The 56534-nt window shown below is 71.5% G+C and carries 52 protein-coding genes and 1 riboswitch (1 of these 53 running past the window's edge); of the genes, 8 read left to right on the top strand and 44 right to left on the bottom strand.

Annotated elements, in window-relative coordinates; translation table 11 throughout:
• From ACFVYF_RS36125 to ACFVYF_RS36080, 10 genes are all read right to left on the bottom strand, one after another.
• Positions 1-571, bottom strand: partial view of a hemolysin family protein gene (locus tag ACFVYF_RS36125; protein ID WP_389462275.1) — the 5' portion only. The gene continues 524 nt to the left of window position 1, outside the view; only the first 571 of its 1095 coding nucleotides appear in the window; it begins with the start codon at positions 569-571; the stop codon falls past the left edge of the window.
• Positions 568-1902 (bottom strand): hemolysin family protein, encoded by a 1335-nt coding sequence (locus ACFVYF_RS36120; RefSeq protein WP_389462274.1) that lies wholly within the window; start codon positions 1900-1902, stop codon positions 568-570. The genes ACFVYF_RS36125 and ACFVYF_RS36120 overlap by 4 nt, the downstream gene beginning before the upstream one ends.
• Before the next feature lie 235 nt (positions 1903-2137).
• Positions 2138-2593 (bottom strand): PH domain-containing protein, encoded by a 456-nt coding sequence (locus ACFVYF_RS36115; RefSeq protein ID WP_389462273.1) that lies wholly within the window; start codon positions 2591-2593, stop codon positions 2138-2140.
• Between the two features lie 20 nt (positions 2594-2613).
• Positions 2614-3471: an ATP phosphoribosyltransferase gene (gene hisG / locus ACFVYF_RS36110; RefSeq protein WP_389462272.1), complete on the bottom strand. Its 858-nt coding sequence runs from the start codon at positions 3469-3471 to the stop codon at positions 2614-2616.
• Positions 3472-3522: 51 nt separating this feature from the next.
• Entirely contained in the window at positions 3523-3795 is a 273-nt protein-coding gene (locus ACFVYF_RS36105; RefSeq protein WP_121404457.1) for a phosphoribosyl-ATP diphosphatase, read from the bottom strand.
• Positions 3796-3829: 34 nt separating this feature from the next.
• Complete coding sequence (gene ribH, locus ACFVYF_RS36100) at positions 3830-4315, bottom strand: 6,7-dimethyl-8-ribityllumazine synthase (protein WP_121404456.1); 486 nt, start codon at positions 4313-4315, stop codon at positions 3830-3832.
• A 29-nt stretch (positions 4316-4344) separates the two neighbouring features.
• Positions 4345-5643 (bottom strand): bifunctional 3,4-dihydroxy-2-butanone-4-phosphate synthase/GTP cyclohydrolase II, encoded by a 1299-nt coding sequence (locus ACFVYF_RS36095; protein WP_389462271.1) that lies wholly within the window; start codon positions 5641-5643, stop codon positions 4345-4347.
• Positions 5640-6284, bottom strand: a complete 645-nt coding sequence (locus ACFVYF_RS36090) for a nicotinamide riboside transporter PnuC (protein WP_389462270.1) — start codon at positions 6282-6284, stop codon at positions 5640-5642. The genes ACFVYF_RS36095 and ACFVYF_RS36090 overlap by 4 nt, the downstream gene beginning before the upstream one ends.
• Positions 6281-6916 carry a riboflavin synthase gene (locus tag ACFVYF_RS36085; protein ID WP_389462269.1) on the bottom strand — a complete coding sequence of 212 codons (636 nt, stop codon included), beginning with the start codon at positions 6914-6916 and terminating at the stop codon, positions 6281-6283. Before ACFVYF_RS36085 ends, ACFVYF_RS36090 begins: the two co-directional genes overlap by 4 nt.
• Before the next feature lie 150 nt (positions 6917-7066).
• Positions 7067-7197: riboswitch (FMN riboswitch) on the bottom strand.
• A 291-nt stretch (positions 7198-7488) separates the two neighbouring features.
• On the bottom strand, positions 7489-8676 hold the full coding sequence (locus tag ACFVYF_RS36080) for an ROK family transcriptional regulator (protein WP_389462268.1): 1188 nt from the start codon (positions 8674-8676) through the stop codon (positions 7489-7491).
• 134 nt (positions 8677-8810) lie between these two features.
• Here ACFVYF_RS36080 and ACFVYF_RS36075 point away from each other — a divergent pair, with 134 nt between their 5' ends.
• Complete coding sequence (locus ACFVYF_RS36075; protein WP_389462267.1) at positions 8811-10031, top strand: MFS transporter; 1221 nt, start codon at positions 8811-8813, stop codon at positions 10029-10031.
• Here ACFVYF_RS36075 and ACFVYF_RS36070 read toward each other — a convergent pair.
• Together ACFVYF_RS36070 and ACFVYF_RS36065 are read right to left on the bottom strand one after the other, a co-directional pair.
• A complete protein-coding gene (locus tag ACFVYF_RS36070; RefSeq protein ID WP_389462266.1) occupies positions 9991-10443 on the bottom strand; it encodes an acyl-CoA thioesterase in 453 nt (150 codons plus the stop codon). The genes ACFVYF_RS36075 and ACFVYF_RS36070 overlap by 41 nt on opposite strands.
• 89 nt (positions 10444-10532) lie before the next feature.
• Positions 10533-11798, bottom strand: coding sequence for an alginate lyase family protein (locus ACFVYF_RS36065; protein WP_389462265.1), 1266 nt, complete (start codon positions 11796-11798; stop codon positions 10533-10535).
• A gap of 182 nt (positions 11799-11980) precedes the next feature.
• Here ACFVYF_RS36065 and ACFVYF_RS36060 point away from each other — a divergent pair, with 182 nt between their 5' ends.
• Positions 11981-13390 carry a uracil-xanthine permease family protein gene (locus ACFVYF_RS36060; RefSeq protein ID WP_389462294.1) on the top strand — a complete coding sequence of 470 codons (1410 nt, stop codon included), beginning with the start codon at positions 11981-11983 and terminating at the stop codon, positions 13388-13390.
• Here the strand turns inward: ACFVYF_RS36060 and ACFVYF_RS36055 are convergent.
• A complete protein-coding gene (locus ACFVYF_RS36055; RefSeq protein ID WP_389462293.1) occupies positions 13372-14475 on the bottom strand; it encodes a glycoside hydrolase family 6 protein in 1104 nt (367 codons plus the stop codon). The genes ACFVYF_RS36060 and ACFVYF_RS36055 overlap by 19 nt on opposite strands.
• Before the next feature lie 172 nt (positions 14476-14647).
• Between ACFVYF_RS36055 and ACFVYF_RS36050 the strand changes: the two genes are divergently transcribed.
• Both ACFVYF_RS36050 and ACFVYF_RS36045 read left to right on the top strand, forming a co-directional pair.
• Positions 14648-15322, top strand: a complete 675-nt coding sequence (locus tag ACFVYF_RS36050; RefSeq protein WP_389462264.1) for a DUF5995 family protein — start codon at positions 14648-14650, stop codon at positions 15320-15322.
• Positions 15323-15411: 89 nt separating this feature from the next.
• Entirely contained in the window at positions 15412-16341 is a 930-nt protein-coding gene (locus tag ACFVYF_RS36045; RefSeq protein WP_389462263.1) for an LLM class F420-dependent oxidoreductase, read from the top strand.
• An 89-nt stretch (positions 16342-16430) separates the two neighbouring features.
• Here ACFVYF_RS36045 and ACFVYF_RS36040 read toward each other — a convergent pair whose 3' ends face one another.
• From ACFVYF_RS36040 to ACFVYF_RS36010, 7 genes are all read right to left on the bottom strand, one after another.
• Positions 16431-18125 (bottom strand): flavin monoamine oxidase family protein, encoded by a 1695-nt coding sequence (locus ACFVYF_RS36040; RefSeq protein WP_389462262.1) that lies wholly within the window; start codon positions 18123-18125, stop codon positions 16431-16433.
• A gap of 52 nt (positions 18126-18177) precedes the next feature.
• Positions 18178-18990, bottom strand: a complete 813-nt coding sequence (locus ACFVYF_RS36035; protein WP_389462261.1) for a carbon-nitrogen hydrolase family protein — start codon at positions 18988-18990, stop codon at positions 18178-18180.
• A 433-nt stretch (positions 18991-19423) separates the two neighbouring features.
• On the bottom strand, positions 19424-20905 hold the full coding sequence (locus tag ACFVYF_RS36030) for an HAD-IA family hydrolase (protein ID WP_389462260.1): 1482 nt from the start codon (positions 20903-20905) through the stop codon (positions 19424-19426).
• A gap of 251 nt (positions 20906-21156) precedes the next feature.
• The gene (locus tag ACFVYF_RS36025; protein ID WP_389462259.1) at positions 21157-22227 is read right to left on the bottom strand and encodes an ABC transporter ATP-binding protein; all 1071 of its coding nucleotides are present in this window, start codon (positions 22225-22227) and stop codon (positions 21157-21159) included.
• Between the two features lie 3 nt (positions 22228-22230).
• Positions 22231-23061 (bottom strand): ABC transporter permease, encoded by an 831-nt coding sequence (locus ACFVYF_RS36020; RefSeq protein WP_389462258.1) that lies wholly within the window; start codon positions 23059-23061, stop codon positions 22231-22233.
• Positions 23049-23975, bottom strand: coding sequence for an ABC transporter permease (locus tag ACFVYF_RS36015; RefSeq protein ID WP_389462257.1), 927 nt, complete (start codon positions 23973-23975; stop codon positions 23049-23051). Before ACFVYF_RS36015 ends, ACFVYF_RS36020 begins: the two co-directional genes overlap by 13 nt.
• Positions 23972-25129 carry an ABC transporter substrate-binding protein gene (locus ACFVYF_RS36010; RefSeq protein ID WP_389462256.1) on the bottom strand — a complete coding sequence of 386 codons (1158 nt, stop codon included), beginning with the start codon at positions 25127-25129 and terminating at the stop codon, positions 23972-23974. Before ACFVYF_RS36010 ends, ACFVYF_RS36015 begins: the two co-directional genes overlap by 4 nt.
• Positions 25130-25348: 219 nt before the next feature.
• Between ACFVYF_RS36010 and ACFVYF_RS36005 the strand changes: the two genes are divergently transcribed.
• Positions 25349-26089 carry a GntR family transcriptional regulator gene (locus ACFVYF_RS36005; RefSeq protein ID WP_389462255.1) on the top strand — a complete coding sequence of 247 codons (741 nt, stop codon included), beginning with the start codon at positions 25349-25351 and terminating at the stop codon, positions 26087-26089.
• A 187-nt stretch (positions 26090-26276) separates the two neighbouring features.
• Here ACFVYF_RS36005 and ACFVYF_RS36000 read toward each other — a convergent pair whose 3' ends face one another.
• From ACFVYF_RS36000 to rpe, 7 genes are all read right to left on the bottom strand, one after another.
• Positions 26277-26729 (bottom strand): Lrp/AsnC family transcriptional regulator, encoded by a 453-nt coding sequence (locus tag ACFVYF_RS36000; RefSeq protein WP_062722548.1) that lies wholly within the window; start codon positions 26727-26729, stop codon positions 26277-26279.
• Positions 26730-26739: 10 nt separating this feature from the next.
• Positions 26740-28242, bottom strand: coding sequence for an amino acid permease (locus ACFVYF_RS35995; protein ID WP_389462253.1), 1503 nt, complete (start codon positions 28240-28242; stop codon positions 26740-26742).
• A gap of 342 nt (positions 28243-28584) precedes the next feature.
• The gene (locus ACFVYF_RS35990; protein ID WP_389462252.1) at positions 28585-30027 is read right to left on the bottom strand and encodes a GuaB1 family IMP dehydrogenase-related protein; all 1443 of its coding nucleotides are present in this window, start codon (positions 30025-30027) and stop codon (positions 28585-28587) included.
• Between the two features lie 107 nt (positions 30028-30134).
• Positions 30135-30512 carry a barstar family protein gene (locus ACFVYF_RS35985; protein ID WP_389462251.1) on the bottom strand — a complete coding sequence of 126 codons (378 nt, stop codon included), beginning with the start codon at positions 30510-30512 and terminating at the stop codon, positions 30135-30137.
• Positions 30509-30940, bottom strand: a complete 432-nt coding sequence (locus tag ACFVYF_RS35980) for a ribonuclease domain-containing protein (protein ID WP_389462250.1) — start codon at positions 30938-30940, stop codon at positions 30509-30511. Before ACFVYF_RS35980 ends, ACFVYF_RS35985 begins: the two co-directional genes overlap by 4 nt.
• A 49-nt stretch (positions 30941-30989) precedes the next feature.
• Positions 30990-32033, bottom strand: coding sequence for a sugar-binding transcriptional regulator (locus tag ACFVYF_RS35975; protein WP_389462249.1), 1044 nt, complete (start codon positions 32031-32033; stop codon positions 30990-30992).
• 78 nt (positions 32034-32111) lie between these two features.
• A complete protein-coding gene (gene rpe / locus ACFVYF_RS35970; RefSeq protein ID WP_389462248.1) occupies positions 32112-32798 on the bottom strand; it encodes a ribulose-phosphate 3-epimerase in 687 nt (228 codons plus the stop codon).
• 134 nt (positions 32799-32932) lie between these two features.
• On the opposite strand from rpe, the gene ACFVYF_RS35965 reads away from it, so the two are divergent.
• A complete protein-coding gene (locus tag ACFVYF_RS35965; RefSeq protein WP_389462247.1) occupies positions 32933-35101 on the top strand; it encodes an MMPL family transporter in 2169 nt (722 codons plus the stop codon).
• Positions 35102-35264: 163 nt separating this feature from the next.
• On the opposite strand, the gene ACFVYF_RS35960 is transcribed toward ACFVYF_RS35965, so the two are convergent.
• On the bottom strand, positions 35265-36695 hold the full coding sequence (locus ACFVYF_RS35960) for an RsmB/NOP family class I SAM-dependent RNA methyltransferase (protein WP_389462246.1): 1431 nt from the start codon (positions 36693-36695) through the stop codon (positions 35265-35267).
• Between the two features lie 354 nt (positions 36696-37049).
• Positions 37050-37982, bottom strand: coding sequence for a methionyl-tRNA formyltransferase (gene fmt, locus ACFVYF_RS35955; protein ID WP_389462245.1), 933 nt, complete (start codon positions 37980-37982; stop codon positions 37050-37052).
• Between the two features lie 356 nt (positions 37983-38338).
• Here fmt and ACFVYF_RS35950 point away from each other — a divergent pair, with 356 nt between their 5' ends.
• Complete coding sequence (locus ACFVYF_RS35950) at positions 38339-38878, top strand: hypothetical protein (RefSeq protein WP_389462244.1); 540 nt, start codon at positions 38339-38341, stop codon at positions 38876-38878.
• Between the two features lie 60 nt (positions 38879-38938).
• Here the strand turns inward: ACFVYF_RS35950 and ACFVYF_RS35945 are convergent, their stop codons facing one another.
• The 14 genes from ACFVYF_RS35945 to pyrR form a co-directional block, all read right to left on the bottom strand.
• Complete coding sequence (locus ACFVYF_RS35945) at positions 38939-41086, bottom strand: primosomal protein N' (RefSeq protein WP_389462243.1); 2148 nt, start codon at positions 41084-41086, stop codon at positions 38939-38941.
• 174 nt (positions 41087-41260) lie between these two features.
• Positions 41261-42469, bottom strand: coding sequence for a methionine adenosyltransferase (gene metK / locus ACFVYF_RS35940; RefSeq protein ID WP_389462242.1), 1209 nt, complete (start codon positions 42467-42469; stop codon positions 41261-41263).
• A gap of 240 nt (positions 42470-42709) precedes the next feature.
• Positions 42710-43912, bottom strand: a complete 1203-nt coding sequence (gene coaBC, locus ACFVYF_RS35935; RefSeq protein WP_389462241.1) for a bifunctional phosphopantothenoylcysteine decarboxylase/phosphopantothenate--cysteine ligase CoaBC — start codon at positions 43910-43912, stop codon at positions 42710-42712.
• A 118-nt stretch (positions 43913-44030) separates the two neighbouring features.
• The gene (gene rpoZ / locus ACFVYF_RS35930) at positions 44031-44303 is read right to left on the bottom strand and encodes a DNA-directed RNA polymerase subunit omega (RefSeq protein WP_019059732.1); all 273 of its coding nucleotides are present in this window, start codon (positions 44301-44303) and stop codon (positions 44031-44033) included.
• A 38-nt stretch (positions 44304-44341) separates the two neighbouring features.
• Positions 44342-44899, bottom strand: coding sequence for a guanylate kinase (gmk, locus tag ACFVYF_RS35925; protein WP_389462240.1), 558 nt, complete (start codon positions 44897-44899; stop codon positions 44342-44344).
• Positions 44900-44937: 38 nt separating this feature from the next.
• On the bottom strand, positions 44938-45261 hold the full coding sequence (locus ACFVYF_RS35920) for an integration host factor (RefSeq protein ID WP_010988268.1): 324 nt from the start codon (positions 45259-45261) through the stop codon (positions 44938-44940).
• Between the two features lie 320 nt (positions 45262-45581).
• Entirely contained in the window at positions 45582-46424 is an 843-nt protein-coding gene (gene pyrF / locus ACFVYF_RS35915; RefSeq protein WP_389462239.1) for an orotidine-5'-phosphate decarboxylase, read from the bottom strand.
• A complete protein-coding gene (locus ACFVYF_RS35910) occupies positions 46421-47527 on the bottom strand; it encodes a quinone-dependent dihydroorotate dehydrogenase (RefSeq protein ID WP_389462292.1) in 1107 nt (368 codons plus the stop codon). Before ACFVYF_RS35910 ends, pyrF begins: the two co-directional genes overlap by 4 nt.
• Before the next feature lie 92 nt (positions 47528-47619).
• The gene (gene carB / locus ACFVYF_RS35905; protein ID WP_389462238.1) at positions 47620-50928 is read right to left on the bottom strand and encodes a carbamoyl-phosphate synthase large subunit; all 3309 of its coding nucleotides are present in this window, start codon (positions 50926-50928) and stop codon (positions 47620-47622) included.
• Positions 50921-52063 (bottom strand): glutamine-hydrolyzing carbamoyl-phosphate synthase small subunit, encoded by a 1143-nt coding sequence (gene carA / locus ACFVYF_RS35900; protein ID WP_389462237.1) that lies wholly within the window; start codon positions 52061-52063, stop codon positions 50921-50923. The genes carB and carA overlap by 8 nt, the downstream gene beginning before the upstream one ends.
• Positions 52060-52662 (bottom strand): hypothetical protein, encoded by a 603-nt coding sequence (locus tag ACFVYF_RS35895; RefSeq protein WP_389462236.1) that lies wholly within the window; start codon positions 52660-52662, stop codon positions 52060-52062. Before ACFVYF_RS35895 ends, carA begins: the two co-directional genes overlap by 4 nt.
• The gene (locus ACFVYF_RS35890) at positions 52617-53903 is read right to left on the bottom strand and encodes a dihydroorotase (protein ID WP_389462235.1); all 1287 of its coding nucleotides are present in this window, start codon (positions 53901-53903) and stop codon (positions 52617-52619) included. The genes ACFVYF_RS35895 and ACFVYF_RS35890 overlap by 46 nt, the downstream gene beginning before the upstream one ends.
• Before the next feature lie 5 nt (positions 53904-53908).
• Entirely contained in the window at positions 53909-54886 is a 978-nt protein-coding gene (locus ACFVYF_RS35885) for an aspartate carbamoyltransferase catalytic subunit (RefSeq protein ID WP_389462234.1), read from the bottom strand.
• 115 nt (positions 54887-55001) lie between these two features.
• Positions 55002-55592 carry a bifunctional pyr operon transcriptional regulator/uracil phosphoribosyltransferase PyrR gene (gene pyrR, locus ACFVYF_RS35880; RefSeq protein ID WP_389462233.1) on the bottom strand — a complete coding sequence of 197 codons (591 nt, stop codon included), beginning with the start codon at positions 55590-55592 and terminating at the stop codon, positions 55002-55004.
• 245 nt (positions 55593-55837) lie between these two features.
• On the opposite strand from pyrR, the gene bldD reads away from it, so the two are divergent.
• Entirely contained in the window at positions 55838-56338 is a 501-nt protein-coding gene (gene bldD, locus ACFVYF_RS35875; RefSeq protein ID WP_067366005.1) for a transcriptional regulator BldD, read from the top strand.
• A 14-nt stretch (positions 56339-56352) separates the two neighbouring features.
• Here bldD and ACFVYF_RS35870 read toward each other — a convergent pair.
• On the bottom strand, positions 56353-56534 hold a 182-nt coding region (locus ACFVYF_RS35870), incomplete at its 5' end, for a hypothetical protein (RefSeq protein WP_389462232.1).

Below are 56534 nucleotides of genomic sequence, written 5' to 3'. Positions count from 1 at the left end.
CCTGGCCGGAGTCCTCGACCAGCCGGTTGAGCTGCTCGCTGGTGAAGACCGCCTCGACCTCGTCCTTGGGCTCGACGCGGAAGAGCTTGAGGATCACCCGCGCGCAGGCGCCCAGGGCGACCGTGACCGGCCGGCACAGACGCGCGAAGGCGACCAGCCCCGGGCTCAGCCAGAGCGCGGTCTTCTCGGGCGCCGCCATCGCCAGGTTCTTCGGCACCATCTCGCCGATGACGAGGTGCAGGAAGACCACGAAGGCCAGCGCGATCACGTACCCGAGGGGGTGGATCATGCCGTGCGGCAGCCGGACCGCCTCGAAGACCGGCTCCAGGAGGTGGGCAACGGTCGGTTCGGCGACCGCGCCGAGGGTCAACGAGCAGACGGTGATGCCGAACTGGGCGGCCGCCATCATCTGCGGGAGCCGCTCCAGGCCGTACAGCACCTGCCTGGCACGGGCGGTGCCCAGCGGCTCGATCTGGCTGCGCCGCACGGAGACGAGGGCGAACTCGGCACCGACGAAGAAGCCGTTGGCGAGGACGAGCAGGGCGGCGAAGAGGAGTTGGACGAGCGTCATCGGACCGCCTCCGCGGCAGCGGGGACGTCCGCGGTCCTGACCAGCCGGACGCGCTCGGCGCGGTAGTGCCCGACCTGGCGCACCGACAGACGCCAGCCGGGCAGCTCGGCCTTGTCGCCGGGCGCCGGGATCCGGCCGAGCAGGTCGGCGACGAGTCCGGCCACGGTCTCGTACGGGCCCTCGGGCACGTCGAGGCCTATGCGCTGGAGGACGTCGACACGGCAGCTGCCGTCGGCGTCCCAGGCGAGCCGTCCGTCCTCGGGCGGCGCGGCCGCGAGCTCGGGCAGGTCCTTCGCGTCGTGCTCGTCGCGGACCTCGCCGACGAGTTCCTCGACGATGTCCTCCAGGGTGACCACGCCCGCCGTACCGCCGTACTCGTCGACGACGACGGCGATCGGCTGCTGGTTGCGCAGCTGCTCCAGGAGCGGCTGGACGGGCAGGGTCTCCGGGACGAGCAGCGGGGCCTGGGCGATCCGGCCGACGGGGGTGCGCAGCCGGTCGTGCGAGGGCACCGCGAGGGCGTCCTTGAGGTGGACCATGCCGACGATTTCGTCGATCCGCTCCCGGTAGACGGGGAAGCGGGACAGACCGGTGGCCCGGGTGAGGTTGACGACGTCCTCGGCGGTGGCCGTCGACTGCAGCGCGCTGACCTTCACGCGCGGAGTCATGACGTGCTGCGCGGTCAGCTCGCCGAGCGAGAGGGTGCGTACGAAGAGGTCGGCGGTGTCCTGCTCCAGCGCGCCGGCCTGAGCCGAGTGCCGGGCCAGGGAGACGAGTTCGCCGGGGGTGCGGGCGGAGGCCAGCTCGTCGGTGGGCTCGACGCCCAGGGCGCGGACCAGCCGGTTGGCGACGGTGTTCAGCGCGGCGATCACCGGGCGGAACAGCCGGGAGAAGGCGTGCTGCGGGCCGGCGACGAAGCGCGCGACCTGCAACGGCCGGGACACCGCCCAGTTCTTGGGCACGAGCTCGCCGATGACCATCTGGACGGCCGAGGCGAGCAGCATGCCAACGACCACGGCGACACCGGAGACGGCGCCTTCGGGGACACCGATCGCGGTGAAGGGGCCGTGCAGCAGCTCGGCGAGCGCCGGTTCGGCGAGCATGCCGACGACGAGCGAGGTGATGGTGATGCCGAGCTGGGTGCCGGAGAGCTGGAAGGACAGCTCCTTCAGCGAGTTCACGACCGTACGGGCCCGTCGGTCGCCGTCGGCCGCGGCCTTCTCGGCGTCGGGGCGCTCGACCGTGATGAGGCCGAACTCGGCCGCGACGAAGAAGCCGTTGGCGAGAATCAGCAGGAACGCCGCCCCGAGGAGCAGCAGAGGGATGGTCATGATGCCGCCGCCTCGATGGGGCGGGAGGGGGCGGCGCAGGTACTACAGGACGATCCGTCCATCGCTGGAGGGAGTCACTCCTCGGGTAGCAGGATCCCCTGAGCACCGGGTGGCGCCGCAGGGGCGGAGGCGCAACGAAAACGCGTCCGTCACCAGATTAATCAAGACACGGGCTTGTACGTCAGGGGAGAATCCCCTGAGCCGGCCCCGAATGTCTGTGAGACCGCTCTCGGATCTACCCCTGACGCTGGTCGGGGTCGTGGATCGAGCGGGACTCGGCGAGGGCGCGCAGTGTGCGGGCGTCGTCGATGGCGTGCTGCTTGGCGATGCCCGGCTGGATGCCCAGGGCGGCCAGGCTGGTGCCGTCGCTGAGGTTCAGGAACACCCAGGGGTCGCCCGGGCGCAGATTGACCTGGAGGATCTCCGCCCAGTCCAGATGCCGGCTGCTGGCGATGTTGACGACGGTGACCCCGCTCTCGGCGGCGACGACCTTGGGCCGGGCGAGCAGGACCAGCACGCCGAAGAGCAGCGCTCCGGTGAAGACGAAGCTGGCGCGCTCCCCCGGGCTGAGCTGCTCCAGAAGCATGGCGACCGTGGTGATCACCACGAAGATCGAGGCGCCCGCCACCAGCAGGACGGCCCGCGTGCGGGACGGCCGGAAAGTGACGGGAAGAACAGGGAGGTCCGACATGATCGCGTTGCGCTTCCCGGTCAGAGGCGGCAGGCGTGGATCGCCGTGGTCAGGATGGCCCGCGCGCCGAGGGCGTACAGGTCGTCCATGATCCGCTGGGCGTCCTTGGCGGGGACCATGGCGCGGACGGCGACCCAGCCCTCGTTGTGCAGGGGCGAGATGGTCGGCGACTCCAGGCCCGGAGTGAGCCCGACGGCCTGCTCCAGGTGCTCGGCGCGGCAGTCGTAGTCCATCATCACGTACGTCCGTGCGACCAGGACGCCCTGCAGACGGCGCAGGAACTGCTGCACCTTCGACTCGGCGCTGTCGTCGGGCTCGGCTCCGACCCGGCGGATGACGACGGCCTCGGACTTCATGATCGGGTCGCCGAAGACCTCCAGGCCCGCGTTGCGCAGCGAGGTGCCGGTCTCGACGACGTCCGCGATGACCTCGGCGACGCCGAGCTCGATGGCGGTCTCGACGGCGCCGTCGAGGTGCACGACGGAGGCGTCGACGCCCTTGTCGGCGAGGTACTTGTCGACGATGCCCTCGTACGAGGTGGCGACGGTCATGCCGGCCAGGTCCTCGACGCTCTTGGCCGTGCCGGGCTTGGTGGCGAAGCGGAAGGTGGAGCGGGCGAAGCCGAGCGGGAGGATCTCCTCCGCGCTGGCCCCGGAGTCGATGAGCAGGTCGCGGCCCGTGATGCCGATGTCGAGCCGGCCGGAGGAGACGTAGATGGCGATGTCGCGGGGGCGGAGGTAGAAGAACTCGACCTCGTTGACCGGGTCGACGATGCGCAGTTCCTTGGACTCCCGGCGCTGCTGGTAGCCGGCCTCATGCAGCATCTCCCCCGCGGGGCCTGACAGGGAACCCTTGTTGGGGACGGCGATGCGCAGCATGAGGTCGGCTTCCTTCGTTCGTTCGTACGGTGCGGGAGGGGGAGGTACGGCTCAGAGGTGGGCGTAGACGTCGTCGAGGGTGATGCCGCGGGCGACCATCATCACCTGGACGTGGTAGAGCAGCTGCGAGATCTCCTCGGCGGCGGCTTCCTTGCCCTCGTACTCGGCGGCCATCCAGACCTCGGCGGCCTCTTCGACGACCTTCTTGCCGATGGCATGGACCCCCTTGCCGACCAGTTCTGCGGTGCGGGAGGTGGCGGGGTCGCCGCTGGCGGCCTTGTGCTGGAGCTCGGTGAAGAGCTCCTCGAAAGTCTTCTTGGACATGGTGCTGCCTACCCTACGCGTACGGGCCGGTGCCTCAGCGCCAGGGTTCGGATACTGAGCGCAGTGTGGCCGCGGTCGCCACGGCGGCGGTCACGGCCTCGTGCCCCTTGTCCTCCCGGGAGCCCTCGATGCCCGCGCGGTCGAGGGCCTGTTCCTCGGTGTCACAGGTCAGCACGCCGAAGCCGACGGGGACGCCGGTGTCGATGGAGACCTGGGTGAGTCCCTGGGTCACGCCCTGGCACACGTACTCGAAGTGCGGGGTCCCGCCGCGGATCACGACGCCGAGCGCGACGATCGCGTCGTAGCCGCGGCCGGCCAGCACCTTCGCGACGACCGGGAGTTCGAAGCTGCCGGGAACCCGCAGCAGGGTCGGCTCGTCGATCCCCAGCTCGTGCAGGGCGCGCAGCGCGCCGTCGACGAGGCCGTCCATCACCTTTTCGTGCCACTGTGCCGCGATGACCGCGACGCGCAGGTCGCCGCAGTTGCGTACGGACAGTTCAGGTGCACCCTTGCCGCTCACGTCTCTCCTCAGTGCTTTGCTTCGTGCTCTTACTGGTTGCCGCAGGTGGACACGGGGGCCGTGTCCAGCCAGGGCAGGTCGTGCCCCATCCGGTCCCGCTTGGTGCGCAGGTAGCGGAGGTTGTGCTCGCCCGCCTGTACGGGCATCGGCTCCCGGCGGGTGACCTTGAGCCCGTGCCGGACCAGGGCGTCGGTCTTCTCGGGGTTGTTGGTCATCAGGCGCAGGCTGTGGACGCCGAGATCCTCCAGGATCTGGGCGCCGGCCGCGTAGTCCCGGGCGTCGGCGGGCAGGCCCAGCTCCAGGTTGGCGTCGAGGGTGTCGCGGCCGCGCTCCTGGAGCTCGTACGCGCGCAGCTTGGACAGCAGGCCGATGCCGCGCCCCTCGTGGCCGCGCAGATAGACGACGACTCCGCGGCCCTCGGCCTGGATGGCGCGCAGCGAAGTCTCCAGCTGGGGGCCGCAGTCGCAGCGCAGCGAGTGGAAGACGTCGCCGGTGAGGCACTCGGAGTGGACGCGGACGAGGACGTCCTCGCCGTCGCCGATGTCGCCGTGCACGAGGGCGACGTGCTCCACGCCGTCGACGGTGGAGCGGTAGCCGAAGGCCGTGAACTCGCCGAAGGCCGTGGGCAGTTGCACCTCGGCCTCACGGCGCACGGTGGGCTCGGCGGTGCGGCGGTAGGTGATCAGGTCCTCGATGGAGATGATCGTCAGGCCGTGCTTGCGGGCGAACGGGATCAGCTCGGGCAGCCGCAGCATGTGGCCGTCCTCGCCGGCGATCTCAACGATCGCTCCCGCGGGCCGCAGGCCGGCGAGCCGGGCGAGGTCGACGGCGGCCTCGGTGTGGCCGTTGCGGACCAGGACGCCGCCGGCCCTGGCGCGCAGCGGGAAGACGTGTCCGGGGCGCACGAAGTCGCCCGCGGCGGCCCGGCCGTCGGCCAGCAGCTGGAGGGTGGTGGCGCGGTCGGCGGCGGAGATGCCGGTGGTCACCCCGTGCGCGCCGCTCGCGTCGACGGAGACGGTGAAGGCCGTCTTCATCGACTCGGTGTTGTGGTCGACCATCTGCGGGAGCTGGAGGCGGTCCAGTTCGTCGCCCTCCATGGGCGCGCAGATCAGTCCGCGGCACTCGCTCATCATGAAGGCGACGATCTCGGGGGTCGCCTTCTCGGCGGCGATGACGAGGTCGCCCTCGTTCTCCCGGTCCTCGTCGTCGACGACCACGACCGGGCGGCCGGCCGCGATGTCGGCGATGGCCTGCTCGACCGGGTCGAGCGCGAAGTCCGAAGCGTCTTCGTCATGGCCCGTGCTGTACCAAACCGGCGCCGTAGTCATGCCGGGACTCCTTCCAGAGCGGGCTGCGAACTCCGACGGGAGCGCAGCCACCAGTCGCGCATGCCCCACAGGACGAGCGCGCCGTAGAGGACGTAGACGAAACCGGAGAAGGCGAAGCCGTTGGCGAAGTTGAGCGGGACGCCCACCAGGTCGACCAGCAGCCAGGCGAACCAGAACTCGACCATGCCGCGGGCCTGGGCGTACATGGCGACGATCGTGCCGACGAAGATGTACGCGTCCGGCCACGGGTCCCAGGAGAGGGTCGGGTAGGCGGTGAACAGGCCGCCGACCGCGAGGGTGCCGAGCGCGGCGCCGCCGGCCAGCCAGGCCCGCTCGCGCCAGGTGGCGAACCGTACGGCGATGGAGCCGTCCTGCGCCTGGCCCTTGCCGCGGTTCCACTGCCACCAGCCCCACAGGGCGATGACGATGACCACGAGCTGCTTGCCGGCGCTGCCGGACAGATGGGCCGTGGCGAACGCGGCCAGCAGGATGACGCCGGACAGGAACTGGGCGGGCCAGGTCCATATGGAGCGGCGCCAGCCGAGCGCGAGGGCGATCAGACCGATCGTGTTGCCGATCATGTCGGACCACTTGATGTGCTGGCCGAAGAGCGTGAAGGCCTCGGAGTTGAGCCAGTTCACTGCGCCGCCCCCTGGGTGCCGGGCAGCCCGGCCGGCTGCTCCGCCCGCGCGCCGAGCAGCCGCTCGACGTACTTGGCGATGATGTCGACCTCGAGGTTGACCGGGTCGCCGGGCTGCTTGAGGCCGAGCGTGGTCAGCGCGAGGGTGGTCGGGATGAGACTGACGGTGAAGAAGTCGGGGCCCGCGTCGACCACGGTGAGGCTGATGCCGTCGACCGTGATGGAGCCCTTCTCGACCACATAGCGGGCCAGGTCCGCGGGGAGGGAGATCTTCACGAGCTCCCAGTTCTCGGACGGCTTGCGCTCGAGGACCGCGCCCGTGCCGTCGACATGGCCCTGGACGATGTGCCCACCGAGGCGCGCGCCCACCGCGGTGGGGCGCTCCAGGTTGACGCGGGAGCCGACGGACAGGACACCGAGGCTGGAGCGGTCCAGGGTCTCCGCCATGACGTCGGCGGTGAACTCGTCGCCCTCGTGCTCCACGACCGTCAGACAGACGCCGTTGACCGCGATGGAGTCGCCGTGCTGGGCGCCTTCGGTGACGACGGGTCCGCGGAGCCTGAAGCGGGAGGCGTCGCCGAGGTTCTCGACGGCGGTGATCTCGCCCAGCTCTTCGACGATTCCGGTGAACACTTCCCGGGTCCTCCTGCCACATAGGGGCACGGACTCCGGGGCCTGTCGATGACGACAGAATCAACGGGCAACGACATCAGGGGCGACGCCGGACGGAAGTCTGTCCGCAAGGAACAGACCTACTACGACGGCGTGCATGATGCCCGCCCGCCGCGCACTGCCTCCCATCCGGACTTTCACCGTCGGTCCAGGAATTTCACCTGGTCAACCGGCCACTGGATGCGGCCGGGTCGCGGACTGTAACCGCCGGTTCGGAATTACACCGACCCCGGAGTGCGCTGCTTCTGGTACAGGGCCAGTGTGCCACGCCCTGTTGTGGCCCATACAGGTGAACGTCTGTGGGCTGGCTCACAGAGCGTCTCGATGGACTTCTGCGCCTCCCCGCGGTCGCCAACTTCCGCGCACCGCCTCGGGCTTGATATTGGTCCATACCTATTGACCTGTATGGTCTAGTCCTCTTAGGGTCTGCGATCACTACTCGTTGAGCTCACCCCCACGACCGGCCCGGCGGCGGTGACGGAGGCCCTTGCCCCGCCGCCGGGCCTTCACCAGCGGACCCGAAGACGCCGGCGCTACCGCGAACGCGGCGCGAACAGGTCGTCCTGGGCACCGTCGCGAGCGGTCAGCAGAGCGCCGCGCAGCACCGCGCCACCGCCGAGTTCGCTCGCCCTGACCTCGGTCGGCAGCGGCGACATCCGCACCAGCCGCTGCGCGACGAGCGCCGCGAGCGGGTCCCCGCCCGCCCGTCCGATCTCGCCGCCGAGGACCACACAGCCGGGATCCAGTACGGCGATGACGGACGCGGCGCCGATGGCGAGCCGGTCGGCCAGCGCGTCGAGGAACCGGGCCGCGTCCGGTGCGCCGGGGGCCGCCACGGCCGCCCGGACCAGCGCCGCCGCGTGCGGCTCGTACGGGTCCGCCTGGGCCCGGATGCCGTACTCCGCGGCGAGTGACGCGATCGCGGCGGCGCCGCCCAGGGAGTGGAAACCGCCCTCGCAGTCCGTGGCCGAGGGCAGGGTCGCGGTGCCCGGGACCGGGAGGAAACCGATCTCGCCGGTGCCGCCGGAGGCGCCGCGGCGCAGGGCTCCGTCGAGGACGACGGCGGCGCCGGTGCCGTGGCCGAGCCAGAGCAGGACGAAGGTGGCGCGGTCGCGGGCGGCGCCGTCGCGCTGTTCGGCGAGGGCGGCGAGGTTCGTCTCGTTCTCCACCAGGACGCGGGCCGGGAGGCGCTCCTGGAGGGCCGCGACCAGCCGGCGGTGCCACTCGGGCAGTCCGGTGGAGTCGCGCAGTTCGCCGGTCGCCGGGTCGATGAGGCCGGGTGCTCCGACGCCGACCGTGTGCAGCCGCTCCGCCCCCGCCTCCTTGGCGACGCGCTCGACCAGCGCGACCGCCTGCTCGACGGCCGGTCCCGTGCCCGTGTCGTCGGTGATCGGCACGGAGGCCCGGGCCAGTTCCACCCCGAGGAGGTCCGACACCACGACGGTGACGCCCTCGGTGCGGACGTCGAGGGCCGCCAGGTGCGCCCGGTCGGCGACGATCCCGTACAACCGCGCGTTGGGGCCGCGCCGTTGCTCCCCCGACTCGCCCACGACCTCGATCAGGCCGGCGGCCGTCAGGCGTTCGACGAGGTCGGCGACGGAGGGCCGGGACAGGCCGGTGAGCTGCTTGAGCTGCCCTGCCGTCAAGGGGCCCTCCTGCTGGAGCAGACGCAGGGCGAGCCGGTCGTTGATGGCCCGGGCGGTGCTCGGGGATGCGGGCATGCCGGGATCCTTCCAGATCGGTGCCGCCGGGGCCCGCCCCCCCGGCGGCCTGGCAATCCACTATTTATCAGGCAGGGTTCCTGATAGTTTACGTCGGCAGTGCGGGGAAGACGGACGGGAGGGATGGCGGCACCATGGGTGAAGTGGTCGAAGTGGTCTGTGGCAGGCGCGAGTTGAAGCGAGCGCGGTACGCGGTGGCCGCTGTGTTCGCGGTGCACGGCGCGGTCACCGGCTCCTTCGCGACCCGCGTGCCGTGGATCCAGGACCACGCCTCGATCGGGGCGGGCCAGCTCGGCATCGCGCTCGCCTTCCCGGCGATCGGCGCGTCCGTGGCGATGCCCCTCGCCGGCCGGATCACCCACACCTTCGGCGCCCGGACGGCGCTGCGCGGCCTGCTCGCGCTGTGGACCCTCTCCCTGGTCCTGCCGTCCCTCGCGCCGAACCTGTACACGCTGTGCCTGGCCCTGTTCACCTACGGCGCCACGGCGGGCATGTCGGACGTGGCGATGAACGCGCTGGGCGTCGAGGTCGAGAACCGGCTCGACAGGTCGATCATGTCCGGGCTGCACGGCATGTGGAGCGCGGGAGCCCTGGTCGGCTCCGCGGCCGGCACGCTCGCCGCCCACCTGGGTGCGGACGCCCGCCTGCACCACGTGCTGGCGGCCGCGGTACTGACCGTGCTCGGCCTGATCGCGTGCCAGTGGGTGCTCGACCTGAAGCCCCTGGAGGACGAGGAACCGCCGCCGCGGTTCGCGCGGCCACCGAAGTCCGCGCTGCTCATCGGTGCGGTCGGGTTCTGCGCGGTGTTCGCGGAGGGCGCGAGCCTGGACTGGTCGGCCGTCTATCTGCGCGACCGGCTGGACGCGTCGGCCGGTCTCGCCGCGGCGTGCACGACCGGCTTCACGCTCACCATGGCGATCGCGCGGTTCGCGGGTGACCGGGTGGTGGACCGCTTCGGCGCCGTCCGCACCGTACGGGTCGGAGGCGTTCTCGCCGGCCTCGGCGGTCTGCTGGTGGTGTTCGCCGGGAATCCGGTGACGGCGATGGCCGGGTTCGCCCTGATGGGCCTCGGTATCGCGGTCGTCGTACCGCTGGCGTTCGCCGCGGCGGGGCGCAGCGGTCCGAACCCGAGCCAGGCCATCGCGGGCGTCGCCACCATCACGTACACCTCGGGTCTGGTGGCGCCGGGCGCGATCGGCACGCTGGCCCAGGCGACGAGCCTGATGGTGTCGTTCGGGCTGGTCACGGTCCTGGCGGGCGGTCTGGCCGTCTTCGCGGGGGTGCTGCGCGCGGGCGACCGCAACCGTCCGAAGGTCAGGCCGGCGCCCGCATCAGTTCCCGGCCGACAGCCCTGAACGGTTCGCTCCACGGCCTGGGGCGCAGCGTCCCGGCGTCGAGCCGGACGAGCACCCGGCTGCCGTGCGCGAAGGTCACGGCGCCGTCGGCCGAGCAGAACCGGAAGCCGTACGTCAGTCCGGTGTTCCCGAGCCGCTCCAGCCAGAGGTGGACGGCGTACGTCCCCGGCCGGTCGACCGGCGTCTCATAGCTGATCCGCAGCTCCTTGACGGCGTTGCAGAAGTCGCCCGCGGCCTCCCAGTCACCGTCGAAACCGAAGCCGCGCTCGCGCCACAGCGCGGTCCAGGCACGCTCCACCAGCACGGGGTAACGGGCGTTGTGGAGCAGGCCGAGCGCGTCCAGGTCGTCGAAGTGGACGGTGACGGGGACGAGCCGGCCGTGGGCGAGTGCGGGTGGTGCTTCGGCGGTCACGGGCGGGGCTCCTGAGGGTGCCGGACGGGACGGTGGGGGCACCCCATCCTAAGCAGCCGCTCAGGAGCCCCTGTCAGGGAGGACGCAGGTCAGCCCGCGATCGAGTCGAGCTGCTCGGCGGCCGGGCGCAGCGCCCACAGGTCGCCGCCGGGCGGTGTCTGCAGCTTCGGCACCGCGGCCCGGGCGGCCCGGTCCCCCGCGTCGGCGGCCGCGTGCACCACGTCACTGGCCGCGAACCGGTGGAACTCCAGCTCCGGATACGGCCACGGCTCGGCCCCCGTCGCGGCGGGCAGCAGATAGTCGACCGCCTTGAACAGGCTCTGGCCGTCCGGCCCCCGGTACGACCAGAGGTTCACGCCGACGTGACGGCCGATGTCCGCGAGCCGGGTGTAGGCGACGAGGTCGAAGGTGGAGTAGTGCCAGCTGCGGGTGCGGGCGAGTTCCTGCGGCTGGCTGCCGTCCGCGGCGATCTGCGGGTTGATGCGCCTGGCGCGCGCGTCGAGGACGGTCCGCCGCGCCAGGTCACGGTCGCCGGTCGCGTACGCCAGGCCGGCGAGCAGCATGTCGTAGAAGGTGCCGTGGTTGTTCTGGGCGGCACCTTCCTCCTTGCCGAAGGAGCTGTCCTTGAGCCAGTCCCGGAAGTCGCTGTTCCAGTCGAGCATCGCCGTACGGTCGCTCTTCGACCAGCCGGGAGCACCGGTGTTCAGGATCGCGATGGCGTCCAGGACGCTGGTGTAGGACTGCGAGAAGTCGATGATGCCGATGGCCCTGCCGTCGTACTTGCAGGGGATGAACTGCCCGTGGTCCAGGTTCGGGTTCATCCGGGTGCCGGGGGCGAGGAACCAGGTGCGCAGGACGGTGGCGGCCTTCTCGGCGTACTGCTTCCTGCCCGTGTAGTACCAGGCCAGCGAGAGGTCGTAGGTGGAGTCGAAGACCTTCTCCACGTCCTGGCGGTCGGTGCCGGTGTCGACCTCGGGATTGCGCTGGCCGTCGCGCTGGACGTAGGGGCAACCCCAGGGATTGTCCGCGGTCTTCGGCTGCGAGGGCCACCAGTAGGGGGCCTGGCTGAGGTAGTCGTGGACGTCGCCGCCGGGGGCCGGCTTCGGCTTGTCGACGACCGTCCAGGGGCCCTGCGTCAGCCAGTTGTCGGCACGGGCCGTCAAGTTCTTCAGTGTGCGGGTGAGTTGGGGATCCCCGTGGTCCAGGCGGAGTTTCGTCTGCTGCAGGCGCGCGCCGTCCAGGACGGCGGTGTCGGGGGACTTGGGCGCCGCGTGCGCCGCGGCGACGGGGACCACCGCGCCCGCGAGCGTGGCCACGGCGGCCAGGAGGACGCCCAGACGGGATCTCGCTCTCATCCAGCACTCCCATCAGATATATGAACCGAGTTCATGAGTAGGACCGTGCGAGCGTAGAGCTGCCAGCTACCCGTGACAATGCCTCCGGCAGGGATTCACGGATGCGTCGCATTAGCATGACGGTGATCTTCGAGCACCAAGAAGACGTCGATCTTCACGTACTAGGAAAGCGACACCACACCATGGACCTCGGCGTGCGCTGGAAGCTGCACGGTGACGGGCGCACGCCCGCGCCCGGAGCGGTTGTCCGCCCCGACGAACGGCTGTCGTGGCCCCGCACGGCCGGGCTCGGCGCCCAGCACGTGGTGGCCATGTTCGGCGCGTCCTTCGTCGCCCCCGTCCTGATGGGCCTGGACCCCAACCTCGCGATCATGATGTCCGGCATCGCGACGGTCATCTTCCTGCTCGCGACCCGCGGCCGGGTGCCCAGCTACCTCGGCTGCTCCCTGTCCTTCGTGGGCGTCGCCGCGGTGATCCGCGCCCAGGGCGGCACCAGCGCGACCGTGACGGGTGCCGTCTTCGTGGTCGCCGTCGTGCTGTTCCTGGTGGGACTCGCCGTCCAGCGGTTCGGCGCGCGGATCATCCACGCGGCCATGCCGCCGATCGTGACCGGCGCGGTCGTCATGCTGATCGGCTTCAATCTGGCGCCGGTGACCGCCTCCACCTACTGGCCGCAGGACCAGTGGACGGCGCTGCTCGTCATGTCGTTCACCGGTTTGGCCGTGGTGTGTCTGCGGGGTTTCTGGTCACGGATCGCGATCTTCCTCGGCCTGGTCTTCGGATACGGCATCTCCTGGGCGTTCGACCGGCTGTTCGGCCGGATCCACTCGACCGACGCGAGCGGCAAGCTCACCGACCACTGGCGGCTGGACCTCTCCGGCGTCGGCAGGGCGGACTGGGTCGGGCTGCCGTCCTTCCACGGCCCGAGCTTCCAGTGGTCGGCGATCCTGGTCGCCCTGCCGGTCGTCATCGCCCTGGTGGCGGAGAACGCGGGCCATGTGAAGGCGGTCGGCGAGATGACCGGCGACCCGCTCGACGACAAGCTCGGCACCGCCATCTCCGCGGACGGCGTCGCCTCGATGCTCTCCACGGCGGTCGGCGGCCCGCCCAACACCACGTACTCCGAGAACATCGGCGTGATGGCCGCGACCCGTGTCTACTCCACCGCCGCGTACTGGGCCGCCGCCGGCTTCGCGCTGCTGTTCGGCCTGTGCCCCAAGTTCGGCGCGATCGTGGCCGCGATCCCCGGCGGCGTCCTCGGCGGCATCACCGTCATCCTGTACGGCATGATCGGCCTGCTCGGCGCCCAGATCTGGCTCAACGCCCGGGTGGACCTGCGCAATCCGCTGAACCTGGTGCCGGCCGCCGCGGGCATCATCATCGGCGTCGGCAACGTCACCATGAAGTTCACGGACACCTTCTCGCTGAGCGGCATCGCGCTCGGCACGCTCGTCGTGATCATCGGCTATCACGCGCTGCGGGCCATGGCCCCGCCCCACCTCAAGTCACAGGAACCACTGCTCGATTCGGGAACGTCGACGTACGACGAGGGCGACGCCGGCGACGGCTCCGGTCAGCGCGCCAGCTCGTAGGCGTACTCCGCGGAGAAGGTCCCCGGCGTGCCCTTGCACCCGTCGGACTCACCCGGCAGCTTCACCCACAGATAGGCGTCGATCCGCGCCTCGCCCGTCACCGGCGTAGGCGGCCGTCCGATCTTCCGGCCGTCCGGATCGCACCACTCGCCGTCGGCCGGGGCGCCGTTGCCGTTGCGGCTGGTGTCGATGACGGCGCCCAGGCTCGCGGGGCCGCCGAGGGCGGACAGCACCTGCCGGGCGTACGCGACCTCCGCGCTCGTACGGTGAAAGTTGGACACGTTGGTGAAGATGCCGTCGGAGGAGGCGGCCGAGCGGGCGCCGGCGCGGGCCAGCAGCGAAGCCTGTGCGGCGGCCGTGTTCCAGTCCGAGTGGCCGGCGTCGTAGTAGACCCTGGCCCTCGGGTTCGCCGCCTTGAGGACGCGGCCCGCGCGGGCCAGCGAGGCGAAGCGGTCGGCCTGTTGGGTCCCGGACAGACACGCGGACTGGGCGATCGAGTCCGGCTCGAGGATCACGATGACCTCGCCGGAGCCGAGGCCCGCGGCGAACGCGTCGATCCAGCCGTCGTAGGCCGCGAGGTCCGGCGCCCCGCCCTCCGAGGCGCCCCCGCAGTCGCGCAGCGGGATGCTGTACGGCACGACGACCGGCACCCTGCCCGCAGCCGCCGCGCCCCTCGTCACCGCCCTGACCCGCGCGGTGACGGTCGCCGGTGAGAAGTCCGCGAACCAGACCGCGGCCGGGCGGCCGGCTATCCGGGAGGCGATGACCGCCCGCCGGGGATCGTCCGGGTGGGCCCGTACCCAGTCGAGCACCTGGGAGTCGGGATGGCGGTAGAGAGGGGCGGCCACGGCGTTCCCCGGTTTCTTCCCGGCGGACTTCGGGCTCGGCCGGGCCGAGGACTTCGACGGGGACGGCGAGGCCGAGCCGGTCACGGGCGAGGGAGCCGGGACGGCGGGCAACGGCTGAAGGCTCGGCGAACGGGTCACCCGGGGCCCGGCCTCGTCGGAGGGGCGCCCGTCGTCGAGCGCGGACATCATGCCCGTCACCGTGCCGACCGCCACCACGACCGAGGCCGCGGCGGCCATCGCGCCACGTCGGGCGACCCGCCCGCGCTCGGCCTTGCGGGCGGCCAGGCGCTGGGCGCGCGAACCTGGCACAGCAGTTCCCCCACTCCCCCGGCGAGCACCATTCCCCCGTTCTGGGGAAGCGTCCGGCCCGGCGGCACTGCGGCAAGCCTAGGACTGGGACGCTGCCCCCATGGCGCAGTTGGAACAGTTCACCACCCCCGTGGACACGGTCATCCTCCGGATGCGGGCCCTTGACGCGGACCTCCCCGAGCGGGACGGGATCGCCGTCTTCAACCGCGTCTACCTCGCCGTCACCGAAGAGGTCGCGCGGCGACTGGACGCGGGCCACTTCGCCAACCCCGAGGCCGCGGCCACGCTGGACGTACGGTTCGCGCAGCGCTATCTGCGGGTGGCCGAGCAGGGGTGTCCGCCCGCCTGCTGGCGGCCGCTGTTCCAGTTCCGCCGCCATCCCGGCGTACGGCCGCTGCAGTTCGCGCTCGCGGGCATCAATGCGCACATCGGCCACGATCTGGCGCTCGCCGTCGTGGACGCCTGTCGTACGCTCTGCTGCGAACCGGCCGATCTGGAGGACGAGTTCGACCGCGTGGGCGATCTCCTCGTCTCGCTGGAGGAGCGCATCCGCGAAGATCTGATGCCGGGTCCCGATCTCCTCCAGATCGCCGATCCGCTCACCCATCTGCTCGGCTCGTGGAGTCTGGAGCGGGCCCGCGACGCCACCTGGTCGGCCGCCCGGGCGCTGTGGGCCCTTCGCGGACTGCCGGATCTCGCCGAGGAGTTCGGCCACCGTCTCGACGCCGCCGTGGGCCTCGCGGGCCGGATGCTGCTCACCCCGCTGCCGGACTGATCCGGCCAATTCCGCACCAACCGGAACTGCCCGCCGATCGCGGAACGTTGATCGGTAGGCACATCCGGATACGAAGGAGCGGACACATCATGGCGACGCGCCTCGGCCTTGGCCTCCCCCAGATGCGGCAGTACGACCTCGGACGGGACGTGCCCGATGTGGCACGCGCGGCCGAGCGGATCGGCTTCGAGAGCCTGTGGGTGTTCGAGCGGGCCCTGTTCCCGGAGCCCACCACCCAGGGGCTGTACGGCATCGAGGGCCTGCCCTGGCCCGAGCGGTACCGAGGCGTCGCCGATCCCCTGGTGACCCTGACCCTCGCCGCGGCGGCCACCGAGCGCGCCGCGCTCGGCACGAGCGTGCTCGTCGCTCCGCTGCATGTCCCCTTCCAGCTCGCCAAGTCCCTCGCCACGCTGGACGCGGCGAGCGGCGGCCGGGTCGTCGCGGGGCTCGGCACCGGCTGGTCGCTGGACGAGTACGCGGCGGCCTCGGTCCGGCCCTTCGAGGAGCGCGGCCAGGCGCTGGACGAGGTGATCGAGGTGTGCCGCGCGGTCTGGGGCCCCGACCCGGTGGTCTACGACGGCAAGGTCACCCGCATCGCCTCGGCGGCGGTGGGGCCCAAGCCCGCGCGGCCGATCCCGATCCTGCTCGCGGCGAGCTCGAAGAGGGCCCGGCGACGGCTCGTCGACCACGCGGACGGCTGGCTGCCGGTCGGCAGGAGCGCCGCCCAAGTGGCGGAGCAGTGGCGGGAGTTGCAGGAGCTGGCGGCCGAGCGCGGCCGTACGGAACCGCTGCGCACGGTGCTGCGGGCCAACGCGGAGTACACCGCGCAGGCCCACACCGGCGCGAACCGGCAGCCGTTCCAGGGCAACGTCGAGCAGATCGTGACGGATCTGGCCGCGCACGCCGAGATCGGCCTCGACGAGATCCTCCTCGACCTCCAGGGCGGGACACGCGACGCCGGGGAGCTCAAGGACGTGGCCGCGGCGGTGTACACGGCGGCGCGGGCGGCGGGGGTCTGAGCCGGGAGGCCGCTCGGCAGCAGACAGGACGGCCACTCAAGGCGTGGCCGGCCGAGGCCGGGGAGCCGCAGCACGGCTCCCCCGGCGCGTCAGTCCTCGGGCAGTTCCACCGGCGCGATCTCGTCGTAGACGTCGCCGGGCCCGGGGTTGGTCGGGTCGGTCGTCCCGCCCAGCTGGTGCATGACGCCCCAGACCGCGTTCAGCGCGGTCTGCACGGCGCCCTCGGCCCAGCCGGCCGTCCAGGAGATGTCGTCGCCTGCGAGGTAGATACCGCGCTTGTCCTCGGGCAGGGCATCCTGCATGAAGTGCGTGAACAGGCGCCGCTGGTAGCGGTAGTGGCCGGGCAGGTTGGCCTTGAACGCGCCCATGAAGTAGGGCTCGTTCTCCCAGGAGACGGTCACCGGGTTGCCGATGATGTGCTTCCTGATGTCGACCTTCGGATAGATCTCGCCGAGCGACTTCAGCATGACCTCCATCCGCTCGTTCGCGGACAGCGGCAGCCACTTCAGGCTGTCGTCGCACCAGGTGTAGGAGAGGCAGATGACGGCGGGCTTGTCCGGACCGTCGTCCAGGAGGTAAGTCCCGCGCGTCATACGGTCGGTGAGGGTCATCGACATGACGTCGCGCCCCGTCTGCTCGTCCTTGTCGAGCCAGAACGGCCGGTCGACGGGCACGAAGAGCTTGCTCGACTCCATGTAGTGAGTCCGCTCCATCGCCGTCCAGTGGTCGATCGGGAAGAGCGCGTCGTCGCAGGCGATCTTGGACAGCAGCAGCCAGGACTGCGCGGTGAAGATCGCCGCCTTGTACGTGCGGATGTCGCCGTTCGCGTCCGTCACGGTGATCCGGTTGCCGGACGTGCGGTTCAGCCGGGTCACGGCCGGGCGCGGGGTCCCGTCGTGCAGCGTCGAGAGCGACGTGCCGTACGCCCAGTGCACGATCTTCTCCGGCTCGCGCTCCCACAGGCGCAGCGGCAGCTGCTGGGAGCCGCCGACGATGCCGCGGTGGTGGTCGTCGGCCTCGGTGTAGACGACCCGCAGGATCTCCAGGATGGAGTTCGGGAAGTCGGTGTCCCAGCCGCCGGTGCCGAAGCCGACCTGGCCGAAGATCTCGCGGTGCCGGAAGGACTTGAAGGCCTCGGAGTCGCAGAGGAAGCCGTAGAAGGTCTGGTTGTCGAACTTCTCGACGAGCTGGGACCAGATCTCGCGGATGCGCGGGACGTCGCGCTCGCGCATGGCCTGGTTCATGTCGGTGAAGTCGGCGCCCTCTTCCAGACAGGCGCTCCAGGCCGCCGCGACCTGACGGTAGACCTCGGGCAGATCGTCGATGGTCTCGGCGTAGTGCGACTCGCCCTTGAGGTCGACGACGGTCGACGGGGTCGCCTCGGACAGGGGGTTCGGGAACGCCTGCGTCTTCAGGCCCACCAGGTCGATGTAGTGCTGCAGGGCCGTCGAGGAGGGCGGGAAGCGCATCGCGCCCATCTCGGCGGTGAGGGACGGGTCGCAGCCGTCGAAGCCGACGGTGCGCAGCCGGCCGCCGATCTGGTCGGCCTCGTAGACGACGGGCTTGAGGCCCATCTTCATCAGCTCGTAGGCCGCCACGATGCCCGACAGGCCGCCGCCGATGACCGCGACCTCCGTGCCGTGCTCGGTCGCCGGTATCTGGCCGAGCCCCGCGGGGTGCGCGAGGAAGTCGTCGTACGCGTACGGGAAGTCCGGGCCGAACATGGTGATCGGCGGCTGCTGCACATCGGCGTGCTGGACGGCGTTGGGCACCGTGGACGTCATGGGGTACGGACTCCTTGCGGGAAAGCTGTTCGGGGGGAGGGCGGCGGGCTGCTCAGACCAGCGATCCGTAGAGACCGGGGCGGCGGTCCTTCAGATACGGGTTCGCCTCGCGCGAGGCCGCGAGGAAGGCGGGGTCGGCGTCGGCGAAGACGAGTTCCTCGCCACGGCCCGCCCGGGCGCGGGCGACTCCGTCGGGCCCGGCCAGGGTGGAGAGGCCGACGAACTCGAACTCGCCCTCCGGTCCGGTGCGGTTGACGTAGGCGACGTACATCTGGTTCTCGAAGGCCCGCACCGGGACGACGGACTCGGCGACGAACTGGAAGGGGTGCATCTGCGCGGTGGGCACCAGGAGGAGGTCGGTGCCGGCCAGCGCGTGCGCCCGGACGTTCTCCGGGAACTCGACGTCGTAGCAGATCATGAGGCCGACCCGCAGTCCGCCGAGCTCGGCCTGGACGACCGGCTGGTCGCCCGGGGTGAACCGGTCCCGCTCGAAGCAGCCGAAGAGGTGCGTCTTGCGGTAGTTCGCGAGACGGGTGCCGTCGGCGGAGATCAGCTGCGCGGAGTTGAAGACCGTACTCACGCCGTCGGCCGCGGGGCTCCCGGCGTCGCGTTCGGGGTAGCCGTAGGCGACCGCCACGCCGTGCCGGGAGGCGATCCCGGCGACCGCGTCCGCTGACTCGCCGTCCGCGGGCTCGGCGAGGCGGGCGATGTCGTCGCCGATCGCGTATCCGGTCAGGAACATTTCCGGCGCCACGACCAGGCCCGCTCCCGCGGCGGCGGCACGGCCGGCGGCCTCGTCGAGAACCTTGAGGTTCGCGGCGACGGAGCCGGGGCTGCCGGAGCTCTGGAGCAGGGCTGTGCGCATGCGTGTTCCTCGCCGGTACGGAGGGGTTTGGGGGGCCACCTAGACGGTACGGTCGCCGTGCTCGGCCGGACAAGGAGGAGCCGTTGCGCGCCGGTGAACGAATCGTTGCGTGCGTCCGGCCCTGCGCGGCGATTCGTTGCGCTGCCGGAGGCGGGGGTCGCGTTCCCCTTGAGGCGCAGGTCACAGCCGGGCCCCAGCCGGGCGGCGGAGGCCCGGCGCCGCCCTCGGCACGATGTGCCGTGGGCGGGCCGGCGGAACAATGGTGATTGCCCACTCCACCTGCGGAAAGGCCGTCCGTGAACCGTCCCACCCGGCGTACCCGGCTCGCGTTGCCCGGTACCGCGCTGCCGCTCACCGCGGGGACGACCGGATCCGCCGTCGCGTCGGTGCGCCCGGACGTCGCCCAGGGGTCCGGTCCCCAGCCGCGAATCGGCTACCCCAGCGCGAACGTCGTGATCACCGCCGCGTGGTCCGAGGGCCAGTCGTTGGCCGCCACCTCGGGCCACGCGCGCGGTGAGCCGCTGACGAAGGTCCGGGAGTCGAGCACCCGCAGCCCTCTGCCGTTGTGCAGCACGAAGTCGATGCGGTCCTGCGGTTCAGGGCGTCCGCTGCCGTCCTCGTGCTCGTCGTGCACGGGCGACCAGGTGTGCCCGGGATCCCGCACCGGGTCGGGCCGGGCCTCGCGATAGGAGTCGCGCAGTCCCGCCTCCTGGGCGGCCTTCGTCACGGGCCACCCGACGTCCGGCCAGTCCAGGTGCGAGGGCGTGTTGAAGTCGCCGGTCAGCAGCACCGGCGTGGCCTCGTCGGCCGAGTCGGCGATCCGCCGCAGGATGTCCCGCATCTGGGCCAGCCGCACGTCCTCGTGGGCGATCAGCTCCGCCTCGGGAAGCCCGTCGAAGCGGGCTTCGTAGGGCCCGTACGGGGTGTAGTCGAGGTGAGCGCTCCAGACGGCCACCTCCCGGCCGCCGTCGAGCCGGATCCGTACCCCGGTGCCTCCGTAGAAGCCGACGTCCGGGTCGCCGAGACGGGCGGTGATCGGGTACCGGCTGATGATGCCGAGGTTCTCGCCGGCCTGATGGTGGTGCCAGCCGAGGGCGTCGGCGAGTTCGCGCGCGGAGGTGCCGTACGTCTCCTGCAGTCCGACCACGTCCGCGCCGGTCTCCGCGATGACCTTGAGCTGCTTCGCGCGGAAGTCGTCGACCTTCGTGCCGCCGTACCAGAGGTTCCAGCTCATCACCCGCAGCTCGCGGGGTGTGACCAGGGCCCGCAGCCGGTCCGGGGTCACCTCCTCCAGGCTGGTGAGGACGGTGCGCCCGGGCGCGGAGGCGATCGGCGCGAGCGAGGGCACGGCGAGGACGGCGCAGCCCGCGGCCTCGGCGGAGGCCACGCCGGTCTCGGTGTCCTCGACGGCCACGCAGGCGCCGGGGTCGACGCCGAGGGCGCGGCAGGCGGCGAGATACGGGTCCGGTGCGGGCTTGGTGCGCCCGGTGTCGTCGGCGGTGACGGAGACGGCGAAGTGTCCGGCGCCGAGGGCGGCCAGGACGGTGTCCGCCACGGCCCGGGGCGACGCGGTCACGAGAGCGGTGGGGACGCCCTCGCGGGCCAGCTCCTCGAGGAGCCGCAGGGCACCCGGGCGGGGCACGATGCCGGCGCGGACCCGGTCCGCGAACTGGCGGTGCAGTTCGGCGCCTACGTCGACCGCCGCGGCTCCCGTGCCGTCGCCCAGCCACGCAGCGGTGTACTCGACCGGGCGCCCCAGCACGTCCGGCTGGTCAGCCTCCGTCAGCGGGCGCCCCAGCCCGGCCGCCACCTGCTCCACCGCCTCCCACCACAGTCGCTCGGTGTCCACGAGCGTGCCGTCCATGTCGAACAGCACGGCCTGGAGCGGGAGTCGGGGGGTGGTGCGGTCGGTCACGGTGCTCTCTTTCGTCGTGGGGGTGCTGCGGAGCCGGGCGCTCACGGGGTGCCGCGGAGCCCGGCGGTCAGCGGCTGGTGCGGAGCCCGCGGCCCAGGTGCGCTCGGCGACCAGCGGCTGCCGCGGGTCGTCGTGGGGGTGCTGCGGAGCCCGGCGCTCACGGGGTGCCGCGGAGCCCGCGGTCAGCGGCTGGTGCGGAGCCCGCGGCCCAGGTGCACTCGGCGACCAGCGGCTGCCGCGGTGCCCGGGGCTCAGGTGCGCTCGGCGACCAGCACCGGCCGCTCCGGCAGGCTCACGGTCACGGCGGCTCCGGCACCGAGCGCCGCGGCCTCGTGCGTGGGCAGGTCGGCCTTCACCTCGGTCGCGTCGGCGAGCCGGACGGTCACCCGGGTGGCCGCGCCGAGGAACGCGGTCGCGACGACGCGCGCGTCGCCCGTGGCGTCCGCCCGCACCCGCACCGCCTCGGGCCGTACGAGGACGTCCACCTCCGCCGCGGCGGGCGCGTCCCCCTCGAACGGCAGCCGCTGTCCGAGTACGTCGACGACGTCCGCGTCCAGCCGTCCCGGAATCCGGCTCATCGTCCCCACGAACTCGGCGACGAAGGCGGTGGCGGGACGTCCGTACAACTCGGCGGGCGCCGCGCACTGTTCGAGCCGGCCACCGCGCATGACGGCGACCCGGTCCGCCATGGACAGTGCCTCCTCCTGATCGTGTGTCACGAACAGCGTGGTGGTGCCGAGTTCCTGCTGAAGGCGGCGGATCTCCTCGCGGAGGCTGAGCCGCACCTTGGCGTCCAGGGCGGACAGCGGTTCGTCGAGCAGCAGCACGCGCGGGCGCAGGGCGAGCGCGCGGGCCAGCGCGACCCGCTGCTGCTGGCCGCCGGAGAGCTGGTGCGGGAAGCTCTCGCCCTTGTCCGCGAGCCCGACGAGGTCGAGCAACTCGGCTGCACGGGCCCGCCGTTCGGCCGTACGCACCTTGCGCATCCGCAGTCCGAACGCCACGTTGTCGAGGGTGCTGAGATGCGGGAAGAGGCTGTACGACTGGAAGACCATCCCGGCGTCGCGCCGGTGGGCCGGCACGCGCGTGACGTCCTCGCCGTCGACCAGCACCTCACCGGCGTCCGGATGTTCGAACCCGGCGAGCATCCGCAGGGCGGTGGTCTTGCCGCAGCCGGACGGGCCGAGCAGCGCGAGGAGTTCACCGGGCCGCACGGTCAGGTCGAGTCCGTCGAGGGCGACGGTGCTGCCGAACTCGCGGCGCAGGCCCCGGAATTCGACGGTTGCGGCCATGGTGGCGGCCTTCTCAAGCGTGGTGACGGTCATGGTTCATCCCCGGGAGGCGGAAGCGGTACGGGAGCGTCCGCCGAATCCGGCGAGCGCGAGGAGCAGTGCCCAGGTGACCAGCAGGCTGAGCACGGAGACGGCGACGGACAACTGGGCCTGAGATCCGCTGATGTTGACGATCCACACGGCGAACGGCTGGAAGCCCAGGAGCTGCGCGACGGTGTACTCGCCGAGCACCAGCGCCAGCGTGAGGAAGGCCGCGTTCAGCAGCGCGCCGCGCAGATTGGGCAGCACGGCCCGCACGAGTGCCTGCGGCCACCCGGCACCGCAGCTGCGGGCGGCCTCGACGAGGGTGCGTACGTCGATGGCCCGCAGGCCGGCGTCCAGGGCCCGGTACACGAAGGGCAGCGCCATCACGACGTAGGACAGGACGAGGACGAACGGGAAGCCGGGGTTCTGGATCGCCACGAACGTCTGGAACAGGGGCGTGCGGGAGAGGTGCTCGGGCCCCCACTTCAGGACGGTGCTCATCCCGGCGACGAACGCGATCGGCGGCACGACCAGCGGCAGCGAGCAGACCACCTCGACGACGGGCCGCAGCTTCGGCGCGCCGAGCCGCAGCGCGACCATGGCGGGCACCATCAGCAACAGCACCACGACGATGGTGGCGGCGGCCAGTTCCAGCGACAGGACCAGGCTGGAGACGAAGCCCTCGGTGCCGACGATCCGGGTGTAGGCGTCGAAGGTGACGCCCTGGCCCGGCACATCGACCGTGAAGACGACGGAGGCGGCGAGCGGGACCAGGAAGTACAGACCGGCCGCGGCGAGGGTGATCCCGCGCCAGGGCCGTACGGACGTGTTCAGGCGAGCCATCGCGCGCTCCGTCGTTGCAGGGGCAGGTACACGGCCATCACCAGGCCCGCGATCAGGACCATGTCGAGGCTGAGAGCGAGCGCCACGTTCTCCTGGCCGACCAGGACGTTGCCGGAGAGCGCGTCGGCGATCTGCAGGGTGACCAGCGGGACCGAACTGCCCACCATCGCGGCGGCGGTGGCGTACGCGGCGAAGGCACTGCCGAAGAGGAGGACGACACCGCCGAGCAGCGAGGGCGCGAGGACGGGCAGGGCGACGTGCCGCCAGTACTGGATCCCGGTGGCGCCGTTGTTCTGCGCGGCCTCCCGCCACTGGGTGCGCAGCCCGTCGAGCGCGGGCGTGATGGTGAGGACCATCAGCGGGATCAGGAAGTACAGGTAGACGAGGGTCAGGCCCGAGAAGCTGTAGAGGTTCCAGCCCTGGTCGGCCAGGCCCAGGTGGCGGGTCAGGACACCGGAGTTACCGAGGGTGGCGACGAAGGCGAAGGCCAGCGGGACACCGCCGAAGTTGGCGAGGACACCGGAGGCGGTGAGCACGGCCTCGCGCAGCGCGCGGAAGCGGGAGGTCACCACGGCCTGGGCGAGCGGCAGTCCGAGGACGGCCGCGACGGCCGCGGAGACGGCGGAGAGCTTGACGCTGCCGAGCAGGGCGGTGAGGTACGCCCCCTGCACGGAGTCGGTCATGTTCGCGGCCGTGTACGAAGTGGCGCCGGTGGTCTGGTCCTTGACGGTGAAGGCACCGTTCAGCATGGCCAGGGCGGGGATCCCGAAGGCGATCGCCACGAAGGCGAGCAGCGGGACGACGGCGAGCCAGCCGGCGGCGCGGGGCCGCCGCTTGCGGGAAGCGGCGGGCACCACGGCGGCCGGAGCGAGCGCAGCCGTCACCTCGGTCGTCTCGGTGGTGGGGGTCGTCATCCGGAGACGGCCTTGCCCCAGCCCTGGGCGATGACGCCCTTGGCCTTGCTCTGCTGCGCCTCGGTCGGGAAGGACGGCGTGCCGGAGACCTTCGGCAGCTTGGCCGCGGCGGTCTTGTCGAGCGTGCCGGCCTTGTCCATGGCGGTCATCAGGGCCGGGCGGGCGTAGCCCTTGAGCCAGAGGTTCTGGCCCTCGGCGCTGTAGAGGTACTCCTCCCACAGGCGGGCGGCCGCCGGGTGCGGGGCGTCCTTGTTGATCGCCTGCGAGTAGTACTGGGAGAAGGTGCCGTCCGTCGGGACCGCGACCTTCCAGTCGACGCCCTTGGACTTGAACTCGTCGGCGTACCCGGCGTTGAGGTAGTCCCAGTCGATGCTGATGGGCGTCTCGCCCTTCTCGACCGTGGCGGGGGTGGACTCGACCGGCGTGTAGTTGCCGTTCTTCTTCAGCTCGGCGAAGAAGTCGAGACCGGGCTGGATGTCGTCGAAGGAACCGCCACTGGCGAGCGCGGCCGCGTACACGCCGCCGAAGGCCGAACCCGACTTGGTGGGGTTGCCGTTGAGCGCGACCTGGCCCTTGTACTGCGGCTTGAGCAGGTCCTTGAAGGTGGTCGGACACGACTTGACGCGCTTGGCGTCGCAGCCGATGGAGATGTAACCGCCGTAGTCGTTGTACCAGCGGCCCTTCGCGTCCTTCTGGCCCTCGGGGATGTCGCCGAAGCCGGCCACCTCGTAGGGCGCGAGCAGGCCCTGCTGGGCGGCGCTCAGGGCGAAGGAGCTGCCGAGGTCGAGGACGTCCGGGGTGCGGGACTGGCCCTTGCGGGAGGTGACCGCGTTGATCTCGTCCTGGCTGGAGCCGTCCGGGTTCTCGACCTCGATCTTGATGCCGTACTTCTTCTTGAACCCGTCGATGAGGGCCCCGTAGTTGGCCCAGTCGCGGGGCAGGGCGATCGCGTGCAGCGTGCCCTCCTTCTTGGCGGCCGCGACCAGGGCGTCCAGGCCGCCCAAGTCCGCGGCCGAGGTCGCGGTGGCCGCGCTCTTGCCGCCGGCGGTGGTCGACGCGTCGTCGGGGGCCGCGCCACAGGCGCTGAGCGTGAGGGCGGCGGCGACGGCGAGGCCGCCGGTGAGGACGGCGGTCCTCGGCAGGAACACGGTCACGGTCTCTCCAGGGGTGCGTACAGGGCTCACACGAAGGCGAGAACTTGTCTGAACAAGTTGGCCTCAGTAGGCACGCCGTTGATGTCGTGTTCGTAAACTCTGGCGAAACGAGTGACCTCGATTCCCTTCACCCTCGCAGCTCGCACGAGTCGGAGCGCCGACTCGTCTACGCTGGTCGCGCTGCGCGCACTGCGCACAACTCTGCGCGAGAGAGGGAGCATGGCGGCACGACACGAGGAGATCGCCGAAGAACTCAGACGTGCCATCGACCGCGAGCAGTACGCGGTCGGCAGCCTGCTCCCGGCGGAGACCGAACTCGCGGCCCACTACGGCGTCTCGCGCGGCACGGTCCGCCAGGCCGTGGCGGCGCTGACCGCCGAGGGACTCATCGGGTCACGCCAGGGCGCGCGCCGCGTGGTCCTGGCCGGCCGCCGCAGCCAGAGCTTCGCCGAACTGCGCAGTTTCGCGCAGTGGGCGCGGGCGATGGGGCGGGACGCGACCGGCCGCGTGGTGTCGTCGCGGCTGCTGCCGGCCACCGCGGAGGACGCGGTGCGGCTGCAACTCGAGGCGGGCACCACGGTGTTGCACGTCCTGCGGCTGCGCGGCCTGGACGGCGAGCCGGTCCTGCTGGAGCGGACCGTGTACGCGGACTGGATCGCGCCCGCCGTCGAGGCGATCGAACCGGAGTGCCCGAGCGTCACCCAGCGCCTGTACGAGGACGAGGGCCTGGTCTTCGCCTACGGCGAGCACGTCATCGACGCGGTGGCGGCCGGTGCGCAGGACGCCGAACTGCTCGGCGTGCGCCGCACCAGCCCACTGCTGCGCGTACGCCGGGTGACCACGACCCGCGAGGGGCGCCCGGTGGAGTGGTCGGACGACCGCTACCGCTCGGACGCCGTGAGCTTCAGCGTCCACAACTCCATAGGCAACAACGCCCTGGCGAGACAGAGAGCGGAGTAGCCACCTCTTGGACCCCGGGCACAGGAGCGCCCCTTCAGGGGCGCGGGGAACTGCGCGACAAGCCCCAACGAGCCCGCAGCCGCAAAGAGGCGGGACCCCCCTGGGGCGCACTGGCAACCGAGCCCACAGCCGCAAAGAGACAGGACCCCCGCTCCCGGCGGCGTACCAGCACTTGAGGGGGCGCCTGCTAAGCAGGCGACCCCGAGGAAAACCTCCGCAGCAACGGCGAAAGCACCAGCACCGACTTGGTCCGCTCCACGAACGGCTCCCCCGCGATGCGCTCCAGCACGCGCTCGAAGTGACGCATGTCGGAGGCGAAGACCTGGACGACCGCGTCCGCGTCACCGGTGACGGTGGACGCGGCCACGACCTCCTGGTAGCGCTCCAGGCCCCGCCGGATGGTGTCCGGGGAGGTGTTGTGCCGGCAGTAGATCTCGACGAACCCCTCGGTCTCCCAGCCGAGCGCCGACGGGTCCACCCGTACGGTGAATCCGGTGATGGCGCCGGTCGCCCGCAGCCGGTCCACGCGCCGCTTCACGGCGGGCGCGGACAGGCCGACGAGTTGTCCGATGTCGGCATAGGAGCGACGGGCGTCCTCGGCGAGGGCGTGCACGATGCGTTCGTCGAGATCGTTCAGCAAGGCGGGTGGTTCACTTTTCTGAGATGACTGCGGGGGCTGCGGGGGCTTCGGTGTCCGCTGCGGCCAGCCGGGACCGGCGGTAGCCGTAACTGAAGTAGAACACGAGCCCGACGGCCATCCAGGCACCGAAGACCACCCAGGTGACGGCCGAGAGGCTGCCCATCATCCAGACGCAGAAGGCGAGGCCCAGCGCGGGCAGCAGCGGCGACAGCGGCACCCGGAAGGTGCGGTTCATCTCCGGGCGCGTCCGGCGCAGCACCACGACCGCGACATTGACCAGCGCGAAGGCGAAGAGCGTGCCGATGCTGGTGGCGTCGGCGAGCTGGCCGAGCGGGATCGCGGCGGCGAGGACACCGCAGAACAGCGAGACGATCAGCGTGTTGGCGCGGGGCGCGCCGCTCTTCGGGTGGACCCGGGAGAACACCTTCGGGACGAGCCCGTCGCGCGACATGGCGAACAGGATGCGCGTCTGGCCGTAGAGCACGGTCAGCACGACGCTGGCGATGGCGATGACCGCACCGGCCGCGAGCAGCGTGCCCCAGAAGGTCTGACCAGTGACGTTCCGCATGATCTCGGCGAGCGCGGCCTCCGAGTCGTTGAACCCCTTCCAGGGCTTCGCGCCGACCGCGACGGCGGCGACGACGACGTACAGCGCCGTGACGATGACCAGCGAGAGCATGATCGCGCGGGGCAGGTCGCGCTGCGCGTTCTTCGCCTCCTCACCGGCCGTGGAGGCGGCGTCGAAGCCGATGTACGAGAAGAAGAGCGTGGCCCCGGCAGCGCTGACGCCCGCCATGCCGAGCGGCATGAAGTGCTCGTAGTTGCCGGACCGGAAGCCCTGGATGCCGATCACGCAGAACAGCAGCAGCGCGACGATCTTCACGACGACCATGATCGTGTTGGCGCGCGCCGACTCCTTGGCGCCGCCGAGCAGGAACGCCATCGCCAGCAGGACGACGATCAGCGCGGGGAGGTTGAAGATGCCGCCGTCGCCGGGCGGCGCGGAGAGCGCGTCCGGGATGGTGACGCCGATCGTGCCGTCGAGCAGTTCGTTCAGGTACTCGCCCCAGCCGACCGCGACGGCCGCGACCGAGACGCCGTACTCCAGGACCAGACACCAGCCGCAGATCCAGGCGATCAGCTCGCCGAGCGTTGCGTACGCATACGAGTACGAGGACCCGGCGACCGGGATGGTGCCCGCCAGCTCGGCGTACGAGAGGGCGGAGAACAGGGCCGTGAGGCCGGCGATCACGAAGGACAGGGTGACCGCGGGACCGGCCTTCGGGACGGCTTCGCCGAGCACCACGAAGATGCCGGTGCCGAGGGTCGCGCCAATGCTGATCATGGTCAGCTGCCACAGGCCGAGGGAACGCCGCAGCGAGCCACCCTCACCCTGGCCGCCCTCGGCGACCAGGCGTTCCACGGGCTTGCGCCGCATGAGGCGCGCGCCGACGCCCGGGGACGGCGGGGCGGACGGTGTGCGGGACTGCGGGGGTGCGCCTTGGTCGAGCACGCGCTGGCTCCTTCATCGCTGCCGGTCGGGTCGACGAGGACCGGCGGCACCCCTGGCAGCAGGGACCCACCGAGCGGGGTCCTCGCCACGCCACGTACAGCGCTTGACCCTACGAGGCCGGGCTTCGCGGGCGTAATGCAGCAGCCTTGCGCATCTCGGCAAGATCGTTGCGTTCATGGCAGCGGGGACGGATGTTCGTTGCGCGGACCTTTTCGACCCTTGCGCGCCCTGCCGGAGGGGCCGGAAGCGGGGGCGCGGCAGGGTCTGGCGCGGAGGCGGGGCGGACCGACGCCGACGGCCCCCCGTGGGCGTACCCCGGGGGCCGTACGACGCGTCGGCGCGTCAGCTCCAGCTGGCGTGCAGCGGCTGGCCCTCGGCGTAGCCGGCAGCACTCTGGATGCCCACGATGGACTTGTCCGCGAACTCCTCGAGGGAGTTGGCGCCCGCGTAGGTGCAGGAGGAGCGGACGCCCGCGATGATCGAGTCGATCAGGTCCTCGACGCCCGGTCGGGACGGGTCGAGGAACATGCGCGAGGTGGAGATGCCCTCCTCGAACAGCGCCTTGCGGGCCCGGTCGTACGCCGACTCCTCGCTGGTGCGGTTCTTGACCGCGCGGGCCGAGGCCATGCCGAACGACTCCTTGTACAGGCGCCCGTTGGCGTCCTGCTGAAGGTCGCCCGGGGACTCGTACGTGCCCGCGAACCAGGACCCGATCATGACGTTGGACGCGCCCGCGGCCAGCGCCATCGCGACATCGCGCGGGTGACGGACACCGCCGTCGGCCCACACGTGCTTGCCGTACTTCTTCGCCTCGGCCGCGCACTCCAGGACCGCCGAGAACTGCGGCCGGCCGACGCCGGTCATCATGCGGGTGGTGCACATGGCGCCGGGGCCGACGCCGACCTTGATGATGTCGGCGCCCGCCTCGATCAGGTCCTTGACGCCCTCGGCGGCGACGATGTTGCCGGCGGCGATCGGGACCTGCGGATCCAGTGCGCGCACCGTCCTGATCGCGGCGATCATCGACTCCTGGTGGCCGTGCGCCGTGTCGATGACGAGCGTGTCGACGCCCGCGTCGAGGAGCTGCTTGGCCTTGCCCGCCACATCGCCGTTGATGCCGACGGCCGCGGCGATGCGCAGCCGGCCGTTCGCGTCGGTGGCCGGGGTGTAGAGCGTGGCGCGCAGGGCGCCCTTGCGGGTGAGGATGCCGGCGAGCCTGCCGTCCTGGTCGACCGCGGGCGCGTAGCGGCGGTTGGCGCCGTCGAGCTTGTTGAAGGCGTCGCGAGGGTCGATGTCGGCGTCGAGGAGCAGCAGATCCCGGGACATGACCTCGGACAGCTGCGTGAAGCGGTCGACGCCGGAGAGGTCGGTGTCGGTGACCACGCCGACCGGGCGGCCGTCCTCGTCCACCACGACGCCCGCGTTGTGCGCGCGCTTGGGGAGCAGCGCCAGCGCGTCGGCGACGGTCTGGTGGGGGGCGAGGATGATCGGGGTGTCGAGCACCAGATGGCGTCCCTTGACCCAGGAGACGACCTCGGTGACGACCTCGATCGGGATGTCCTGCGGGATGACCACGAGGCCACCGCGGCGGGCGACGGTCTCGGCCATCCGGCGGCCCGCGATGGCCGTCATGTTGGCGACGACGAGCGGGATCGTGGTGCCCGTGCCGTCGGGGGAGGCGAGGTCCACGCCCTGCCGCGAGCCGACCGCTGAGCGGCTCGGCACCATGAAGACGTCGTCGTACGTCAGGTCGTACGGAGGCTGGATGTCATTGAGGAAACGCACGTGCTGCACATCCCGGTCGTTCAGAGGTGGCCCCCGGACAGGTCAGCCAGGGGGAAGAGCACGTACTTCATTGTCCCATGTCAGCCGGTATGCGCTGCCCGCACACATCATCCAAGCTGGTCAGAGGGCAGTTGGTCGGATCCTCCAAGAGTGAGGACGACGGAGAGCGTGGCGTCGTACTCCTCGTAGTGCCCGGCGGCCGACTCCAGCACCTCCTGCGCCGTCTCCCACTCTCCGGGGCGGGCCGTCGCGTAGGGCCGCCAGCCGGTCACCACGAGCAGTCTGCCCGGGCTGGCTGGTCCCCAGTCGGGGTCGCCGAGGGTGTCCGCGAGTGCGTCCCAGTTCCGCCCGAACCAGTCGGGCAGGTCGAGGGCGCGCACGCAGCGCTCCATGAAGGCCGCCTTGTCCGTGACCCCGGTGAGGTCGAGGACGCTGACCTGCCATCCGGCCGCGCGGCACACGTCCGCGAGGGGCCCGTGCGTCATCTCAGCACCGCCCTGAACGACTCGTAGTGATCATCGGTGTAGTAGATCTCCCCGCCCTGACCGGTGACGATGCGCCGGGCTCCCCGGTCGCGCTCGCCGGGGGTCCTGACCGTGTACTCGTGGTAGTAGCCGCGCGGGTGCTGCGGCAGCGCCCGCTCGAAGTTCCCGAAGACGGCGCCGTCCTTGGCGTACGGGAAGGGACCGCCCCGGTCGATGAGGGCGAGGGTGGCGCGGGCCTCGGCCGGGAGCCGGGCCTCGGCGACGGTCGGCATCCCGCCGGCCCATGGCGGGGTGGCCTTGACGGACGCGGCCGTCGAGACGCCGACGCCCGTCGAAGGGTCCGTAGCCGTCGTCGAGCAGCCCGTCAGCAGGACCGTCAGGCAGAGGAGAAGTCCCGCGAGCAGACGGGGGACGGACCGCGGCAGCATGCCGCCGATGCTGCCACAGCCGCCCCCGCACGGCGCGTTCCCAGGACGCTCAGGGCCCGTCGGGGTCCGCCCGGTTCAGCGCGGGCCGCGGGGGCGGTCCCGCCGTCATCAGGGCGTCCGCCGCCGACGTGTCCGTCACCAGGCTGGTGACGAGGCCGGAGCGCAGCACCGCGTCGATCGCGGCGGCCTTCCGCGCTCCGCCGGCGATCGCGACGACCTCCGGGACACGGCGCAGCTGGTCCGTCTTGACCGTGATGCACCGCTCCCCCAGGTCACGTCCGACCCGGCGCCCCTCGGCGTCGAAGAGGTGCGCGGACATCTCGGCGGCGACACCGAGCGAGGCGTAGTGCCCGCGCTCCTCGTCGCTGAGCATGTCGTGCACCGTCGAGATGCCGGCCTCCCAGGAGCCGATGGACACACAGGCCACCGTCACCTTGTCGAAGTACTCGAAGGCGCGGGCGATCCCGGTCTGGTTGCGCAGCGCGGCCGCGGTGGCCGCGTCGGGCAGCAGCATCGGCGCGTAGATGGGATGGGCGTCCCCGCCCGACACCTGGGCGGCGCGCCGCACCGCCTCCACCGACCCGCGCTCGGCGGTCCCGGCGTCGTACACCCCCGTCAGCTGCACGACCGTGCAGGGCGGCAGCCGGTCGAGGGCGGCGGCCATGTGGATGGTGGAACGGCCCCAGGCGAGGCCGAGCACATCTCCCTCGTTGACCAGCTCGCCGAGCAGGTCCGCGGCCACCTCGCCGAGGTTCTCCGGGTCGGGCGACTCCTCCGCTTCGGCCGGGGACTCGACCACGACGGCGTGCCGCAGCCCGTACCGAGCGCGCAGCGCGTCGGAGCGCTCCGCGTCCAGCTCGGCCGGCACGCGGATCTCGATCCGCACCAGGTCCCGTTCGAGAGCGGTCTCCAGGACCCGGGCCACCTTGAAGCGGCTGACGCCGAACTCCTCGGCGATCTGGATCTTGGATTTGCCCTCGAGGTAAAAGCGGCGGGCCATGGCCGCCGCCTGCACCAGCTCAGCGGGTCCCATCCGCATGGCTGACCGGCCAGCCGACATACCCGACACGGCGATCTCCTCACTGCTGTTCACACTCTGGGTTCGCCGTTCATCCTTGCAGATCCGGCGTACTTGATCCGCCCGGATGGGCGGCGTTCACGTTCCCTTGGTTCAGTGGCCGCACGCCCAGGACGCATGGGCGGTCACCGCCTCCGCCTGCGTGCGCAGTGCACGTACCGCCTCGGCCGGGTCGGACGCCCCGTAGACGGCGGAGCCCGCGACGAAGACGTCGGCTCCGGCCTCGGCGCACCGCTCGATGGTGTCGGCCGAGACACCGCCGTCGATCTGGAGCCACAGTTCGAGGCCGTGCTTGCTGATCAACTCGCGCGTGCGCCGGATCTTCGGGAGCATGATGTCGAGGAATGCCTGGCCGCCGAAGCCCGGCTCGACCGTCATGATCAGCAGCATGTCGAGCTCGGGAAGCAGGTCCTCGTACGGCTCGATCGGGGTCGCCGGCTTCAGGGCCATGGAGGCCCGGGCGCCCTTGGCCCGGATCTCGCGGGCGAGCCGCACCGGTGCCGCCGCCGCCTCCACATGGAAGGTGACCGAACCGGCCCCCGCCTCTACGTACCGGGGAGCCCACCGATCGGGGTCCTCGATCATCAGATGGCAGTCCAGCGGGGTCTCCGTCGCACGGGCCAGGGACTCTACGACCGGCACACCGAGCGTGAGGTTCGGTACGAAATGGTTGTCCATGACATCTACGTGGAGCCAGTCGGCCCCTTCGACCGCCTTTGCCTCCTCGGCAAGACGGGCGAAGTCGGCGGACAGGATGCTGGGGTTGATCTGCACGGCCATGCCCCAAGCCTGCCATGCCCGGCACCGGTTGCTCCCCCCGGTCCAGACCTGGTCACTTCTGCGGATGTTGCCGCGCTGCCCGTCATGCCATGCTGGGCGGCTCACCGGCACCGGGTTCGGCTACGGGGGTGGCCATGACGGACGGGAAAGAACGCCATGTGCGCCAGGGACTCATCGGGTTCGTGTGCGGACGGCGCAGCAAGTGGCTGATCGTGGGGCTGTGGCTGGTGCTGCTCGTGGTCGCGGCGCCGCTCGCGTCGAAACTCACCGACGCCCAGGACAACGACGCGGCCTCCTGGCTGCCCGGCTCCGCCGAGTCCACCCAAGTCCTGGACCTCTCCAGCGAGTTCCGGCCGGAGCAGATCCCCGCGGTCGTGGTGTACGCGCGCGACGGCGGGCTGACCTCGCAGGACCGGCGGCAGATCGCCGAGGACGTCGCTGAGATCAAGGCCCTGACCGCGCACGGCGTGCGCGGCGACGAGACCCGCGGTCCCGTCTACGACAAGCCGTCGGCGCCCCGGGCCGCGGAGATCCTCGTCCCCATCACCATGGACGCGAAAGGCTGGGAGGAGCTCGTCCCTGCGGTCGACTCCATCCGGGACCAGGTGGGCCGGGGCGGCGACGGACTGGCCGTGCACATCACCGGCCCCGGCGGTACGTCCGCCGACTTCTCGGAGGCCTTCGCGGGCATCGACTCGACGTTGCTCTTCTCCGCGATGGGCGTCGTGATCGTGATGCTGCTGCTCACCTACCGCAGCATCGCCCTGATCTTCGTCCCGCTGATCGGCGTAGTCGTCGCACTGTTCACCTCGCAGGCGCTGATCTACCTGCTGGCCACTCACGCGGGCCTGACCGTCAACGGGCAGAGCGCGGGCATCCTCACGGTGCTCGTCTTCGGCGCGGGTACGGACTACGCGCTGCTGCTGGTCGCCCGCTACCGGGAGGAGCTGCGGCGCCACGAGGACCGCCACGAGGCGATGGCCCTCGCCCTGAACCGGGCGGGCCCGGCCGTCCTCGCCTCCGGCGCCACCGTCGTCCTGAGCATGCTGGTGCTGCTGGCCGCCGAGATGAACTCGACGAGGGGGCTCGGCCCGGTGGCCGCGATCGGCGTGGCCGTCGCCCTGCTGGCCATGGTGACGCTGTTTCCCGCCCTGCTGCTGGTCTTCGGCCGCTGGGTCTTCTGGCCGGCGATCCCGCACTTCGGCTCGCCCGACCCGACCGCACGCGGCCTGTGGGCCCGTATGGGCCGTCGTATCTCGCACCGGCCGCGCGTCGTCTGGGCCGGGACCGCACTGGCGCTGGCCGCACTGTCCCTGGGGCTGCTCCAGCTCCGCGCCGAGGGCCTCGGCAACGCGGACGCCTTCACCGGCAGGCCGGACTCGATCGTCGGACAGGAGGTCGCCGCGCGCCACTTCCCGGCGGGCAGCGGCGATCCGCTGGTCGTCGTCGCCGACCAGGCGCAGAGCGCCGAGGTCCGGAGCGCGGTCGCGGGCACCAAGGGCGTGGTGCCCGACAGCATCACCGTGCCGCCGGGCACGAAACCGTCGCACGGCGGCAAGGCGCTCTTCGAAGCGACCCTGACCGACCCGTCCGACAGCGAGGCCGCGAAACAGACCGTCGAGCGCGTCCGGGACGCCGTGCACGCCGTGCCGGACGCCGACGCCCAGGTGGGCGGCGGCACCGCCGCCCTGCTCGACATGGACGCGGCGACGACCCACGACAACCTGGTGATCATCCCGGCGGTCCTGGTGGTCGTCCTGCTCATCCTGGGGCTGCTGCTGCGCGCCCTGGTGGCCCCGCTGCTGCTCATCGGGACAGTGGTGCTGTCCTTCGCGGCGGCGCTGGGCGCCAGTGCGCTCGCCTTCCGCCACCTCTTCGACTACGCGGGCGAGCAGACGGACTTCCCGCTCTTCGTCTTCGTGTTCCTGGTGGCCCTGGGCATCGACTACAACATCTTCCTGTCCACGCGCATCCGCGAGGAGGCGGCCCGGCAGGGTACCCGCGCGGGCGTCGTGACGGGCCTGGCCGCGACCGGAGCGGTGATCACCTCGGCGGGCCTGGTCCTCGCGGGCACGTTCGCCGCGCTGGGCACGCTTCCGATGGTCGCCTTCGCGGAGATCGGCTTCACGGTCGCCCTGGGGGTGCTGCTCGATACGTTCATCGTGCGGTCGGTGCTGGTCACGTCCCTGTTCCTGGACGTGGGGCCGAAGGTGTGGTGGCCGCACCGCCTCTCCCGGGAAGGCGGCACGGCCCCTCCCCCGGCAGCACCGGCGACCCCCGAACCGGCGGCGCATCCCGACTAGACGGCACCTTCAGCGGCTCCGGCGGCGCATCCCGAATGGACGGCACCTTCAGCGGCGCCGGCGGCTCCGGCGCCGGCGGCTCAAACGGCTCCAGCTTCGGCCTGGGCCAGGGCCTGGGCGGGCAGCGCGGGACGCCGCCCGTCCCGCGTCACGCCGCCCCGCGTCACGCCGTCCGGCGCACCAGTGCCAGATACATCGCGTCCGTCCCGTGCAGATGCGGCCACAGCTGTACGTCGGGACCGTCGCCGAGGGCCGGTACGCCGGGCATGAGGGGGCGGGCGTCGAGCAGCTCGGCGGAGCCGTCGAAGTGCTTGAGCACGTCGTCCACCACGGCGCGGGTCTCGGCGAGGTGCGGCGAGCAGGTCGCGTAGCCGACGACGCCACCGACCCGTACCGAGTCGAGGGCCGTGCGCAGCAGCCCGCGCTGGAGCGGGGCGAAGCCGTCGAGGTCCTCGGGACGACGCCGCCAGCGCGCCTCGGGACGGCGGCGCAGGGCGCCCAGGCCCGTGCAGGGCACGTCCATGAGGACCCGGTCGAAGGTGCCGGGCCGCCACGGCGGACGCGTGCCGTCGGCCGCGATGACCTGGTAGGGGCCGGGGTTGCCGGCGAGCGCCTTGGCGACGAGCCCGGCCCGGTGCGGCTGCTTCTCGGAGGCGAGCAGCACGGCACCGCGCTCGGCGGCGAGCCCGGCCAGCATGGCGGCCTTGCCGCCGGGGCCCGCACAGCCGTCCAGCCACTTCTCGTCGGGCCCGTCGAGCGGCGCGTCGGCCAGCGCGAGGGCGACCAGCTGGCTGCCCTCGTCCTGGACTCCGGCGCGGCCCTCGCGCACGGCCCCGATGGCCCCCGGCTCGCCGCCCTCGCTGAGCCGGACGGCATACGGCGACCAGCGGCCCGGCAGCACGTTCTCCTCGCCGAGCGCGTCGAGGAGTTCGTCCGCGGTGGAACGCCCGGGCCGGGCGACGAGCGTCACCTCGGGCCGTTCGTTGTCCGCTTCGAGCAGGTCCTCGATCCCGGCGCGGCCGCCGCCCAGCGAGTCCCACAGCGCGGAGACGACCCAGCGCGGGTGCGAGTGCACGACGGCGAGGTGATCCTCGGCGTCCTCGTCGTACGGCGGTGCGACCTGCTCCACCCATGCGTCGAGGTCCTGCCGGGCCACCTTCCGCAGCACGGCGTTCACGAACTTGGCCCGGCCGTCGCCGAGTACGACCCGGGCCAGCTCGACGGAGGCGGAGACGGCCGCGTGCGTGGGGATGCGCGTGCCGAGCAACTGGTGCGCGCCCAGGCTCAGTACGTCGAGCACGGGCGGGTCCACCTCGCGCAGCGGCCGGTCCACGCAGGCCGCGATGATCGCGTCGTACGTGCCCTGCCGGCGCAGCGTCCCGTAGACCAGCTCGGTCGCCAGCGCCGCGTCCCGCCCGTCGAAGTCGCCCTTCTCGCGCGCCTTGCGCAGCAGCGGGGGCAGGACGAGGTTCGCGTACGCGTCCCGCTCGTCCACGGCCCGCAGCGCCTCGAAGGCGAGGATGCGGACGGGGTCCTTCTGGGGACGGCGGTGGGGCTTGCCCGGCCTGTGCGGCGGACGTGACTGCTCGCTCACGAGAAAGGTGCTCCGGATCTGGGAAGAGATGCGCCTCTCAGCGTACGCCGCGCGCCCCAGGCCGGCCCCGACGGTACGGTCCGCCGGCGCCTCCGCCGTCGCCCGCCCGGCCTGAGCCGACAGCCTCACACTCCGCCCGCCCGGACGGATCCCACACCACTCGCGCGCTCCGCCCGCCTGGACGGATCCCACACCACTCTCGCGCTCCGCCCGCGTCGACGGATCCCGCACCCTCACCCGCCGCCCGCCGCCCGCCTCGACGCATCCCGCACCCTCGCGCACGGGTCCGCCGATGCCCGGCGGACCGCCCGCCGCACGCGGGCGTCAAGCGCCGGTCCACCCCCGGACCGGCCGTCAGACCCCGACCCGCTCCCCGGAACCGATCCGCACCCCACGTGCCCAGTCCGCGGCGCGCATCGGCTTCTTGCCCTGGGCCTGCACCCAGAGCAGCTCGACGGCGTACGAACCGGTCCCGACGTGCACGCTGTTCTTGCCGACGGCGAGCTCCCCGGGAGCCAGGTCCGTGCGGTCGGGCACGGTCACCACCTGGATGAGCTTCAGCCGCTCGCCGCGGAACAGGGTCCACGCGCCGGGCGCGGGCGTGCACCCCCGGACGACCCGGTCGACGCGCAGGGCCGGCGCGGACCAGTCGACGTGCGCGTCCTCGACGGCGATCTTCGGCGCGAGAGTGATGCCCTCGGCGGGCTGCGGCACGGCCTTGAGGGTGCCGTCCTCGATCCCGTCCATCGTCGCGGCGAGCAGCCCGGCGCCGGCGAAGGCGAGCCGGGTGAGCAGGTCCCCGCTGGTGTCGGTGGGCCGGATCTCCTCGGTGACGGTCCCGTAGACGGGCCCGGAGTCGAGTCCCTCCTCGATCAGGAAGGTCGACGCACCGGTGATCTCGTCGCCGGCCATGATCGAGTGCTGGACCGGGGCGGCACCGCGCCAGGCCGGCAGCAGGGAGAAGTGCAGATTGACCCAGCCGTGGGCGGGGACGTCGAGGGCGACCCGGGGCAGCAGCGCGCCGTACGCCACCACCGGGCAGCAGTCGGGCGCGATCTCCCTGAGGCGGGCGAGGAACTCCTCGTCCCGCGGCTTCGCCGGCTTGAGCACCTCGATCCCGGCCTCCTCCGCGCGTTCGGCGACGGGACTCGCGACGAGCCTGCGCCCCCGTCCGGCCGGCGCGTCGGGCCGCGTCACGACGGCGGCGACCTCGTGCCGCCCGGAGGCGAGCAGGGCGTCCAGAGCGGGAACGGCGACCTCGGGGGTACCTGCGAAGACAAGCTTCATGGGTGGCGGCTGGCCTCTCGGGCGGAAAATTCGTGGGGCAGCGCACCAGTCTATGAGCCCGGCGGCCGCAGGCGGCGGCGAACCCCCACCGGGGACCCGCAGCCGCGGAACGGACCCACGAGTGGCACAGGCCGGGAACCGAAAGCCCGAACGCGTATACACATCCGCAACCGTGGGGTCAACGGCAAGGCACCCCCCTCGGGGGCGTACGTCGGGGCGCGCGCCCCGTGCATATGCCCTTACGCCCCCGCAGCGTGACCACTCACCCCCGAAGAGCGTTGGTCAAGAGAGAGTTGACCACAACGGGCCGCAATCGCGGCCCGATCCTTTTCAACGCCGGTTCGAGAGGCTTGTTCATGGCCGACCACGCAACCCACGACGCCCAGGCTCGGGCCAGCCTGCACTTGCTGGTGCGGGACATCGAGCGGGTCCGCCGGCAGGTGGACGCACTGCGCACGCTCACCGCCCAGTTGGGCAACGTCTACCGCCCGCGCCGCTCCGGCCCGTCCACGGGCTTCGTCGTCTACGGACGTGCTCCCGCCCCGACCGTCCGCCTCGCCCAGGAACTGCGGGACAGCGTCGAGACCCTGGTCACGGCCGCCGTGGACTTCGACCGGTCCCTGGGCTTCTCGTGGGACGCGGTGGGCTCCGCGCTCGGCGTCACCAAGCAGGCGGTGCACCGCCGTTACGGCGCCCGCCGCGCCGCCGCCCAGGCAGCGGCGGAGGCCGAGCGCGCCACGGAGACCGCCACCACCCGCACGGTCGCTGTCAGCACCGGGATCCCGGCCGTGCCGACGGTGCCCGCGGCCCGCTCCATGCCGACCCAGCCGACGGCGGGCAGCGCCCTGCGCGAAGACGTCAGGCCCACGGCTTTCCCCGGCCCGCGCAACGGCTGACCTCCATCCCCCGCCTGCCTCCCGGTCACCGCCGGGAGGCAGCTTCATGTCCGCCCCGCCTCAGCCGATGTCCAGCGGGTCGATCCGAATCCGTATCGCCTCGCTCCCGCCGCGCGCCATCCGCTTCGCCTGCGCGGTCTTCAGCGCGGCGGCCAGCGCGGCCCCGCTCCCCGGCGGTACGCGGATGAGCACCCGCTCCCACTGCTCACCCGGGGGCGGCCCCCCGACCCGCCGGGGACGCCCCACCTCCGTGGCAGGCACCGGCACCGGGCCCAGCACCTCGGCGTCGCGCGGCAGTTCGGCGCCGGCGAGGAACTCCGCGAGGCCCACGGCCGTACCCGACACGGCGGCCATCCGGGACACCGGCGGAAACCCGAGCTCGGCCCGCTCGGCGAGCTCCCGCACCGCGTGTCCGACGGGATCCCAGCGGACCAGCGCCTGGACCGGCCGGAGCGTCGGCTCGGCGACGACGACCACCGTGCCGCCGGCCTCCTGGGCACGGACGAGCGCGGCCGCACCGATCCACCGCCGCAGCGCGTCCTCACCGGCCCGCAGATCGGGCCGTCCGAGCATGGCCCACCCGTCCAGCAGCAGCGCGGCCGCGTACCCGCCCTCGGCCACCGGCTCGGCGCCGGGCGTGCTCACCACGAGCGCGGGCGCCCCGGACACCGTGTCCAGCACCTGCTCCCGCCCGGAGGTGCGCACCGGGACGGCGGGGAACGCCCGCCCCAGCTCCTCGGCGGTCCGCCGCGCGCCCACGACCTGCGCCCGCAGCCGGAATCCGCCGCACTCGGGACAGTGCCACGCGGTCTCCGCCCGCCCGCACCAGCCGCAGCGCAGGGCGTCGGCGTCCTGGGCCTCCAGCGGCCCGGCGCAGTGCCGGCACCGGGCGGCGGCCCGGCACTGGGCGCACGCCATGCGCGGCACGTACCCCCGCCGGGGCACCTGGACGAGGACCGGGCCGTGTTTCAGCCCCTCGCGGGCGATCTGCCAGGCGAGCGTCGGCAGCCGTGCGGCGCGCGCCGCCTCGTCGCGGGCGAGGTCACCGTCCCCCACGGTCCGGACCAGCGGCACGCCGGCCCGCACCTGTTCGCGGTCGGCGACCAGGGGCAGCGCCCAGCCGCTCTCGACGAGCTGGGCGGCCTCGACCGTGCAGCTCCAACTCCCCAGCAGGAAGCCGCACTTGTCCCGGGCGGCCCGCAGCTCCAGCACCTCCCGCACATGCGGGAAGGGCGCGTTGTCGTCGCTGTGGCCGTCGTCGCCGTCGTCCCAGATCACCACCAGTCCCAGGTCCCGCACCGGCGCGAACATCGCGGCCCGGGTGCCCACCACCGCGCGCACGGCTCCCCGCCGTACGGCGAGCCACTCGCGATACCGCCGCTCCTGCCCGGCGTCGGCGGTCAGCACCGCGTGCTGCCCCTCCCCGAGCAGTGCGGTCAGGGCCGCGTCCACGCGCGCGGCAGGCCGCCCGGCCGGTACGACGACCAGCGCGCCGCGGCCGGAGGCGAGCGTGGCCTGCACGGCGCGGGCGATCTCCTCCGCCCACTGGGGACCGGGCAGCGCGGTCCACACGGCTCGCGGGGCGCCGCCCGAGGCGAGGGCGCCGAGGAACTCCGGCCCTCGCCCGTACCGCGCCCAGGTCCCCGGGGCGGGTGCGGCCGGCGGGGGCGGCGGACCGGGCATCACGGCCGCCTCGGCCCGCGCGTGCCGCGGCGGGACCGCCAGCTGGAGCACGTCGGCCAGGCTCCCGGCGTACCGGTCGGCCACGGCGCGGGTCAGGCCCAGCAGCTCCGGGCCGAGCACCGGCTCGGGGGACACGACCTGGGCCAGCGCGGCCAGCGGCCCCGAGTAGTCCGACTCGGGGACGCGCTCGACGACGAACCCGTCGATCAGTCCGCCGCCCTCACGCCGCCCGTCACGCACATTGCGCCCGCCGGCGCCGAACCGCACCCGCACCCGCACCCCGGGCTGAGCGGCCTCGTCCAGCTCCTCCGGCACGGCGTAGTCGAAGTACCGGTCGAGATGCAGCACGCCCTTGTCGACGACGACCCGCGCGACCGGCAACTCCTTGGCGAGGGCGGCCCCCCGCCAGGTCCGCGGCTTCGCCTTGGGCACGTCGGCCTTGCGCACCGCCTCCCGCACCAGCGCGAGCTGCTCGGGCGGCGCCCCGTCCGCGGCCCCGTCCCGCCGCCTGTTCTCGCTGCTCACGCTTGCATTCCTACCAGACCCCACCGACAGTGACGCCCGCCCGAGCCGGGCCGCACCCGAGCACGGGCAGGTCCCGAGCACGGGCAAGCCCCGAACGCAGGCAGGTCCCGGACACGCGAAACCCGGCGCCCCCGAAGGTAACGCCGGGCCTCGACGAGCAGTGCCGTGCCGGGACTACAGCCCCGCCGCCTTCCGCAGCGCGTCCACGCGGTCGGTGCGCTCCCACGTGAAGTCGGGCAGCTCACGGCCGAAGTGGCCGTACGCGGCGGTCTGGGAGTAGATCGGGCGCAGCAGGTCGAGGTCACGGATGATGGCCGCCGGGCGGAGGTCGAAGACCTCGGTGATGGCGGTCTCGATCTTCTCGGCGTCGACCTTGGCGGTGCCGAAGGTCTCGACGAAGAGGCCGACGGGCTCGGCCTTGCCGATCGCGTACGCGACCTGGACCTCGCAGCGGGTGGCGAGGCCCGCCGCGACGACGTTCTTGGCGACCCAGCGCATCGCGTACGCCGCCGAGCGGTCCACCTTGGACGGGTCCTTGCCGGAGAAGGCACCGCCGCCGTGACGGGCCATGCCGCCGTACGTGTCGATGATGATCTTGCGGCCGGTCAGACCCGCGTCGCCCATGGGGCCGCCGATCTCGAAGCGGCCGGTGGGGTTCACCAGGAGGCGGTAGCCGTCCGTGTCCAGCTTGATGCCGTCGTCGAGGAGGGCCTTCAGCTCCGGCTCCACCACGAACTCGCGGATGTCGGGGGCGAGCAGCGAGTCCAGGTCGATGTCCGACGCGTGCTGCGAGGAGACGACGACCGTGTCCAGACGGACCGCCTTGTCACCGTCGTACTCGATGGTGACCTGGGTCTTGCCGTCCGGGCGCAGGTACGGGATGGTCCCGTTCTTGCGCACCTCGGAGAGGCGGCGGGAGAGGCGGTGCGCGAGGTGGATCGGGAGCGGCATCAGGTTCGGCGTCTCGTCCGTCGCGTACCCGAACATCAGGCCCTGGTCGCCCGCACCCTGCCGGTCCAGCTCGTCGTCGTCACCCTCGACCCGGTTCTCGTACGCCGTGTCGACGCCCTGCGCGATGTCGGGCGACTGCGAGCCGATGGACACGGAGACGCCACAGGACGCACCGTCGAAGCCCTTCTTCGACGAGTCGTAACCGATCTCGAGGATCTTGTCCCGGACCAGCTGGGCGATCGGCGCGTATGCCTTGGTCGTGACCTCGCCGGCCACGTGCACCAGGCCGGTCGTGATCAGCGTCTCCACGGCGACCCGGGACGTCGGGTCCTCGCGCAGAAGCGCATCGAGAATGGTGTCGCTGATCTGGTCAGCGATCTTGTCGGGGTGACCCTCGGTGACGGACTCCGAGGTGAACAGGCGACGGGACACAACGCTCCCTGGGGTTGCAGCGGCTGCTGGCTGATCATTGGCGGACGGGACGGAGGCTGCGCCCGGCGTCGTCCGAGAACAGTTTATCGGTCGCGCTCGCCGACAGGCCCACCCGTCTCGCCTCTCGGGAGCGCTGTGACCTGCGGCACGGGCATTCTGCCCAATGCCGATCGCTCTCCGCCAGGGTCGCCACGCCCGAATTCCTGGGGCCCGGCGCGTCGGACGGAGCGAATGAGACAGTCAGCCGAGCCGGCCGGCGACCAGATCCCACACGATCTCGGCCAGCGCTTCCTTGGGGCCGTGGGGCACGGGAGTCTCACTGCCGTCCGCGCCGAGCACCACCGCTTCGTTCTCCTCGGAGCCGAAGGTCTTGCGCTCCCCCACCTCGTTCACCACGAGGAGGTCGCACCCCTTGCGCTCCAGCTTCGTACGGCCATGGGCCAGGACGTCGTCCGTCTCGGCGGCGAAGCCGACGACCACCTGGCCCAAGCGGGCACGGTCGGCCGAGATCTCGGCAAGGATGTCCGGATTGCGGACCAGCACGATGGGGTCCGGTTCCTGCCCGTCCTTCTTCTTGATCTTTCCGGTGGCGTACGTCTCCGGGCGGAAATCGGCCACGGCCGCCGCCATCACCACGGCATCGGCGTCCGGGGCGGCCTTCAGCACCGCCTCGCGCAGCTGTACTGCGGTCCCGACCTGGACGACATCGACGCCCGCCGGGTCCGGCAGCCCGGTGTTCGCGGCGATCAGGGTGACCCGGGCTCCCCGGGCGGCCGCCGTGCGGGCGAGGGCGTACCCCTGCTTGCCGGAGGAGCGGTTGCCGAGGAAGCGGACGGGGTCGAGGGGCTCGCGCGTGCCGCCCGCGCTGACGACGACGTGGCGGCCGGCGAGATCGGGCTCGGTCACGCCTCGTGCGAGCACCCGCCGGCAGACCTCGAAGATCTCCGTCGGGTCGGGCAGCCGCCCCTTGCCGGTGTCGACGCCGGTCAGCCGGCCGACCGCGGGCTCGATCACCAGGGCGCCGCGGCGGCGCAGTGTCGCCACGTTCTCCTGGGTGGCCGGGTGCTCCCACATCTCGGTGTGCATGGCGGGCGCGAAGACGACCGGACAGCGGGCGGTGAGCAGGGTGTTCGTGAGAAGGTCGTCGGCGAGTCCGTGGGCCGCCTTGGCGAGCATGTCGGCCGTCGCGGGAGCCACGATCACCAGGTCGGCCTGCTGCCCGATACGGACGTGCGGGACCTCGTGGACATCCGACCAGACCTCGGTCGAGACGGGGTGACCGGAGAGCGCGGACCAGGTGGCGGCGCCGACGAAGTGCAGCGCCGACTCGGTGGGGACGACCCGCACGTCGTGGCCGGACTCGGTCAGACGGCGCAGCAGCTCACAGGCCTTGTACGCGGCGATCCCGCCGCTGACCCCCAGAACGACCTTCGGCTTGCCCACCGGGCCTCCCCACACTCGACGCACGTACGCGTACGCCCGGATGCGACGGCGTACGACTCCATGACACACCACAGGCCCGACAGTCGCGCCGTCGGGCCTGGATGAAGAGAACGGATGACTAGGTCGCGGGGCCCTCAACGGCCTCGGACGTCAGCAGACCCGCGTTGATCTCGCGCAGGGCGATCGAGAGCGGCTTCTCGTGGACGTGGGTGTCCACGAGTGGACCGACGTACTCGAGGAGGCCCTCGCCGAGCTGCGAGTAGTAAGCGTTGATCTGACGGGCACGCTTGGCCGCGTAGATCACCAGGCTGTACTTCGAGTCGGTGGCCTCGAGGAGCTCGTCGATCGGAGGGTTGATGATGCCCTCGGGCGCGGTGATGGAAGAGGACACGCTTGGCCTTCCGAAAGGTGGGATGAGATCAGTGAAGATCACACAACGTTCATCAAGGCTAGCAGCTCGCGGGCCACGTCCTCGACCGACGTGTTGACCAGGGTGACGTCGAACTCCGACTCGGCCGCCAGTTCGATCTTGGCCGCCTCCAGGCGGCGCTCGATGACCTCGGGCGGTTCGGTGCCCCGTCCGGTGAGCCTGCGCACCAGCTCCTCCCAGGAGGGAGGGGCCAGGAACACCAGCAGCGCGTCGGACATCGACTCGCGGACCTGCCGGGCGCCCTGGAGGTCGATCTCCAGCAGAACCGCCTCGCCCGCCTCGAGCTTCGCCATGACGGCGGCGCGCGGGGTGCCGTAGCGGTTGCCGGCGAATTCGGCCCATTCGAGGAGTTCGCCGTTGGCGATCAGCTTGTCCATCTCCTCGTCGGTGACGAAGAAGTAGTGGACCCCGTGCTTCTCCCCGGGACGGGGCTTGCGGGTCGTCGCCGACACCGAGAGCCAGACCTCGGGGTGTTCCTTGCGCATATGAGCGACGACCGTGCTCTTGCCGACCCCCGAGGGGCCGGAGAGCACGGTCAGCCGCGAACGTTCACTCATGCAGCGATTATCCAGGTTCTCAGGAGTGCCCGAGAACGTCAGCCGGCAGTGCTGCCGAACTCGCGCTCCAAAGAGGCGATCTGGTTGGAGCCGAGACCCCGCACGCGGCGGCTCTCGGAGATCCCGAGTCGCTCCATGATCTGCTTGGCGCGGACCTTGCCCACGCCGGGGAGCGACTCGAGGAGGGCGGAGACCTTCATCTTGCCGATGACGTCGTTCTCCTGGCCCTGCTTGATGACCTCGTGAAGAGAGGCGCCGGAGTGCTTGAGTCGATTCTTGACCTCGGCCCGCTCCCGGCGAGCCGCGGCGGCCTTTTCGAGCGCGGCTGCGCGCTGTTCAGGGGTAAGGGGCGGAAGAGCCACGCCTACGTCACCTCGGATGTCGATCTGTCGGATACGGACCGGTGAGGAACCTAGTCGCCCCACACCTGGGGAGCTACGAGCAACACGCTTGCCCCTTCTCCCCCACTACCTTGAGGGTCTGGGGGCGCCCCCACTCGACGGAGACTAGCGGGCAAGTCCGCCAGAGTCAGCGAGAACAGCGGAAAAGTCCTGGTCAGCCTCCGCCGAGCCTGGCATTTCAGACATTACGCCCTGGATTTGAGAATGTATTCAGGTTCAAGCGGCTCCGGAGACACTCCTCGCAGGTCCACCGGGACACCGCAGGAGGCCTACGGGCAGCCTCAGCGGGTCGCCACGGCGGCCCTGATCTCCTCCGCGAAGCGGTCCGCGGACACGCGCAGCGCCACGACATCGGGCCCGTGCCGCAGCACACCCCGGCTGACGTTCGGCACGACATTGCGCACCGCCGGACCGAAGACACCCGGGAGATCGGCCGGCGTGGCGCCCTGGGCGCCGATGCCGGGCGCGAGCAGCGGACCGTTGACGTCCAGGTCGTACGAGGAGAGATCACCGAGGGTGGCACCGACGACGGCCCCGAAGGAGCCCAGGGGCGTCTCGCCCGCGTTCTCGGCGGCGAGATGCGCCAGCACGGTCGCCCCGACGGTCCGGCCGTCCGCGCGGACGGCGTGCTGCACCTCGCCGCCTTCCGGGTTGGAGGTCAGCGCGAGCACGAAGAGCCCGGCGCCGCTCTCGCGCGCCAGCTCCACCGCGGGCTTGAGCGATCCGTAGCCCAGATACGGCGACACCGTGAGCGCGTCCGAGAACAGCGGCGCGTCCTTGCGCAGGAAGGTCTCCGCGTACGCGGCCATCGTCGAGCCGATGTCACCGCGCTTGGCGTCCATCACGACCAGCGCGCCGGCCGCCCGCGCCTCTTCGACCGTCTTCTCCAGGACGGCGATCCCGCGCGACCCGAAGCGCTCGAAGAACGCGCTCTGTGGCTTCAGTACGGCGACCCGGCCGGCCAGCGCCTCCACGACCGTGCGGCTGAAGCGCTCCAGACCCGCGATGTCGTCGTTCAGGCCCCAGGCGCTGAGCAGCGAGGCGTGCGGGTCGATCCCGACGCAGAGGGGGCCCCGCTCGTCCATGGCACGGCGCAGCCGCGCACCGAAGGGTTCCAGGCTCATGCGGACTTCCTCACGTCGGCGCCGACCGCGTCGGCGAGGGTGGCATGCGGGCTCGTCCGCAGGCGCGCGGCGAGGCCCTTGTGGAGGGCGCGGCCCCAGAAGGGACCCTCGTAGATGAACGCGCTGTATCCCTGGACCAGCGTGGCGCCGGCCAGGATCCGCTGCCAGGCGTCCTCGGCGTCCTGGATGCCCCCGACGCCCACCAGGGTGATCCGGTCGCCCACGCGCGCGTAGAGGCGGCGCAGCACCTCCAGGGAGCGGGCCTTCAGCGGCGCGCCCGACAGTCCGCCGGTCTCCTTCACCAGGGAGGGTTCGGACTTCAGACCGAGGCCCTCGCGCGCGATGGTGGTGTTCGTGGCGATGATGCCGTCCAGGCCGAGTTCGACGGCGAGGTCGGCGACCGCGTCGACGTCCTCGTCGGCGAGGTCGGGCGCGATCTTGACGAGGAGCGGCACCCGCCGGTCGGTGACCGCGCGGTCCGCGGCCTCGCGGACCGCGCTCAGCAGCGGGCGCAGTGCCTCGGTGGCCTGGAGGTTGCGCAGTCCCGGCGTGTTCGGCGAGGACACGTTGACGACGAGGTAGTCGGCGTGGCGGGCGAGCCGCTCGGTCGACTTCACGTAGTCACCGACGGCCTCCTCCTCGGGAACCACCTTGGTCTTGCCGATGTTGACGCCGACGACGGTCCTGAAGACGGGCGTACGGGCCGCCAGGCGCTCGGCGACGGCCGCGGAGCCCTCGTTGTTGAACCCCATGCGGTTGATCAGCGCGCGGTCCGGCACGAGGCGGAACAGGCGCTTCTTGGGGTTGCCGGGCTGCGGCTCCCCCGTGACCGTGCCGATCTCGATGTGGTCGAAGCCGAGCATCGACATCCCGTCGACGGCGACCGCGTTCTTGTCGAAGCCCGCCGCGAGCCCGAACGGGCCGTGCATGCGCAGCCCGAAGGCCTCGGTGCGCAGCTCCGCGTAACGGGGCGCGAGCGCGGCGGCGACGAAGGTGCGCAGGACCGGGACGCGCGCGGCGAGCCGGATCCAGCGGAAGGCCAGATGGTGGGCCCGCTCGGGGTCCATCCGCTTGAAGACGAGGTTGAAGAAGAGCTTGTACATGGTCATGTCCTCGGAAGAGCCGCACGGGGAGACCCCACCGCGAGGCCTCATGAAGAGGGGGGACACCGTTTTCCGGTGTCCCCCCTCGGCTGCTAGTCGCGGGCCGCGGTCAGATGCTCGGCGTGTTCCTGGAGTGAGCGCACGCCGACGTCGCCGCGGTTGAGCGCGTCGATGCCCTGGACGGCGGCGGCGAGCGCCTGGACCGTCGTCAGGCACGGGACGGACCGGGCCACGGCCGCCGTACGGATCTCGTAGCCGTCGAGGCGGCCGCCGGTGCCGTACGGCGTGTTGACGATGAGGTCGACCTGACCGTCGTGGATGAGCTGGACGATGGTCTTCTCGCCGTTCGGGCCCTCGCCCTCGCTCTGCTTGCGGACGACGACGGCGTTGATGCCGTTGCGCTTGAGCACCTCGGCCGTGCCGGAGGTGGCGAGCAACTCGAAGCCGTGCGCGACGAGTTCACGCGCCGGGAAGATCATCGAGCGCTTGTCACGGTTGGCGACCGAGATGAACGCGCGGCCCTTGGTCGGCAGCGGACCGTAGGCGCCCGCCTGGGACTTGGCGTACGCGGTGCCGAACACCGAGTCGATGCCCATGACTTCACCGGTGGAGCGCATCTCCGGGCCGAGGACGGTGTCCACGCCACGCCCGTGGATGTCGCGGAAGCGCGACCACGGCATGACGGCCTCCTTGACGGAGATCGGCGCGTCGAGCGGCAGCGTGCCGCCGTCGCCGTTCGCCGGCAGCAGCCTCTCGGCCCGCAGTTCGGCGATGGTCGCGCCGAGCGAGATCCGGGCGGCGGCCTTCGCCAGCGGCACCGCGGTCGCCTTCGAGGTGAAGGGGACGGTGCGCGAGGCGCGCGGGTTGGCTTCGAGGACGTACAGGATGTCGCCCGCCATGGCGAACTGGATGTTGATCAGTCCGCGGACCCCGACACCCTTGGCGATGGCCTCCGTCGAGGCGCGCAGGCGCTTGATGTCGAACCCGCCGAGGGTGATCGGCGGCAGCGCGCACGCCGAGTCGCCGGAGTGGATGCCGGCCTCCTCGATGTGCTCCATGACACCGCCGAGGTAGAGCTCCTCGCCGTCGTACAGGGCGTCGACGTCGATCTCGATGGCGTCGTCGAGGAACCGGTCGACCAGGACCGGCCGGGAGGGGCTGATCTCGGTGGACTCGGCGATGTACGACTCCAGGCGGGTCTCGTCGTAGACGATCTCCATGCCGCGGCCGCCGAGGACGTACGACGGCCGGACGAGGACCGGGTAGCCGATCTCGTCGGCGATGGCCTTGGCGCCCGAGAAGGTGGTCGCCGTGCCGTGCTTCGGGGCGGGCAGGCCCGCTTCGGCGAGGACCTGGCCGAAGGCGCCGCGGTCCTCGGCCGCGTGGATGGCCTCGGGCGAGGTGCCCACGACCTTGACGCCGTTGTCCTTCAGCGCCTGCGACAGACCCAGCGGGGTCTGGCCGCCGAGCTGCACGATCACACCGGCGACGGGCCCGGCCAGCGTCTCGGCGTGCACGATCTCCAGCACGTCCTCGAGCGTCAGCGGCTCGAAGTACAGGCGGTCGGAGGTGTCGTAGTCCGTGGAGACGGTCTCGGGGTTGCAGTTGACCATCACGGTCTCGTAGCCCGCTTCGCTCAGCGCGAAGGAGGCGTGGACGCAGGAGTAGTCGAACTCGATGCCCTGGCCGATGCGGTTGGGCCCGGAGCCCAGGATGATGACCGCGGGCTTCTCGCGCGGCGCGACCTCGGTCTCCTCGTCGTAGGAGGAGTAGAAGTACGGCGTCTTTGCCGCGAACTCGGCGGCGCAGGTGTCCACCGTCTTGTAGACCGGGCGCACGCCCAGCGCGTGCCGGACCTCACGGACGACGTCCTCGCGCAGACCGCGGATCTCGGCGATCTGGACGTCGGAGAAGCCGTGCCGCTTGGCCTCGGCGAGCAGTTCCTCGTCGAGCCGGCCGGCCGCGGCCAGCTCGTCCGCGATCTCCTTGATCAGGAAGAGCTGGTCCAGGAACCAGGGGTCGATCTTCGTCGCCTCGAAGACCTCCTCGGGCGTGGCGCCCGCACGGATGGCCTGCATGACGGAGTTGATGCGCCCGTCCGTGGGGCGTGCGGCCTCTTCGAGCAGCTGGGCCTTGTCGCCGGGCTCGCCGACGAACGTGAACTGCGAGCCCTTCTTCTCCAGCGAGCGCAGCGCCTTCTGCAGCGCCTCGGTGAAGTTGCGCCCGATGGCCATCGCCTCGCCGACCGACTTCATGGTGGTCGTGAGCGTCGAGTCGGCCGAGGGGAACTTCTCGAAGGCGAACCGGGGGGCCTTGACGACCACGTAGTCGAGCGTCGGCTCGAAGGACGCGGGCGTCTTCTCCGTGATGTCGTTCGGGATCTCGTCGAGCGTGTAGCCGACGGCGAGCTTGGCCGCGATCTTGGCGATCGGGAAGCCGGTCGCCTTGGAGGCGAGGGCCGACGAGCGCGACACCCGCGGGTTCATCTCGATGACGATGATCCGGCCGTCCTCGGGGTTCACCGCAAACTGGATGTTGCAGCCGCCGGTGTCGACGCCGACCTCACGGATGATCGCGATACCGATGTCCCGCAGGCGCTGGTACTCGCGGTCGGTCAGCGTCATCGAGGGCGCGACGGTGATCGAGTCGCCGGTGTGCACGCCCATCGGGTCGAAGTTCTCGATGGAGCAGACGACTACGACGTTGTCGTTCTTGTCGCGCATCAGCTCCAGCTCGTACTCCTTCCAGCCGAGGATGGACTCCTCCAGGAGCACCTCGGTGGTCGGGGAGAGCGTGAGGCCCTGACCGGCGATCCGGCGCAGCTCCTCCTCGTCGTGCGCGAAGCCGGAGCCGGCGCCGCCCATGGTGAAGGAGGGCCGGACGACGACGGGGTAACCGCCCAGCGTGTCCACGCCCTTGATGACGTCGTCCATGGTGTGGCAGATCACGGACCGGGCGGACTCGCCGTGCCCGATCTTGGCGCGGACGGCCTCGACGACACCCTTGAAGAGGTCGCGGTCCTCGCCCTTGTTGATCGCCTCGACGTTGGCGCCGATCAGCTCGACGCCGTACTTCTCCAGCACCCCCTGCTCGTGCATGGAGATGGCGGTGTTCAGGGCGGTCTGGCCACCGAGGGTGGGCAGCAGGGCGTCCGGCCGCTCCTTGGCGATGATCTTCTCGACGAACTCCGGGGTGATCGGCTCGACGTACGTGGCGTCGGCGATCTCCGGGTCGGTCATGATCGTCGCCGGGTTGGAGTTGACCAGGATGACCCTGAGGCCCTCGGCGCGCAGGATGCGGCACGCCTGGGTGCCGGAGTAGTCGAACTCGGCGGCCTGGCCGATGACGATCGGGCCGGAGCCGATGACCAGGACGGACTGGATATCGGTGCGCTTAGGCACGCTGGCCCTCCATCAGGGATACGAAGCGGTCGAACAGGTAGGCGGCGTCGTGCGGGCCCGCTGCCGCTTCGGGGTGGTACTGGACGCTGAAGGCCGGCTGGTCGAGCAGCTGAAGCCCCTCGACGACCTGGTCGTTCAGGCAGACGTGGGAGACCTCGGCGCGGCCGTAGGGGGTGTCGGACACCGTGTCGAGCGGGGCGTCGACGGCGAAGCCGTGGTTGTGCGCGGTGACCTCGACCTTGCCGGTCGTACGGTCCTGCACCGGCTGGTTGATGCCGCGGTGGCCGTACTTGAGCTTGTACGTGCCGAAGCCGAGGGCGCGGCCGAGGATCTGGTTGCCGAAGCAGATGCCGAAGAGCGGCGTTTTGCGGGCCAGCACTTCCTGCATGACGGCGACCGGGCCGTCGGCGGTCGCCGGGTCACCGGGTCCGTTCGAGAAGAACACGCCGTCGGGGTTCACCGCGAACACGTCCTCGGCCGTGGCCGTGGCGGGCAGTACATGCACCTCGATGCCCCGCTCGGCCATGCGGTGCGGGGTCATGCCCTTGATGCCCAGGTCGACAGCGGCGACGGTGAACTTCTTCTCGCCGATCGCGGGGACGACGTACGTCTCCTTGGTGGCGACCTCGGCGGCGAGGTTCGCGCCCTTCATCTCGGGTGCCTGGCGGACCTCGGTGAGCATCGTGCCCTCGTCGGGCAGCGCGTTGCCGGAGAAGATGCCGACGCGCATGGCACCGCGCTCGCGCAGGTGGCGGGTCAGGGCACGCGTGTCGATGCCGCTGATCCCGACGACACCCTGCGTGCGCAGTTCCTCGTCCAGCGAGCGCCGGGAGCGCCAGTTGGAGGACACGCGCGCGGGATCCCGTACGACATAGCCGGCGACCCAGATCCGCTTCGACTCGGGGTCCTCGTCGTTCACGCCGGTGTTGCCGACGTGCGGGGAGGTCATCACGACGACCTGGCGGTGATACGACGGGTCGGTGAGGGTCTCCTGGTAGCCGGTCATGCCGGTGGAGAACACCGCTTCGCCGAAGGTCTCCCCCACGGCCCCGTAGGCACGGCCGCGGAAGATCCGGCCGTCCTCCAGGACGAGTACGGCGGGAACCTTCGTGGTTCCCCTGGTGGAGGTCGTCATCGTGCGCCTTCCGTCTTGTTGGTCATGCTGTTCAGGGTCTCGACCCACTCGTTGTGCTCGGCCGCGCGGTCCGAGCGGAAGCCGGAGTCGATGAGCTTGTCGCCGAGTGCCCAGGTGACGACGAGCAGACCGCCCTCGGTGAGGACCTTGCCGGCGATGCCCTTGTCGAGCCGGGCCTCGCGCAGGGCGTCCAGCGGCACGAAGAAGTCGGTCGCTCCCGGGCGTACGACATTCAGGCCCGCCTCCGTCAGGGTCAGCTCGACCCGGCTGCGGGTGCCCAGGCCGTGCGCCACGATGCGGTCGAGCCACTGCCCCGCGGTGGTGGAGCCGTGGTAGCGGCCGCTCATGCTCAGTTTCGCCGGGCCGGGGTCGTCCGGCGCGTCGGGCGGCTCGGGCAGGTCGCCCTGGAGCGTGCCGCGCCACTTCCAGCCCTCGCGCATCAGCCAGTAGACGAGCGCGACGAACAGGGCGAGGCCCACGAGCCAGCCGACCCGGGCGGCCCAGTCGGTCACCTCCGCCGACTTCTGTCCGGCGGCCAACACAGTCAGAGATGTCACGCGAGCTTCCCGTCGACGAGCGTGGCCCGGCCCCGGAGCCATGTGTGCGTCACACGCCCCGGCAGCTCGCGGCCCTCGTAGGGAGTATTGCGGCTGCGTGAGGCGAAGCCCGCGGGGTCCACGGCTCCACGGTATTGCGTGTCGAGCAGCGTGAGGTTGGCGGGCTCACCTGCCGAGACGGGACGGCCGTGGCCCTTTGCCCGGCCGATCTCGGCGGGCTTCACGGACATCCGGTCGGCGACACCGGCCCAGTCGAGCAGCCCGGTCTCGACCATCGTCTGCTGGACGACGGAGAGCGCGGTCTCCAGGCCGACCATGCCCATGGCGGCCGCGGCCCACTCGCAGTCCTTGTCCTCGTGCGGGTGCGGGGCGTGGTCGGTGGCGACGATGTCGATCGTGCCGTCGGCGAGCGCCTCGCGCAGGGCCAGCACGTCACGCTCGGTGCGCAGCGGCGGGTTGACCTTGTAGACCGGGTTGTACGTGCGCGCCAGTTCGTCGGTGAGGAGCAGGTGGTGCGGGGTGACCTCGGCGGTGACGTCGATGCCGCGGGACTTGGCCCAGCGCACGATCTCGACGCTGCCGGCGGTCGACAGATGGCAGATGTGCACGCGCGAGCCGACGTGCTCGGCGAGCAGGACGTCCCGGGCGATGATCGATTCCTCGGCCACCGCCGGCCAGCCGCCGAGCCCGAGCTCCGCGGAGACGACGCCCTCGTTCATCTGGGCGCCCTCGGTCAGCCGCGGCTCCTGGGCGTGCTGCGCGACAACGCCGCCGAAGGCCTTCACGTACTCCAGCGCCCGGCGCATGATCACGGCGTCGTCCACGCACTTGCCGTCGTCGGAGAAGACCGTGACGCCGGCCGCGGACTCGTACATGGCGCCCAGTTCGGCGAGCTTCTTGCCCTCGAGCCCGACGGTGACGGCACCGATGGGCTGGACGTCGCAGTACCCGTGCTCCTTGCCCAGCCGCCACACCTGCTCGACGACTCCGGCGGTGTCGGCGACCGGGAAGGTGTTGGCCATGGCGAACACCGACGTGTAGCCACCACTGGCCGCGGCCCGCGTGCCGGTCAGCACGGTCTCGGAGTCCTCACGGCCCGGCTCGCGCAGATGGGTGTGCAGGTCCACGAGCCCCGGCAGCAGCACCTTGCCGTCGGCCTCGACGACCTCGGCGCCCTCGGCGGAGAGGCCGGTGCCGACCGCCTCGATGACCGAGCCGTCGATGAGTACGTCCTGCGGCTCGCCGCCCAGCACCTTCGCACCACGGATAAGGATCTTGCTCATCTGACTTACTTCTCCTCGGTACGGGTGTGGGTGACGGCGGGCTCGTTGCCGCCCAGAAGCAGATAGAGGACCGCCATGCGGATGGAGACGCCGTTCGCCACCTGCTCGATCGCCGTGCAGCGGTCGGAGTCGGCGACCGCCGCGGTGATCTCCATGCCGCGGACCATCGGACCCGGGTGCATCACGATGGCGTGCTCCGGCATCTTCGCCATCCGGTCGCCGTCGAGGCCGTAGCGCCGCGAGTATTCGCGCTCGGTCGGGAAGAAGGCCGCGTTCATGCGCTCGCGCTGGACGCGCAGCAGCATCACGGCGTCGGACTTGGAGAGCGTGCTGTCGAGGTCGTACGAGACCTCGCAGGGCCAGGACTCGATGCCGACCGGCAGCAGGGTCGGCGGGGCCACCAGCGTGACCTGGGCCCCCAGGGTGTGCAGCAGGTCCACGTTGGAACGGGCGACCCGGCTGTGCAGGATGTCGCCGACCAGGGTGATGCGCTTGCCGGCCAGGTCCTGGCCGAGCCCGGCGTCCCGGCCGACGAGCCGGCGCCGCATGGTGAACGCGTCGAGCAGGGCCTGCGTGGGGTGCTGGTGGGTGCCGTCGCCCGCGTTGATGACGGCGGCGTCGATCCAGCCGGAGGTGGCGAGGCGGTACGGGGCGCCGGAGGCGCCGTGCCGGATGACGACGGCGTCCACGCCCATCGCCTCCAGGGTCTGGGCGGTGTCCTTCAGGGACTCGCCCTTGGAGACGCTCGACCCCTTGGCGGTGAAGTTGATGACGTCCGCGGAGAGGCGCTTCTCGGCGGCCTCGAAGGAGATCCGGGTACGCGTCGAGTCCTCGAAGAAGAGGTTGACGACGGTACGGCCGCGCAGGGTCGGCAGTTTCTTGATCGGCCGGTCGGCGACCCGGGCCATTTCCTCGGCGGTGTCGAGGATGAGGACGGCGTCGTCGCGGGTGAGGTCGGCGGCCGAGATGAGATGACGCTGCATCTGTCAGGCTCCGTAAGGCAGTTCAGTACACGGCGGGGGCCCGGGGAAGACCCCGGAGAGGCACAGCGGGCAGGCGGGGCTCCTGGGGCGTACGGCAGTGACGTACGCCGGAGTCCTACTGCTGCTCGCCCGGGGAGGTCCGCTTCGCACCGAGCAGCACGGTGTCGCGACCGTCCTCCTCGGCGAGCTGGACCTTGACCGTCTCCCGCAGCGACGTGGGGAGGTTCTTGCCGACGTAGTCGGCGCGGATGGGCAGTTCGCGGTGGCCGCGGTCGACGAGGACGGCGAGCTGCACCGCGCGGGGGCGCCCGATGTCGTTCAGCCCGTCGAGCGCCGCGCGGATGGTGCGGCCCGAGAAGAGCACGTCGTCGACGAGGACGACCAGGCGGCCGTCGATGCCGTCACCGGGGATCTCGGTGCGGGCCAGCGCACGCGGCGGGTGCATGCGCAGGTCGTCGCGGTACATGGTGATGTCGAGGGAGCCGACCGGGATCTTGCGGCCGGTGATCTCTTCGAGCTTGTCGGCCAGCCGGCGGGCCAGGAAGACGCCGCGGGTCGGAATGCCGAGGAGCACCACGTCGTCGGCGCCCTTGGCGCGCTCGACGATCTCGTGGGCGATGCGGGTCAGCACCCGCGCGATGTCGGGGCCCTCGAGAACGGGCCGGGCATCGGACTCGTACTGCTTCTTGTCGTGCTCGGTGTCCATAAGAAACGGACCTCCTTCTCCGCCTCACGGGACGGATCATTAAAGGACGTCGGAATTGCGCCATCCACGGTACCAGCAAGGCAACGCGCCTGATCACCACCCCCACATCACCCGTTCGGCTGATCCTGGCGAAGTGCCGGTATGGACCATTCGGCTTGACGGGGCAGAGTAACGCTGCGTAACCTCACAGTGAGTCACCAGCCGCGCGGCGGAGCCGCACGTTGATACAGCGTCCGGGGAGCTATATGTCCAGCGAATACGCCAAACAGCTCGGGGCCAAGCTCCGGGCCATCCGCACCCAGCAGGGCCTTTCCCTCCACGGCGTCGAGGAGAAGTCCCAGGGACGCTGGAAGGCCGTCGTGGTCGGTTCGTACGAGCGCGGCGACCGCGCCGTCACCGTACAGCGCCTCGCCGAGCTGGCGGATTTCTACGGGGTCCCCGTGCAGGAGCTGCTGCCGGGCACCACTCCGGGCGGGGCCGCCGAGCCGCCGCCGAAGCTCGTCCTCGACCTGGAGCGGCTGGCCCACGTGCCGGCCGAGAAGGCGGGCCCCCTGCAGCGCTACGCGGCGACGATCCAGTCGCAGCGCGGTGACTACAACGGCAAGGTGCTGTCGATCCGCCAGGACGACCTGCGCACCCTCGCCGTCATCTACGACCAGTCGCCCTCGGTCCTCACCGAGCAGCTGATCAGCTGGGGCGTCCTGGACGCGGACGCGCGTCGCGCGGTCTCGCACGACGAGGGCTGACCCCTTCTCGCACCTCAGCAGAAACGTGCCGCCGGGGTGGCCGGAACATACCGTTCCTGTCTCTTATACAGCGGCGGCAGCGTCACGAAGACCACCAGCGCCAGCTGTACGTCGATCACCAGCAGCGCGACCATGATGCCGAAGAAGGTGACGACGGAGACGAAGGCGGTGACGAGGCCGGTCTGGAGGAAGGACG

The sequence above is a fragment of the Streptomyces sp. NPDC058274 genome (assembly GCF_042881375.1).
In the GTDB taxonomy this organism is placed as follows: Bacteria; Actinomycetota; Actinomycetes; order Streptomycetales; family Streptomycetaceae; genus Streptomyces.
This window is presented reverse-complemented; position numbering and strand designations above follow the sequence as displayed.

What these genes read in the sequence shown, in the direction of transcription:
- ACFVYF_RS36015 (WP_389462257.1), bottom strand. Translation starts at nt 23,975, where the DNA reads ATGACGACCCCCACCACCGAGACGACCGAGGTGACGGCTGCGCTCGCT.
- carA (WP_389462237.1), bottom strand. Translation starts at nt 52,063, where the DNA reads ATGACGACCTCCACCAGGGGAACCACGAAGGTTCCCGCCGTACTCGTC.
- rpe (WP_389462248.1), bottom strand. Translation starts at nt 32,798, where the DNA reads ATGGCCGTGCAGATCAACCCCAGCATCCTGTCCGCCGACTTCGCCCGT.
- ACFVYF_RS35980 (WP_389462250.1), bottom strand. Translation starts at nt 30,940, where the DNA reads ATGCTGCCGCGGTCCGTCCCCCGTCTGCTCGCGGGACTTCTCCTCTGC.
- hisG (WP_389462272.1), bottom strand. Translation starts at nt 3,471, where the DNA reads ATGCTGCGCATCGCCGTCCCCAACAAGGGTTCCCTGTCAGGCCCCGCG.
- ACFVYF_RS36115 (WP_389462273.1), bottom strand. Translation starts at nt 2,593, where the DNA reads ATGTCGGACCTCCCTGTTCTTCCCGTCACTTTCCGGCCGTCCCGCACG.
- ACFVYF_RS36065 (WP_389462265.1), bottom strand. Translation starts at nt 11,798, where the DNA reads ATGAGAGCGAGATCCCGTCTGGGCGTCCTCCTGGCCGCCGTGGCCACG.
- ACFVYF_RS35890 (WP_389462235.1), bottom strand. Translation starts at nt 53,903, where the DNA reads ATGAGCAAGATCCTTATCCGTGGTGCGAAGGTGCTGGGCGGCGAGCCG.
- ACFVYF_RS36120 (WP_389462274.1), bottom strand. Translation starts at nt 1,902, where the DNA reads ATGACCATCCCTCTGCTGCTCCTCGGGGCGGCGTTCCTGCTGATTCTC.
- ACFVYF_RS36105 (WP_121404457.1), bottom strand. Translation starts at nt 3,795, where the DNA reads ATGTCCAAGAAGACTTTCGAGGAGCTCTTCACCGAGCTCCAGCACAAG.
- ACFVYF_RS36050 (WP_389462264.1), top strand. Translation starts at nt 14,648, where the DNA reads ATGGCGCAGTTGGAACAGTTCACCACCCCCGTGGACACGGTCATCCTC.
- ACFVYF_RS36005 (WP_389462255.1), top strand. Translation starts at nt 25,349, where the DNA reads ATGGCGGCACGACACGAGGAGATCGCCGAAGAACTCAGACGTGCCATC.
- ACFVYF_RS35965 (WP_389462247.1), top strand. Translation starts at nt 32,933, where the DNA reads ATGACGGACGGGAAAGAACGCCATGTGCGCCAGGGACTCATCGGGTTC.
- gmk (WP_389462240.1), bottom strand. Translation starts at nt 44,899, where the DNA reads ATGAGTGAACGTTCGCGGCTGACCGTGCTCTCCGGCCCCTCGGGGGTC.
- ACFVYF_RS36025 (WP_389462259.1), bottom strand. Translation starts at nt 22,227, where the DNA reads ATGACCGTCACCACGCTTGAGAAGGCCGCCACCATGGCCGCAACCGTC.
- ACFVYF_RS35950 (WP_389462244.1), top strand. Translation starts at nt 38,339, where the DNA reads ATGGCCGACCACGCAACCCACGACGCCCAGGCTCGGGCCAGCCTGCAC.
- ACFVYF_RS36055 (WP_389462293.1), bottom strand. Translation starts at nt 14,475, where the DNA reads ATGGCCGCCGCGGCCTCGGTCGTGGTGGCGGTCGGCACGGTGACGGGC.
- ACFVYF_RS36020 (WP_389462258.1), bottom strand. Translation starts at nt 23,061, where the DNA reads ATGGCTCGCCTGAACACGTCCGTACGGCCCTGGCGCGGGATCACCCTC.
- ACFVYF_RS36080 (WP_389462268.1), bottom strand. Translation starts at nt 8,676, where the DNA reads ATGCCCGCATCCCCGAGCACCGCCCGGGCCATCAACGACCGGCTCGCC.
- ACFVYF_RS35985 (WP_389462251.1), bottom strand. Translation starts at nt 30,512, where the DNA reads ATGACGCACGGGCCCCTCGCGGACGTGTGCCGCGCGGCCGGATGGCAG.
- ACFVYF_RS36040 (WP_389462262.1), bottom strand. Translation starts at nt 18,125, where the DNA reads ATGACGTCCACGGTGCCCAACGCCGTCCAGCACGCCGATGTGCAGCAG.
- ACFVYF_RS35885 (WP_389462234.1), bottom strand. Translation starts at nt 54,886, where the DNA reads ATGCAGCGTCATCTCATCTCGGCCGCCGACCTCACCCGCGACGACGCC.
- pyrR (WP_389462233.1), bottom strand. Translation starts at nt 55,592, where the DNA reads ATGGACACCGAGCACGACAAGAAGCAGTACGAGTCCGATGCCCGGCCC.
- ACFVYF_RS35895 (WP_389462236.1), bottom strand. Translation starts at nt 52,662, where the DNA reads ATGGCTCCGGGGCCGGGCCACGCTCGTCGACGGGAAGCTCGCGTGACA.
- ACFVYF_RS36035 (WP_389462261.1), bottom strand. Translation starts at nt 18,990, where the DNA reads ATGCGCACAGCCCTGCTCCAGAGCTCCGGCAGCCCCGGCTCCGTCGCC.
- bldD (WP_067366005.1), top strand. Translation starts at nt 55,838, where the DNA reads ATGTCCAGCGAATACGCCAAACAGCTCGGGGCCAAGCTCCGGGCCATC.
- ACFVYF_RS36045 (WP_389462263.1), top strand. Translation starts at nt 15,412, where the DNA reads ATGGCGACGCGCCTCGGCCTTGGCCTCCCCCAGATGCGGCAGTACGAC.
- fmt (WP_389462245.1), bottom strand. Translation starts at nt 37,982, where the DNA reads ATGAAGCTTGTCTTCGCAGGTACCCCCGAGGTCGCCGTTCCCGCTCTG.
- ACFVYF_RS35910 (WP_389462292.1), bottom strand. Translation starts at nt 47,527, where the DNA reads ATGTACAAGCTCTTCTTCAACCTCGTCTTCAAGCGGATGGACCCCGAG.
- ACFVYF_RS36060 (WP_389462294.1), top strand. Translation starts at nt 11,981, where the DNA reads ATGGACCTCGGCGTGCGCTGGAAGCTGCACGGTGACGGGCGCACGCCC.
- pyrF (WP_389462239.1), bottom strand. Translation starts at nt 46,424, where the DNA reads ATGAGCCTGGAACCCTTCGGTGCGCGGCTGCGCCGTGCCATGGACGAG.
- ACFVYF_RS36075 (WP_389462267.1), top strand. Translation starts at nt 8,811, where the DNA reads ATGGGTGAAGTGGTCGAAGTGGTCTGTGGCAGGCGCGAGTTGAAGCGA.
- ACFVYF_RS36095 (WP_389462271.1), bottom strand. Translation starts at nt 5,643, where the DNA reads ATGACTACGGCGCCGGTTTGGTACAGCACGGGCCATGACGAAGACGCT.